Origin of the sequence: Paenibacillus periandrae, assembly GCF_022458865.1 — a bacterium.
Classification (GTDB): Bacteria; Bacillota; Bacilli; order Paenibacillales; family NBRC-103111; genus Paenibacillus_S; species Paenibacillus_S periandrae.
Genome location: NZ_JAJNMU010000012.1, coordinates 115,343 through 173,013 on the forward strand (window position 1 = coordinate 115,343; position 57,671 = coordinate 173,013).

Consider the following 57,671-nt stretch of genomic DNA (forward strand, 5'->3'; position numbering starts at 1 on the left):
CAACAACCATTTCACAGTATCACATTCCGGCTGGTGAACGTCACGGATATGGACAGCTCGGGGCTTGGCCTCATGCTGGCCGTACAAAAGATCGCTACAGATTATAAAGCCAGTATTACGTATCAAGATGTGTCTGAACCGTTAAAGGCACGTCTTCACATGGCTGGTATTACGATATAACACGAGGGAACCATGGGCGCTGCTGCAGAGAGGGGTCTTCTTAATGAATACAGATGAAGGACATACAGATGCCCTTTGGGATAAGCTGGTATCCGCTAACCTCGTCATACCTTATGCCCGTATATTTCAAGATTCGCAGGAAGCGATTATCATCACGGATCGCCATTCAAGGATCATGATCGTCAATCCTGCTTTTGTATCCATTACCGGTTATAACGAGTCAGAGGTCATTGGGCAAAAGCCAAGTGTATTGAAATCGGGTTATCAGGATTCAGCATTTTATGTGAATATGTGGGCTTCCATACATAGAGACGGAAAGTGGCAGGGGGAAATTTGGAACCGCAGAAAAAACGGTGAAATTTATCCCGAGTGGCTCTCCATTCATTCCGTAAAGGACGAGAATGGGATTCTGCTCCATTATGTCGGGATGTTTTCGGATATTACCCATCGCAAGCATACGATTTCCAAGCTGCGGCTGCATGCGCAAGTGTTCAGCAATTCCAGCGAAGGAATTATGATTACAGACAAACAGCTTAAAATTTTATCCGTCAATCAAGCCTTTACCACAATGACTGGATACACAGAAGAGGAAGCTGCAGGACATACACCGCGACTGCTGCACTCTGGCTTGCAGAATCAATATTTTTACATCAAAATGTGGGAAACGATTCATACGACCGGTCTGTGGGAAGGTGAAATATGGAACAAAAGAAAGAACGGAGAACTATACCCCGAATGGCTATCCATAACGACCCTGCGCAATGAAACCGGAGCGATCACGAATTATATCGGAATGTTCACGGATATTACGGAACGCAAGCAGTCTGAGGAGCACCTCAAATATTTGGCTCATTTTGATAAGTTAACAGGGCTGCCTAACCGAACCCTGCTCAGCGAATTGGTTAATGAAGCTACTACAAAAATAGTGCAAACCAATCGGATGCTGGCGATATTTTTTATCGATCTGGATCGGTTCAAGATGGTCAATGACTCGTTGGGACACAATATTGGAGACAAGCTGCTCCAGCAGGTCGCTGATCGTCTGAGCTCGGTCGTAAGAAAGAACGATATCGTGTCCCGATTGGGAGGCGATGAGTTTATTATCGTACTGCAGGATTTAGAGGAGCAGGAAGAAGCCAAACATATCGCCATGCATCTTATTTCCAGTATCAATAAGCCTTTCTGGGTAGAGGATAATGAGCTTTATATTAATGCTAGCATAGGCATCTGCATGTACCCGACACATGGGGGCGATTTTGACACCCTGCTCAAGCATGCGGATTTAGCTATGTACCAAGCTAAACTTCAGAAGGGAGGATACCAGTTCTTTAATGAAAGCATTCTCAGCACCTTTCTGCGTAAGCTGGATTTGGAGAATGAGCTAAGGTGGGCAATTGTCAGGAATCAGTTGACCCTCCATTATCAGCCGCAGGTTAACGCACTAACCGGTGTCCTCGAAGGTATGGAAGCATTGTTACGGTGGAATCATCCCAGTCTGGGAGCTGTTCCCCCCGCCGAATTTATTCCTATAGCGGAGGAAACAGGTGTCATCATGGAGATCGATAAATGGGTATTGAAGGAGGTATGCGCTCAGCTCAATCGTTGGCATACCGCATCGTTGGTCGTACCAGCGATTGCTGTGAATTTATCAGCCAGACAGTTTCTTGCACCAGACTTGGCAACAAATATCCGTGATATTGTGATTGAGACGTATTGCGACCCGCAGCAAATCGTAATCGAAATAACGGAAAGCAGCAGCATGCACGACATGGAATCGGTGCTGCATATTTTGAGCGAAATCAAATCGTTTGGTTTTCAAATCGCGATCGACGATTTTGGAAAGGGGTATTCGGCGCTCGGGTATATGAAGCTGTTCCCGATAGACATTCTTAAGATTGACAAGAGCTTTGTGCAGGAGCTGACCAGCGATTCAAAAAGCTTGGTTATTACAAAAGCCATTATCGATATGTCACATGGTATGAAGCTGCGGGTCATCGCCGAAGGAGTCGAGACCATAGAACAAATGGAATGCTTGCAAACTATGAAATGCGATCTTGTACAAGGTTACGTGATTGATCGGCCAATGCCTTGTGAGCAACTCGAAGCACGTTATTTAACAGAGGTGTGCTCGAAGTGACAGTGATAGCTGAATATTGAAAGTCTGATTCAAAATGGATCTTAATCAAAAAAAGTACCGTAAAGCAGATATACATTCAAAACAGCTATGATAATAGCAATAACCCATGACATTCTGGACAGCCATTTAGGGGCTACGAACTCACCCATTTTTCTTTTGTCAGATGTGAACATGACCAGAGGGATGACCGCAAAGGACAGCTGCAAGGAAAGAATGACTTGACTCAGGATCAAAAGATCGCCAGTTCCTTTTTCACCATAAATGCCAATAACGATAACTGCAGGCACTATGGCAATCAGACGGGTAATTAATCTGCGAATCCACGGTTTGAGCCGAATATTCAAAAATCCTTCCATGACAATTTGCCCAGCTAATGTTCCTGTTAAGGTGGAGTTTTGACCTGACGCCAGTAAGGCTACTGCAAACAGAACACTGGCAATACTAGTACCCAATAGAGGTGTTAACAGCTGGTAAGCATCTTCAATTTCGGCAACCTCCGTATGACCGGTCGTATGAAAGGCGGCTGCAGCCAGTATTAATATAGCGGCATTAACGAACAGTGCCAGCATTAAGGCGACAGTGGAGTCAATTGTAGCAAATTTAATGGCAGAGCGTTTCCCTTCGGAAGTGTCCTCATAGCTTCTTGTTTGGACGATCGCCGAGTGCAGGTACAGATTGTGAGGCATGACGGTTGCACCCAGAATCCCCAGTGCAATGTATAACATTGCCGGATTACTGATAATTTCGGTACTCGGTACAAACCCGCCCATGATACCAACGATATCCGGTTTGGAAAGTATCATTTCAATACCGAAACATACAAAGATCGTAACGATTAAGGATATGACAATAGCTTCGATATAGCGGAAGCCTTTGTTTTGCAGCATAAGGACGAGTATGACATCGAACGAAGTGATCAAGACACCATATAGCAGCGGGATTCCAAATAATAAATTCAGGGCAATCGCTGAACCGATCACTTCGGCCAGGTCGCATGCGGCTATGGCCAATTCGCATAAAATCCAGAGTCCAAAATTGACTGGTTTACTGTAATGATCACGACATGCCTGCGCAAGATCTCTTCCTGTTGCTATGCCAAGACGAGCGGTTAAGGATTGCAGAACAATCGCCATCAAGTTGGAAATCAGAATGACAGATAACAATTTGTAGTTGTACAGTGATCCGCCGGCTAAGCTGGTAGCCCAATTACCCGGATCCATATAACCGACAGCAACCAGATATCCTGGACCGGCGAAGGCCAGAAGCTTCCTGAAGAAGCTGCCTTTTTTGGGAATATGGAGTGATTTGTAAACCTCCGGCAAGCTGGGGGCGACTCGTTCCCTCCTCCATCCTGTCGCAGGGGATGACGGAGGTGTTGACTCTTGAACAACTGGTTCCATTAAGCATCCTTCTTTCCTTTGCGCAATAGTTTTGTTGTAAGGCAACATTTAGCTTAAAAAAATCAATGGCCAGTATGTAGCTGCCTTTTACTTACAATATTATCCTACAACAAAAATATTGCCTGTACAACAAAAAGTTTCCTCAGGGAAAGAAAAAATATTTTATTGTGTTGATAGCCCTTTAACCGAACCAACCGAGAATGCATACCATCAATAACAGACCCACGATAAACGAGAAGGTGGCCGCTTTTTCATGCCCATGTCCGTGTGTTTCCGGTATTAATTCTTTGTATACGATGAAGAGCATTGCACCCGCGGCAAAGGAAAGTCCATAAGGAATCAGCTTTAAAAAGGAAGACGTCAACTGAGCACCGAGGAGACAGGCAAGCCATTCAATTGAACCCGTGAGCACAGACAAGCCAATCGCGGTACTTCGGCGTATTCCTTGATTTGTCAGAAATAAGGCAATAAGCAAGCCTTCCGGGGCATTCTGCAATCCGATGGAGAGAGCTACCACGTTGCCTAAGCCCTCAACCTGACTGGCATAGCTGACTCCTATAGATAATCCCTCAGGCAGATTGTGCAGCGACATAGCGACTACAAGAAGGAAGGACTTGGAATTGAACTGCACGTCGGATTTGGCATGTTCGATATCTGCATGTGGCAGGTATTCCTCCAATACGCTAAGTGATGCAACCCCTAACAGAACGCCACAGCATAATACGAACAGATTGGAAAGCTTTAATGCAGTGGGCATTAAACCATAGACGGAAGCCGCGACCATAATACCCGCTGTCAAAGCCAGCAAAATATCCATATGGCGATGGGACAACCGCCTGAATAGAAGAACAGGCAGCGCACCTATTCCGGTGGAAACTGCAGAAAGAAAACCCCCAAGCATCATCTCATTCATGTAAACCCTCCACGTAATCCATCCTTTCCTATTTTAAGATATATGTACAACCTGTAAAATTAGAATTGCAGTCAATGAGCAGTTAATCCCATGAAAAAAGATGCAGGCGCACACATGGGTGCAGCCTACATCCCGATAATTTGTTTAAGCTATTAAAATAAGGAAATGTTATATTCCTCGATTTTACGATATAAGGTCGTTCGTCCAATCTTCAAATGATGGGCAGCCTTGCTAAGATTCCATTCCGTGGCTTTGAGTGCCTTCTTGATCGCTGTGATCTCAGCGTCTTTCAAAGTGTATAAATGGTCATCGTCCGATTCTGCTCTAACGAACCCATCGGTTTGCTCAAACATCAGATGCTCAGCATCAATAGCCCGTCCTTCAGCCAGAAAAATAGCTTGCATGAGAATACCATTAAGCTCTCTTATATTGCCCGGCCAGCTGTAGGCAAGCAGTTTATGCTGCGCTGCTTCTGTGAGCACCGGGGATGGAGTAGCCTGCTTATGAAGTAAATGAGCTGCTAAGGTTAACACATCACTTCGTTCCCGTAATGCCGGCAGCGTAATATGAATGCCCTTCAGCCTGTAAAACAGATCGGCACGGAATCGGCCTGCCTTTACTTCAGCAGCTAAATCCTTGTTCGTTGCTGAAACGATTCTCACATCAATGGCTTTACTTTTCGCGCTGCCTACCGGGGTAATTACACCTTCCTGCAGCACTCTTAATAAGGCAGCTTGAGCACGAAGCGGCATGTCGCCAATCTCATCCAGGAAAATCGTACCCTTATGGGCAGCCTCAAATTTCCCTGTGTTACCGTCCTTGTTCGCCCCTGTAAAGGCACCGCGGGCGTACCCGAACAATTCGCTCTCAACGAGGCTGTCCGGAATCGCGCTGCAATTCAGGGCAATGAAGGACTCTCCGCAGCGTAAGCTGGCCGTATGAATCGATTGTGCGAACAATTCTTTGCCCACACCGCTTTCACCCAGCAATAAGATCGGATAGTCAGTTGCAGCCGCCTTATAGGCCAGCTCCTTCTTCTGTAGGATAGATGGACATGTACCGATAATTTCATTAAATGTATACAAGTGCTGGGCATGTGCCGCCTGCTTGCGAATAGATACGGATTGCCACAGCTTTTGATGCTCGTTATGAATTGTTTCAACGGAGAAGCCTTCCATTTTCGAAAATTCCTTGCCAATCGCATCATGACCAACAATTCGGATGGCCGCATGATTGGCCCGTAGTATTCGGTTATCCCGACTGAGTGTGAGCAGCGGCAAAGGATGATGCTGGGCAGTATGCTCAAGCTCTTTTAAAGTAATGAGATGCTCCTTTTTCGATTCCTCCAGCAGCATTTTATTTTGTAGGGAAGCGGCAGCCAGACAGGCAAGGGTGAACGTATAAACATGGTAATGCTCCTGCTTACCGCTAATATTGATGACACCGATCAGTTCACCGATGGAATTAAAGATCGGAGCCGAGGCGCAGGTCAAGAAGTGATTGGAGTTAAAATAATGCTCTTCGGCATGCACTCGAACAGGTTTTCTCTCAGTAAGGGCAACACCGATTGCGTTCGTTCCTTTTCTTTCTTCAGCCCAGTTGGCTCCCACCTGCAGTTGAACCGCTAATGCCCGACGCGAGAAATCGACATCACCCACCGTATGCATGATGGTTCCTTCTGCATCAATTAGCAGCGCGATCTGACCGGACTGCTTGATGCTGGTGTGCATCTGATCAAATACCTGCTCCGCGTAATGGATCGTTTGCTCGTTATTTCTTAGTAGAGCATGAATACGGCTTTCGGTTAAGATGGCATCGTCTACAGGGTCGCTTGGCTTTAAACCCAACTCATGACAACGCTTCCATGAAGATGCCGCTGATTCTGATAAAAAGTTATTTTCCACTGAAAACACAATGAACACCTCCAACGAAATTGGTATCCTCCATCGATCATACCATAGTTGCTTTCACTCATGTTAGCTGTAAGAAAGAATGTTCCAAAATGGAACAACCCCTTTGCACCAGAAGGGAACAGCTACTATATAACGCTTACAAAATGGGCTGATCTGGTAGAGCCAAACGCATTGGCACGATTATTGCATGTATATATATTGTAATTTATTATAGGGAGGCTGAGCGATATGATTTATGCACAACCAGGTCACAACGGTTCCAAGGTTACATTTAAAAAACGGTATGAGAACTTTATTGGCGGGCAATGGGTTGCACCAGTTAAAGGCCAATACTTTGACAATCCGTCGCCTGTCAACAACCGTGTATTTTGCGAGGTTCCCCGCTCGACATCCGAGGATATCGAAATGGCTTTGGACGCGGCGCATGCGGCGAAGGATGCATGGGGCCGCACATCCGTTGCGGAGCGTGCCGTCATCTTGAACAGGATTGCCGACCGTATCGAAGCGAATCTGGAAATGCTGGCTGTAGCCGAAACCTGGGATAACGGCAAGCCGGTTAGAGAGACGCTCGCGGCTGATCTTCCGCTTGCTATCGATCATTTTCGTTATTTTGCAGGAAGCATTCGCGCTCAGGAGGGTACGCTCAGCCAACTGGATGACCATACGGTAGCCTACCATTTTATTGAACCATTAGGGGTCGTTGGTCAAATTATTCCATGGAATTTCCCGCTGCTGATGGCGACCTGGAAGCTTGCTCCAGCTCTTGCAGCCGGCAATGTAGTCGTCATGAAGCCCGCTGAGCAAACGCCGGCATCTATTCTGGTGTTGACTGAGCTTATTCAAGACCTGCTTCCGCCTGGCGTACTCAACATTGTGAACGGCTTCGGACTTGAAGCAGGTAAACCGCTTGCCTCGAGCAGCCGAATTTCGAAAATTGCGTTTACCGGCGAGACAACGACAGGTCGATTGATCATGCAGTATGCTTCTCAGAACCTGATTCCGGTCACCTTGGAGCTTGGTGGCAAATCACCGAATATTTTTTTCAAGGATGTGCTCGCACAGGATGACGCCTTTTTTAATAAAGCGCTCGAAGGCTTCGCTATGTTTGCTCTGAACCAAGGGGAAGTGTGCACCAGCCCGTCACGCGCTTTAATACAGGAATCAATATATGATCAATTTATGGAAAGAGCCTTGAAGCGTGTCGCAGCCATTAAGCAAGGCAATCCATTGGATACCGAAACGATGCTTGGGGCTCAAGCCTCCACCGAGCAGGTTGAGAAAATTATGAGCTATATCCATATCGGTGCAGAGGAAGGCGCGGAATGCTTGATTGGTGGCAATCGGGCAATGGTCGAAGGAGATATTTCCGAAGGCTACTATATTCAGCCGACAATTCTCAAAGGACATAACAAGATGAGAATTTTTCAGGAGGAAATCTTTGGGCCGGTGCTCTCCGTCACGACGTTTAAGGATCAGGAGGAGGCGCTTGCTATCGCTAATGACACGCTTTATGGACTCGGCTCAGGTGTGTGGACGCGAGACATGAATACGGCGTACCGGATGGGCCGCGGCATTCAAGCTGGCCGTGTATGGACTAACTGCTACCATGCTTATCCTGCCCATGCCGCCTTCGGCGGTTACAAGAGCTCAGGCATTGGCCGCGAGAATCACAAAATGATGCTTTCACACTATCAGCAAACGAAAAATTTGCTTGTCAGCTACAGTCCCGACGCGCTTGGTTTCTTCTAAGAGAGCCACAACATGACAACGGGAGTGAGCAAGGTCATTGCTACCGACGCGGCATTGGAGCTGCTTGAGACAATCAAGGCCAAACATGGGCCGCTCATGTTCCATCAGTCTGGAGGCTGCTGCGACGGCAGCTCTCCAATGTGCTACGCACAGGGAGACTTCATCATTGGCGACAGCGATGTGTGGCTGGGTGACATCGGCGATGCGCCCTTTTATATGAGTAAAGCTCAATACGAGTACTGGCAGTATACTCAGCTCATTATCGACGTGGTACCGGGCAGAGGCGGGATGTTCTCGCTTGAGGGGCCGGAAGGCCGCCGTTTTCTGACTCGCTCCAGAATGTTCACTGACGAGGAGCGTCGGATACTGGATCTGTAGGTTATTATACCAAGCATCAGAAGCCCTGTTTCCTTTATTTTGAAGGGAGCAGGGTCTATTTGTGTTTCATTTAAGCAGTGAATGTTTTGTCCTGAATACGTGCAAACTTTGGAAGAACGGAATCGACCAAGCACGTAAGGAGTGACGATGGATGAAGGATCAATTGATGATGCAATCGATTCGCAAGCATGCACAGCCTTTTGTTAAAGATGAGAGCCTGAAAGTACTGATCGATCGAGTCGGTGATGCCAAATATATACTCCTTGGTGAAGCGTCACATGGAACCTCCGAGTTTTATACGGTGCGTGCGGAGCTATCCAAACGATTAATTACGGAAAAAGGATTTCGATTTATTGCGGTTGAAGGCGATTGGCCTTCATGCTATACGTTGAACCGATACGTTAAGGGGTATTCTGATGCCGGAGTGGAGGCGAGGGAAGCCTTAAAGGACTTCAATCGTTGGCCTGCCTGGATGTGGGCTAACCGGGAGATCCTTGAGCTTGCCGAATGGCTGCGTCAATATAACGCGGACAAACCGGACCATGCAAAGGTCGGCTTTTACGGGATTGATGTGTACAGTCTTTGGGAATCCATGAGTGAAATCGTTAAGTATCTCGGTACTAAGGATAGTGCGGATCTGGAGCTCGCCAAGCGGGCTTTTGAATGCTTTGAGCCGTTTGGTCGGGACGAGCAATCGTATGGCGCATCAGCTTCACTATTCGGGGAGGGCTGCGAGGACGAGGTAATCGCTTTGCTACGTCAGCTGCAGGATAAATGGAAGGAGGTCCACCCGCAGGATCAGGAGAATGCGCTCAGTGCAGAGTTGAACGCACTGGCCGTTAAAGGGGCAGAAACCTATTACCGAACCATGATTCGTCATGATGCGGAGTCCTGGAATATTAGGGACCGTCACATGGTCGAGGCGTTGGAGAAGCTTATGGTGTTTCATGGAGAAGCCGCCCGCACTCTTGTGTGGGAACATAATACCCATATTGGGGATGCTCGTGCGACAGATATGGCTGATGATGGAATGGTCAACGTGGGACAGCTGCTGAGGGAGAAGCATGGTAACGATGTATACGCCATCGGCTTTGGTACCTATCAGGGAACCGTCATCGCAGGCACGGCTTGGGGGGCGCAGCCGGAGGAGATGAATGTGCCGCCTGCTGTTGTGAATAGCTGGGAGGAATTGCTGCACCGAGATGGAGCGGAGGACAAGCTGTTATTGTTTGATGAAAAATCGGTGAGCGTATTGGATGAGACCTTTGTCGGACATCGAGCCATTGGCGTCGTGTATCAGCCTGAGCGGGAAAGGGGTAATTATGTTCCTACAATCATTTCGAAGCGTTATGACGCGTTTATTTATATCGATCAGACGAAAGCGTTGACTCCCATATTTAGCTTTGCAGCCTCTGTAGATATGTGAGCATCCCCTTCATAGTCTTTTGTTAAGGAAAACAAAACCAGACATTCAACCTTTGGGGCCGGAGGTCTGGTTCGTTATTTTGAATTCATGTTATATAAATATATCTTATTTTTTCAATAATCCAAGAAATTCTCTCATAAATCCGGGCAGATCCGGCCAGGCATGTCCTGAAACAATATTGCCGTCTACCTGCAAAGTTTCAGAGGAGTAGATCGCACCCAGATTTTCCACATCCGGACGGCAAGCTGTATAGGCAGTCATGGTCTTGCCTTCAAAATATTGATTGCTTTTCAGGGCATTAAGCACCAGAACGGCATGACATATCGCACCAACCGGCTTATTTGCTTCAAAGAAGTGACTTAGTATCCGTGGAATATTCTCATTCAGTCGAATGTATTCAGGAGCGCGGCCGCCTGGGATAATAAGACCGTCATATTCAGTCGGATCTACTTGATCAAGGCTATGTGTGATTCCAATTGATATCCCGGCTTTTCCGTATAAGTGTCCCAGCCCTCAAAATCATGAACGACGGTCCGCAGCACTTTTTTCGTTGGCGAGGCAATGACAGCTTCATAGCCTTCTTCCAGCACACGATAGTAAGGGTAATAAATTTCTAATGATTCCACGGCATCTCCTGTGATGAAAAGAACCTTTTTAGACATTCAATCACTCCTGAAACAAATTTGGGTATTTATCCCATATACTAATTGTATCGAACATTTGTCTCTTGTAAAGAGGGACTTATCCAACCGTGCTTATTAATCGACAGCATATGGAAACATAATAGTAGAGCCGCGGTCTCAACTCGATCAAGAATCGGGTACCGTCGGCTTTTCTTTTTGTAATGACTTGATAGTAACAGGTGGATAGATCTGAAATGCCGGATGGATAAAACGACCTCTATTGACATGCATGAGTTAATTGATTAGTATATTCAGTATACCTATAGGGGTATATGTATGTAATAAAAAATATGGAGGTAATTAGGATGTCAGTTATTTATGCAGATCAAATACTGGATTGCAGAGGGCTTGCTTGTCCGATGCCAATCGTCAAAACCAAAAAGGAAATAAATGATCTTCATTCAGGTCAAGTTATAGAGGTTCAAGCGACGGATAAAGGTTCATTAGCTGATTTTCAAGCATGGGCTGCAAATACGGGACATCAGTATCTGGGAACAGTTCAGGAAGGTAACGTTTTGAAGCACTTTATTCGCAAGGCGAACCCCGATGAGATTAAAGAAGAATTGCAATTTTCGCGGACTGTAACGAACGAGGAGCTGCTGAGACGGATAGAGACCAATGAAAAGCTAACGATTATCGATGTGCGAGAACCCGCAGAATACGCTTTTAACCGGATTCCAGGTGCCGTTTCCACACCATTTGGTGATTTGGAAGTACGATGGAGCGATTTGGATCCGAGCCAGACTTTCTATTTGATTTGCCGTACCGGAAATCGAAGTGATCGGGCCTGTCAACTTTTAGCTGATAAGGGATTCACTGTTACCAATGTGCTAAGGGGGATGTCTGAATGGAGTGGACCGACAGAAAGTAATCAATGAACCCACATTCAAAAGTATGCCCACAGAATGGTTGTCAGTTGAAAGGGGACTTATCTATATGTTAAATACATCACAAATACAGCCAATGACAGCCAAAGAATTGACGCGATTCATTATTAATAAGCAGGATTTGTTTATCCTTGATGTTCGAAACGAAACTGATTTTAACAATTGGAAAATTGAAGGGGGAAGTATCGAGGTCATTAACATTCCGTATTTTGATCTGTTGGATGGTGTGGATGCTGCACTTGAACAAATCCCGGTTGGGAGGAAGGCTGTAGTCGTTTGTGCCAAGGAAGGCTCATCCAAATTTATCGCTCAGCAAATCATTGAGGCGGGACGATCCGAAATCTTTTATCTTGAAGGTGGCATGAAGTCCTGGAGTGAGTATTTGGAGCCTGTGAAGGTTGGGGACCTTACCGATGGGGGTTCCATCTACCAGTTTGTCCGCATTGGCAAAGGGTGTCTTTCCTACATGATTATTTCTCAGGGTGAAGCAGCCGTTGTGGATACGGCCAGAATGACCGAAGTTTATGAACGCTTTGCCCAAGAACAGCATGTTCAGATTAAACACACCCTGGATACCCATCTCCATGCCGACCATATTTCTGGTGGCCGTTTATTAGCGGAGCAAGTGGGAGCCATCTATTGGTTGCCGCCCAAAGACGCGACTGAAGTGAAGTATAAGTATGAAAGGCTTGAAGAAGGTACGATCATTCCTGTTGGAAATATCCAAATCGCTCTCCAGCCCATCTACTCGCCCGGCCATACCGTTGGCAGTACCTCCATCATAGTGGACGGACGATACTTACTAACAGGCGATATTTTATTTATCGAGTCCATAGGCCGTCCAGATTTGGCTGGTAAAGCAGAGGCTTGGGTCGGAGATCTTCATGATACTTTATACAACCGTTACAAAGAACTACCTGATGATTTGATCGTCCTGCCCGCTCACTTTGGCAAGATTTCCGTTCTTGGTGCAAACGGAAGTGCTTCTGCCAGCTTAGCCGAGCTGTATCTCAACAATCCGGGTTTAAAAGTACAAGATGAGGCCGAATTCAGGCATCAGGTAACGAAGCATTTACCGCCGCAGCCTCATGCATATCAAGAAATACGTCAAACGAACATGGGGAAGCTGGAGCCAGGCGAGGAAGAGCAGCGTGATATGGAGATGGGACCAAACCGTTGTGCGATTCACGATAATTAAACCTGTCAACCTAAGTGAAAAGGGGATTTAAAACATGGAAAATAAAGAGAAAACCACAATCGTGCTATTCAGTGGTGAATTGGATAAGGCGATAGCTGCCTTTATTATAGCGAATGGTGCTGCGGCTTACGATCATGATGTGACGATTTTCTTTACCTTTTGGGGTTTAAATACGCTACGCAAAGATGAAGTCGTAACTACGCAAAAGGGTTTTCTGGAAAAAGCATTTGGATGGATGATGCCGAGGGGAGCCAATAAATTAGGTTTGTCAAAAATGAATTTTGCAGGTATAGGACCGCAGATGATTAAACATGTAATGAAAAAACATAATGCCCTGTCGCTGCCGCAGCTAATTGAGCTGGCACAGGAACAAGGTGTAAAGCTGGTTGCTTGTACGATGACCATGGATCTTCTTGGCTTACAGCAGGAAGAATTACTGGATGGATTGGAATATGCAGGGGTGGCTGCTTATCTGGGAGACGCCAGCAACGCAAAAGTGAATTTGTTTATTTGATATTGGCTAATTGCATTTTTTTATTTATAATATACCCATACAGGTATGAGTTTAATGAAAGGATGTGTGATGATTATGGAATACAATTATACCGAGGATATGAAAAAACGGTTGAGAAGAATTGAAGGCCAGGTGCGCGGGGTTCTGCGATTGATGGAAGAAGGTAAACCCTGCAAGGAGGTTGTGAGCCAGTTGTCTGCGGTGAGAAATGCATCCGACAAGGCGTTAGCGCAAATTGTCGCTGTTAATTTGCAGCAATGCTTGCTGGAAGAACAGGCCGCAGGAAGAGATACGAGCAAGCTCGTTCAAGAAGCAGTTGAACTGCTGGTCAAAAGTCGTTAATGGTTGCTTTCATCAGGACGGTGCGATTACCACGTCGTAATAACGTGAATTGGTTTGGGTTATTAGCAATCTGGGAGGATCTTCAATGACTATTGTTGTACTGCTTTTTATTATTAGCGTTTTATGGATTATTCGAATAGTTCGTCCTGTGAAAGGATTGGCTTTCGTCGATTCCAAGGTACTATCCAATCCATCGGAAGCCACCACCATGAAAATTTTAGATGTTCGGGATGCAGCTGATTACCGGGATTGCCATATACCGAGCTCGATTAATATATCCATAGGCCGTTTGCCTTATGTGTGGAAACAAGAGCTTTCCATTAATGAGTCTATCCTTATCGTATCTGAGAGTCCTTACAAAAGTAAAAAAGCTGCGCGTCTTTTGAAAAAACAGGGCTTTGAACGATTGTATGCACTACGGAATATGAATTGCGCATAGTAAATCGAGGTCGAGAAAGGTACAATCACTCACGACAAACGGGAGACTGTACCTTTTTTGTTCGGTATATTAAAACGACTTTAACTTTATGGATGACGATTTAATTGAAATTCTTGAGTCGAGAGTCCAAGAATACATAGAAATATAAAGAGCTGTTCAGCTTGAATAATAGTAGTAAGGGAGGCAGCTCTATGGGCAATGCTTTACGTATATTAGCAATATCGGGAAGTCTACGCGAAAAGTCTTCCAATACAGCTTTAATGAAGGCCATTATCGAGTTATCCTCAGGGGCCGTTCAATTTTCCATTTATGGTGGGCTGGGCGATCTTCCGCATTTTAACCCTGATCTGGATCTCGACGATGGACCCTCTTCTGTACAAGAGCTGAGGTTACAGCTGAAGGAAGCGGACGGTGTGCTCATATGTACGCCTGAGTATGGGAATGGCGTTCCGGGTGTGTTAAAAAATGCACTGGACTGGCTCGTATCTTCAGGTGAGTTTATGAATAAACCTACAGCAGTCATCAGTGCTTCACCAACACCTATGGGTGGTGATAAGGCACATGCCTCGCTCCTGCTTACTCTTAATATGATCAACGCTGAGATTATTGAAGGGGGCACGATGATGATACCGCACATCACTCTAAAATTAAACAAAGAAGGCGTTATTACCGATCCTGAGACGAAGCATAGGCTGCTCGTTGTGTTAGAAGCGCTTGAACAGGCCTGCCGAAAACAGCTTGATAAATAATAGCTGTACTGCCAGGCCACCTCGGCTTAATTAATGAATTACTTTAAAAAGCTTGAGCAATCAGGCTTTTTTTCTGTTTTATTAGTCGATTATTTGGTATGTAGATAGTGGCAAGCTCTTAGTGGCCCCTTTCCTTGTTTCAATACTTACAGCACCTGATGTCAATACCGGCGTTGTCTGAGACGTGAACCACACGCGGAGTATTCAAAACTGATCCCAATGACGTTGCGCAACTGTTTAAGCAGGTTCTTAGCCAGTGAGTTATATAGTAGAGAAATAAGGCAGGGACAGCTGTGGCAGCTCGAAGGTGCACAAATGTCCCTGTTTTCATTATGGTTATGGATTCAATTGTATTGTATGTATCACTCGTACAGCTCACCAAATGAGGTATACCGAGACGTTCGAGTTTGCATTGACGAATACAATTGTATCCGGAAGTTTCAATACGCGAAGCCTAACGGTTCATGCAACTGGAGCTAGTTAACATCATTAAATAACTGTATATGTTATTATAGAACACGGCGTGCCGTTACGTAGGTCTTGTCCCATGTACTACCAGAGAAATTGGAAATCGTAACCCCTACACCGACTTTGTAAGTATGAAGTAATTTATTATTGCCCATATAGATGCTGACATGGTTGATTTTACCGTCTCTGTTTGTATCCGAGAATATTAAATCACCTGGCTTAAGCTGGCTTTTTGAGACATATTTTCCTACTTTGGATTGCTGCACAGAAGAACGAGGTAAACTAATTCCATTTTTCTTATATACATATTGGGTAAATGAAGAGCAGTCGAATGCCGAGGTGATGCCCGAGGATGCTCCGAATTTATATGGGACTCCTAAGTATTTTTTGCCTGTGGCAAAAATCTTGTTAGCCGTGGAAGTGCTGGAAGCTGTAGCTGCATATGCCGATTGTGGTGTAACGATGAGGCTACCTGAAAAAAAGATTGAGAGACTGAGACCAATACCGACAATAGTTTTACCGTAGTGTTTATTCATGCTGTTCATGTTTCCTCCTAAGGTAAGTTTCGGGTGATTTACCCAAAACCACCATACCACAAATAAAACTCCCACTATTTACTAGGGACCTCTGAAAGCCTTGTCCCGCATGGTATAGATCCTCTTTATTAGAAATAAATGAGAAAATTTTAATCTAAACCCCCTTGACGAAATATTTCCCATGGAAAACAAATCTTCTTGTTCATAAATTTGCGTATAATTCCAGTGAGCAATCCGCTGTGAACATGTTGTAGAGAGCGTTTTCCACCTCTTTATCGGCAACTGAAGGACTTGCCTTTGCTGCGTTTATTTGTCTTTGTTTGATACGTGAGCGCAATAAATAAGAGCAATGGCACCTATACATAAATAATGAATTGATGTATGATTTTTAAGGAAATATATCCCATTAGGGGGTGAACAGGATGTTCGATTTTCACAAAATCAGAAGAACAAGCGTTAATTCGCAGCAGTCGACGTCAACGCGGCGATCACAGGTGCCATCAACTATAGATCATTTGCAGAAGACCATTGGCAATCGTGCGTTAGGCCGTATGATACAGTCTGGCGAGTCAGTAGAGAGAACAGGTTCTACAACCGTTATGGATATGCCGGCAGATGGAATGACCGTACAACGAATGATTGACAAAACTAACGGACAACAGGTACCTATCGACTGGGATCACATAGCGGAAGATGAACTTCAAATCGTGCTTAATCATGTTCATGATGGTAACTACGAATTGGAGGCGGGAGATCAGGAACGGCTGCGAGGTGTTATTTCCCGTCATGCACAGGTCAATACAGAGACACAGACAAATAGGGAGGAAGAGGAAAAAGAAGCATCATCCGAAGATGAAGAGCACCTTGTTGATGAAGAATACATGGATTTTATCCATCATACGATTGATGAAGATGAGGAAGCGGAGCAGGAAGATCCCGATTACGATTTTGAGAAAGAATTCAGTCCAGAGCAGCAGGAAATCTATGATAAGTTCCACCCGATGTATGAAGCAAGAATGGAGGAAAAGGGCAAGAGGTTTCCGGGGAAATCGGCACAGGGCAATATGCTCGAACATAACTTCTCTGCGTTCAGCAGCAATATGGGCTTCCGGGAAATCGATGGCAATGCCGCTGCGAAAAATATTCCCGGCATTGATCATTTTGTCGATATGCCCTCGTATCTATTTGTGCAGGACAAGCTTCATTTATCCGCTCATACGGCAAAGCCTGAGACCTATCGTAAGCATTATAAGAACCGGCCCAAAATGGCCAAAAACTTCCTCAAATCGATGGCCAGCGATGGTAAGAGAGGTGAGAGTCTGCGGACAACGATGAAATCGATTGTCGACAACCCGGACTGGACCCATAAGGAAAGCGCTGTGTCGATCCATGGCGGAGTTGAGAAGCATCGGAAGGAATATAAAGAAGCGGTTGATGACGATGAAGCACAGACGCTGCCAAGCATAGAAGATAATAAAGAGCTTGTTGATCAAATCACGAGCAATATCGCTTTTTCCATCCCATCCGATATGTGGGAGAAGCTGAAAGCGGACGAAACGATCTCAAAGGAGGAGATGAGTGCCTATCTCCGGCTTGATCTGAGTACGAGTGATTTTAAAAAAATCCTGGATCGTATGCAGGATGTAGTTGCACCCTGGAATGAAGTTGGGGCCAATTCTGACGATGAAGCTTATGTCGGCTCGGATGACGAGGAGGAGGAAAAAGAAGCTCGGGGTCAGGAGGAGGAAGAGGATTCATCGGATGAAGAGGAAGAGTTAGGCGACAGACCGATTGGGCGTGGCAGGAAACGTCCTCAACGGTTGACAAGACTAACTAACAGCAAAACCAAACACCGCAAATACGATTCAGAAGATAGCGGTGAATAGATCGGAAAGGCGTGAAATGAATCTTACTCAATGACAATGCATTAATGAACATTCAAGCGGCGACCTTGTACGTACTCAATGAGAAAAACAAAATCATCGGTATTAATGAACGTAATCAGACTAGCGTAACGGCAGTATTTATAGGCAAAACAAGGGAATCCATTTGTACTTATTATCATAATGATCTGCCACAATCCATTGTTGAAGAGATTCAACAACACACATTGGATTCCATTCATATCTTGAATTTATGTAGGATCATTGAGAAATACAAGCCAGTAAAGGACATATGGATAGGACCTGCCTATACATTTAACCAGGACAACATGCTCATTTCTGAGAGTGAAATTACTCTGATTGATGAATCCAATAAAAATTTGTTGCTCCAGCATTTTCGTGAACTATTAGGTGAACTGGAAGAACGAATGCCTGTAGCAGCATATATCATCAACGAAGCAGCTGTTTCTGTTTGCTGTAGTGCACGTAGATCAAGCCAAGCAGCAGAAGCGGGTTTGATGACGATAGAACCCTATAGGGGAAAGGGAATTGGACAGAAAGTTGTACATAAATGGTGTAATGAAATTTTTAAACAAGGATTACTCCCTATTTATAGTACTTCATGGGACAACTTGAGTTCTCAGAGAGTAGCCCAGAAATTGGGTTTAATTCAATTTGGCATGGATTTTAGTATTAGAGTTTAAAATATCTATATAGTAGGATAGGATATTATAAATAATTGTAGAGAGAAGCGGAGACAAGGTTATGAAAACATTAGCTGTATATTGTGGATCAAGTACAGGCATTGACCCCATTTATATGGAGGAAGCCAGGAAATTGGGTCAAGCTTTGGCTGCGAATGGGTTGGATCTTGTATACGGAGGGGCAACAGTTGGCTGTATGGGTGCTGTAGCTGATGCGGTTATGGAAGCTGGAGGCAAGGTGATTGGGGTCATCCCCAAAAAGCTGGCAAATGTTGAAATTGCACATAAGCAGCTTACAGAACTGCACATCGTCGATACTATGCATGAAAGAAAGGCTTTAATGGCACAGTATGCCGATGGTTTTATTGCGCTTCCGGGTGGAACAGGCACTTTGGAGGAATGGTTTGAAGTCTTTACATGGGCTCAGCTGGGGTATCATAATAAACCATGTGCCCTGCTGAATATTAATAATTATTACACACCGATTTTATCACTTTTTGATCATATGATTGAACAAGGGTTTGTAAAAGAAGCATATAAAAATTTAATTGTTATTGATAATGACCCTACATTATTAATCGAGCAGCTCAAGAACTTTAAAGCAGAGTATATCAACAAGTGGTGAATCTGCACCATAGGATTTACCTGAGTTCCATGCGTTCTCCTATTGACAATAGCTAACGCAGCATGTAATATTCAATGTATTGTTTAACTCATCACTCATTATTCATTCGTATAACCTCACGACATTAGGGTGAGGGTCTCTACAGGAAGCCTTAACTTCCTAACTACGAATATAGGACATCTTCGATGATGTCCTATATTCGCAGTTAGGAAGTTTTTTGCTTTCTAGTGGATGGCGTGAAACAAGGGAGGACATCATAGAAATGAAATATTTGTTATCTGTTCTAATGGGCGCAATCTGTTACGGCATTCTTTCAACCATTGTTGTTACTGCTTACGGCGAAGGCTACGAACTTGGAGAAGTCGTGGGCAGCCAACTGTTGGTCGGCTTCATTCTGGCCTGGGGATTCATGCTGTTTACAAAGTGGCGGGAAAGAAGCAGGCTGGGATCGACATCTGATAAGCCTTCCATCACTTCCTCCAAGCTGACGTGGAAGCAGCGATTGTTCCTTATGGCGGCAGGGACTCCTACGGCTATAACGGGACTGCTCTATTACGAATCCCTAAGATACATCCCGAATTCATTGGCTATTATCTTACTATTTCAGTTTACCTGGATCGGTGTTCTGATTCATGCTATAAGCCATCGCAAACGGCCCAATGGGATTGTGCTTCTCACACTTGTAATCCTGTTCGGAGGTACTTTGCTGGCAGCTGGAATCGTTGAGCAAGGGATGGCCAGATTTAACTGGATCGGTGTTGCTTTGGGGCTGTTATCTGCGGTGAGCTATTCATTGTTTATCCTGATAAGCGGCAAGGCGATACCTTCCGTTCATCCGGCATACCGCAGTGGTTGGATGATCACAGGTGGCATGCTGCTCGTGTTTATTTTATTCCCTCCTTATTTTCTGATCAACGGACTTCTATGGGGGAACTTGCTTCTATTTGGATTTATGCTGGGGCTATTTGGCGCTTTCTTGCCTCCCGTGCTTTTTGCAGTGGGGGTTCCTCATATCGGAGAAGGTATGACTGGCATTCTGGGAGCCGCGGAGCTTCCTGTTGCTGTCCTTTTATCGGCCGTAGTCCTGCATGAACATGTAAGTGTGCTTCAGTGGATTGGTGTTGCATTAGTTATGCTTGGAGTTGCACTTCCCGAGATGTTCAAAAGAATCAGACACCATGGCGACAACTATACCGTATCCAGCCTCGATTCCTCATGATTGCCCTGATTCAGGCAGGTTCCTTGCAGAGGAGCTTGCCTTTTTTGTCATGCGATTTATTAAACTGTCCAGACCGCTGTTCTAGTAGCTCACGATTCATTTAGCACTTATGGAGTGAATTTCCATAAAATAAAACAAACGCCTAACTAATGATGGGATAGGAGGAGAAGCCTTTGATTATAATCGCGGGTAACAGCGAGGCTGACTTCGATGACATTAAGCTTTCCGGACTGGAACGAAGCATGTACCGGGAAATGAAAAACAGTTCTTTCGAATATCGATACGATTCTGTCGCCGGCCTTTTATTTGAACTGGGGGTGCGTTCCCATATCGTAGAATCCTCACGTCTGCTCAATAATAGCGGTGTCCAGTTTTCAGACTTTGAACATTCCAAATGCAATCCTGAGTTTTGGGATCGTATCGAAAACGGTGGGTTTCAACTGAAAAGTGGAGTAACCCCTCATGAGGGGATAAGGGATATTTTTAACAATGGACGCTTGTATGCGTTTGAGTGTGCAACGGCTGTGACTATCGTATTGTATAAAGCGGTATTGGAATCCATTGGTCCCCAACAATTTGATATGTTGTTCTCAGATCTTATGTTATATGATTGGCACTTCAACAGTAATTTACGTCTGAATGACAGGATGAATCCAACGGAAGCTGTGCCGGGAGATATTCTTTATTTTCAAAACCCTGATTTTGATCCGGCTACTCCTTGGTGGAGAGGGGAAAATGTCATCCTGCTGGGGCAAGATCTGTATTACGGACATGGTCTTGGAATCAAGACTAGTGATGAAATCGTTGAGGGCCTGAACAAGTCCAGAATACTTGGCAGCTCTCAATCGGCCTCCTTGGCGGATCGGTTCGATCAGCTTGACTTTTCCTATCTTTGGCGGGTTATCACCAGCGATCGTAGAAAGCTTATAATTGCAAAAGTAGGAGCGAGATCTTATATACTAAATAGCTGATTAGTAAAAAAGCTGGCCCGAGTTACGCTGATCCATGTATTCGCACATCAAGGCTTTAGAAGCTTTTGATTACGAAAAGATGATGCAGCGGCTGTGGGCCAGCTTTATTTAGCAAGATACGAGTAGCTTAACCAACTTAGTTTTCTACAACGATTTTGACAGCTTGACCGATTGGCGGTAAGCTTTTGGTCAAGTTAGGGCCATAGAAAGCATATACTTTATCACCCTGTTTCAACTGATCTACGGCAATAGGTTGATTATCTTTAGTACCGATTATAGGTGTGGAGCTTGAAACGTTCAGTACGATCGTCTCGAAGGAGCTGTCGCTAAGCTTATCGCCTTTGATCACTAGACGCTTCGAGCCGCCCTCAGAAGCGGTTATTTCTTCAATTACTCCCGTTGTGCCTAAGGTTGGTTGAGCGGGACGTGTATCTGTTACGATAATTTTCTTGGCATTCGTCATCGGCGGCATGCTCATAGCCATCACCAGGCTGTGCTCAGCAGTAATGGACATGCCAAGCTGCAGGTCAGTAAGCTTTAGCTTCTGGTTATCTGAGGATACGATTTCCGTCTCATCGGAAATGTTCAGTCGAACACCGTGAGCATAACCATTCAGGCCGATTTCTCCGCCTTTTTCACTATAAGTGATGCTTGTGATGGTTCCTTGCTTGGTTGTAGCTGAAGCGGCTTCTTCGCTACCCTGATCGCTGGAACTGATCGTAATCGTACCCGTTGGGCTGGCCATCACTTGAAGCTTCATCACCTTCTCGAAATAGGACAACGGTACATAGGTTTTCTCATTCGTTAGCTCAGGCACAACCTCAAGCGGAATGTACATTTTGGCGAGGCTGTATTTGTCTTGTCCAATTTGAAGGGACATCCACTGATTGTCTTTGACGAGCTCCAGCGACTGCGTGTCTTGCGACCAAGTAAGCTTGTAGCCCAGAGCTTCGGCAGCAGCGCGGATTGGTATCATAATTTGACTATTGGGTCCAACATATAGAGAAGCTTCTTCTGGCGCAAATCCTTTTCCATTGATGACGAGATTAAATTTCAGACCGCCATAGGAATCCTGGGGAATGGAAGTGGAAATTGGCATTGGTTTCACCGCTGCTGGATCATTTGGAGCTGCGGATACGACGCTGGCTGCTATAAGAACGCCAGCAATGACTGAACCTAGTACTTTAAATGGTTTCATGATGAGTAATACCTCCTGTTGAGTGTTTGAGTAGGATAGGAACCGTGATGCTCCTTGTTTTGTCGTTCACTATGATTATTAACGTGAAGGTAGTCTGAAATGTTGCAAGTGATTTACAATCATGCTCTGCCCCAAACTGTACATGTGACGAAATTGTCAGCAAGCTGTTATCGATTGTCTATTTCATATAGTTCCTCATTCCATTATATTCATTCTATTAGGTACTACGGGAACAAGGAATAATCCTCCGGCAGGAAGGCTTGCAGGCTTTGTCGAAAGTAATTAAGAAAGGGATCGTAAAGGAGTTAAGCAAAATGTTCGATCAAGATGTGTATATGACTATCAATCAAGGTGAAACTGCCAAGCAGGGTAATCCGTGTTATCTGGTCAAGCAGGAAACGGTTATCGGGCGTGTGTGGGAACAGGTTGTCCCGGACATCCATTTTGCCAGCTCTTATATATCCAGAAGGCATGCTGTCGTTGTTGTTGAAAATGATCGTTTTTTTATTATCGATCTGATGAGCAAGCATGGAACCCGGGTTAATCATACGGTCATTGGTAATAACAAGCCTTTTTTGCTTCATGATGGCGATATCATTAGTCTGGCAAGAGGAGTTGCAGAGCTTACTTTTCATAATAAGAACGAAAAGCGTGTCGGGGATACACAGGAATTTCCGCTTCCCACCGAGGAAGACAGGGAAGAGCATAATGGCCTGCTTGTTAATATGGAACGAAGGGAGATCATTATAGACGGTGTGCAAATTTATTTATCCAGTAAGGATACCGAGCTATTTGGTTTGCTGTATCAAATGGCTAACACTGCTGTCAGCTATGATGAAATTCGGATGAACATATGGCCTGAAAGAGCTGTGAATGGAATTGATGATGTTCCTGATGTGGGTCGTGAGGAAGTCAATACCTTGGTGTATCGATTGCGTAAGAAGCTGGCGAAATACGGCAAATATATTATTTCCGTGCCCCGTTACGGGTACATGCTGGACTTGCAGCAGATGCTGCCCAAGCTGCGAGGCTATAAAGAATAACATTTGAAAGGACTGTTCATAGATGAATCCTCCAAAACACATTGTATCTGCTGCGACTATCGTGATTAATGAAAATAATGAAATATTGCTTATCAAGGGACCAAGAAGAGGTTGGGAAATGCCGGGAGGGCAAGTTGAAGAAGGAGAGTCATTACTAAATGCTGCTATTAGAGAAACCAAGGAAGAATCCGGAGTTGATATTGAGATCATAAAATTTTGTGGAGTATTTCAAAACGTAAACAGATCAATTGTCAATACATTGTTTTTAGCAAAACCAATTGGAGGACAACCAACGATAACGAATGAAAGCTTGGAAACTAGATATTTTCCAATAGAGGAAGGATTGAATATGGTGACGTGGAAGAACTTCAGGCAACGGATTGAATATTGTTTAAACGCGGAGTTTCAACCATTTTATATAGAATTTTAATGGTTCAACCTCAAAATCAGTTCTTGACAATTTAGCTCAAAATCGTTTGCGATTGCATTCGACTAAAATTCCAGCTTTATAACGATCACGATTGCGTGTGAAGTAATGCCTGCGTTGATAAGCTTTAATTCGGTTATGTCGGCCTTCTACGGTCGCATTGGTCCAGCGGCAACGATGGTAATTGACGATTGGATTTGAAGCTCTGGTAAGTTGAGCATTTCCCTAATACACTGGTTCTACATCTGTTTCATCCTTTTTGTTGTTGGGTAGGACTTTCAACAATACAGGATGTGCAGATGTTTTTCCATTTTCAACCTTACTTTAGATCGTCAAGCACTAATTCGTGGCTCTGTCCACCCCCCTACGCCTGATAGTTGCCAACGACGGAACCGGGTGTATAGGCAGATTTGAAAACAGATAAAAATATGAGCATTCCAATGAGGTTATTATGATCGCGGTAAAGTCAAAGTACCATTCAAAATATTAATAAGCTTTAGCATATCGGTTTAATATCTGTTCAGACAAAGATTAACTATATCACTTATTGGTGTAACTGTCGAAATGCACGTGGGAAAGTTCAGTAAGCTTTTTAAAAGTTTTCCAAGGTGAGAGAAATTACTATAATCGGATAGTAGTGAGATATCCATGATATTTTTATCTGTCTCCTTTAATAGAAGTTCAGCCTCCTTTGCTCTTGCAATGTTGATGTACGTATTAAGTCAAAAGCCGGTGACATCATAAAATACTTAAGACGGCATGGGTAATAAATAGTTAGGGGCTGTCCCATTAGTCAAACGACTGAGAGACAGCCTCTTTGTTGTTGGGAGAAAAAGCTAAAAGGTCATATTTGAGCTACAAGAAGTCATAGTCCCTATATACTCATTGGAGCCTTGATACCTTATATTGATAAGGAATATGAATAAGGATCATTGTAAATGAGTCATGAGGGGAAGAATTTAAATGTTTGAGGTCAAGGTTGAAAACACGTCAAAGGAATATGACGTCATTGTTGTTGGAGGAGGCGTTTCCGGAGCTATCGCTGCAATAGCTGCCGCCAGATACGGTGGAGATGTGCTGTTGATTGAACAAAACGGATTTCTTGGCGGAACGTTGACCGCATCAGGTGTAGGTCCGATGATGACCTTCCATGCCGGTAACGTACAAGTGATCCAAGGGATCACTGACGAACTGATCGAAAGGTTAAAGCGGCAAGGGAAGTCAACCGGTCATATTTTGGACACCACCGGCTACACGTATACAGTAACTCCATTCGATGCCGAGGCGATGAAGCATGAGTTGGAGCTGATGTTAATCGAGAGCGGCGGGCAGGTGTTGTATCATACGATGCTGGCTAGTGTGGACTGCAAGGATGGCAGCATAGGGCAAATTATCGTCTGCAATAAAGCGGGGTTGTCCGCTCTTAAAGCTAAATGCTATGTCGATGCGTCAGGAGATGCCGATTTGTCAGTGTGGGCAGGTGTTGAGTATGCGAAGGGGCGGGAAGCTGACGGCTTATGCCAGCCCATGACAATGAATTTGAAAATGTACAATGTCGATATGGATGCCGTGAAATCCTACATTAGGGAACACCCGGAGGAGTTTCCCAAATTGGGAGGAGATATCGGGAACATCGACCGTTCGTCGAGACTATCCATCAGTGAGTTTTTGAAGGTGTTCGCCGACGCTCTGCTGGAAGGCGAAATTACGTTTCAAAGAGGAAATTTCCTATTCTTCGAAACGAACAATCCAGGAGAGGTCATCATCAATACTTCCCGTATCCATGGCAAGGACGGTACCGACCCGATGAGCTTGAGCGAAGCGGAAACAGAAGGAAGACAACAAATTCGCCAGCTTGAAAAGGCGCTGAATACCCGAGTTCCCGGGTTCAGTAAAGCGGTAACCGCCTATTCCGGTCCAAGTGTAGGGGTTCGCGGAACACGGCAGATTAAAGGGCTGTACACACTGGGCCATCAGGATGTGTTAAGCTGCCGAGCCTTCACGGATGTGATTGCCCATTCAGGCTACCCGATTGATATTCACTCTCCTGATGGCAAACATGCTGAGGAAAACCATCTTCGTTTGAAATGGGGAGACATGTACATAAGGAGCATCCTACGAAGCAACACAAAAGAATTGACAGCAAGGAGACATGGAGTATGCAACTCAATACTGTGACCGCACAATCAAGCACAACGCCTTTGCAGAAAGCTGTTAAATCTCAAAAATGGCGTGGCTACACAACTAATTTTCGTTCCTACTGGGATTTATATTTGCTGATGGTCCCCGGGATTGTTTATTTTATTATTTTTAAGTATTTGCCTATGGCCGGAATTGTTATTGCTTTCCAGGATTTCAGTATTTTTACCGGCTTTACCGGAAGCGAGTGGGTCGGGCTGGAGCACTTCCGCAAGATGTTCGAAGACACGCAATTCTATACGATTTTTCGAAATACTTTATTGATCAGCTTGTATAAAATCATTTGGGGCTTTCCGGGGCCGATTATTTTGGCGCTGCTGCTCAATGAAATTAAACATGTATTTTTTAAACGGACTATACAGACATTGGCCTATTTGCCCCATTTCTTATCCTGGGTTATTTTGGGCGGCATCCTCATTACTGTCTTATCACCGACAAGCGGTACGCTCAATAAAATTCTCATATTGATGGGCATGGAACCGATTTTTTTCCTCGCTAACCCTTCGTGGTTCAGAACCGTGCTGGTGGCAAGCGACATTTGGAAGGATGTGGGATGGGGCGCGATTATTTATTTGGCGGCATTGGCCTCTATCGACCCGCAATTATACGAGGCTGCCGTTGTAGACGGCGCCAACAAGTGGAGGCAGCTCTGGCATATTACACTACCTTCGCTTACAAGCACAATTATCATCTTGTTTTTGCTGCGATTAGGGCATGTTCTGGATGTTGGGTTCGAGCAAATTTTTATTTTGTACAATTCCCTGGTGTATGAAGTGGCCGACGTATTCGAGACCTATGTGTACCGTGTCGGTATTGCACAAGCGGAATTCAGCTACACCACGGCAATAGGGCTTTTTAAATCGATTGTCAGTCTTCTATTTGTACTTGTTGCGAACAAGCTGGTGAAGAGGTTCGGACAAGACGGCTTGTACTAACAGCGGAAAGGAGGTGTTATACGATGTTAGGCTCCAGAGGAGAGAAATGTTTTTCGGCTGTGAACCATACGGTTTTAGCCTTGTTCTCGCTACTCGCATTAGCGCCATTCCTTCATATTGTGGCGCAATCGTTTAGCAGCCAGCAAGCAGTCATTGCAGGAATCGTCGGTTTTTGGCCGATAGGCTGGAATATCGATGCTTATAAAAATGTACTTAAAGATACGGCCTTTATGAATGCGTTCAGCGTAAGCGTGAACCGCACAGTATTTGGAACATTGCTCAGCGTGGGTCTGACAAGCCTGCTTGCGTATCCTTTATCGAAGCCCTATATTCTAGGGCGGCAATGGATTCAATTCATGATCGTGTTCACGATGCTGTTCTCCGGTGGACTCATACCGACTTACTTGATTGTAAAAGAAGCAGGACTTATCGATACCTTCTGGGCTTTGATCATTCCTGGGGCGGTCAGCGCCTTTAATGTGATTATTATGCGCAGCTTCTTTCAAAGCGTGCCCATTGAATTGGAGGAATCCGCCCGCATGGACGGGTGCAGCAATACCGGCATCTTGCTCCGAATCGTGCTGCCCCTGTCTATGCCGGTAATCGCGACCATAGCTCTGTTTCACGGCGTCGCACATTGGAATTCATTTTTTGATGCTGTACTTTATCTGAATAAACGTGAGTTGCATCCGCTGCAAATGTATTTAAGGGATCTGATTCTGTCCAATGAAACGAATCTAGAGACAAGGGCGATGGAGAAGGATTCGGCAGCTATCGAATCGTTGAAGGCGGCAGCCTTGATTGTCAGTACGTTACCTATTGTCATGGTATATCCTTTCCTTCAGCGTTATTTCGTTAAAGGTATTTTAATCGGTTCAGTAAAAGGATAATGGCTATGGCTGAAAATGGGTTTACATTTTATACTAATAGAGGAGGCTACCGATATGAATAACAAACTAATAAAAAGTGTATCCGTAACCATGGCATCATTGCTGCTGGTTGGATTGGCAGCAGGCTGTGCGAAAGAGGAGAAGCCGATTGGTACGGAAACAGCTACCGGTAATGGTAATACCACGCAGGTTAAGGAGCCCGTCAATCTGAATTTTGTCATCAATAACAGTGGGCGTAAGTATATGGAGGGAACGGATGCCAATAACAACGATTACATCAAATATATTCGTGAGAAAAGCGGGTTTAACCTGAGGCTTAATGAGCTGGCTGCTGACGGATATCAAGATAAATTGAATGTACTGTTGGCATCCGGCGAGCAATACGATTTAATCCATTCAAGGGATGTCAGTTGGGTGACTAATCTGGCCAAACAAAAGGCGATATTACCGTTAAATGATTTGATCGACAAATTTGCCCCGGATATCAAGAAAAGCATGCCTCCGGAAATATGGGATCGGGTAACGTTCGACGGAAAAATTTATGCACTTCCTGGAATTTCTACCAAGCTTGGAGACGAAATAATGTATGTCCGCAAGGACTGGCTGGATAAGCTGGGCTTGCAGCCGCCCAAAACATTGGATGAATACACGAAAGTGATGAAAGCCTTTGCCGAGCAGGATCCGGACGGAAACGGCAAGGCTGATACCATTGGCATGCTGATTGGCGAAAAGTTGGCTCGGTCCGGTCCTTATTTCGGAGCGTTTGGCGTGCCGATTGCAACGAATGAAGCCATTAAAGTAAATAACTGGGTTGAACGTGGTGGCGAGCTGGTCAATGCTGTGGTGCTTCCAGAAACGAAGCTAGCATTGAAGTACATGGCCGAATTGTATAAGCAAAAGACGCTGGATCAAGAATGGGCTTTAAATAAACCGAAAAATATCGGTGAGAAAATTGTATCGGGCAAGGTCGGCATTTTCTCGGCTACCTGGTTCGATACTAAGGAGCCTACCGTCATTTTGGGCAGCAAAAAGAATGATCCGAAAGCCGAATGGATTTCTTTGCCGTACCCGGTCGGCTCCGAAGGGAAATCGGGCGTGGGCTCCAAGAACCCGGTTGGATCGTATATGGTTATTCCGGCGAAGAGCACGAATGCCGAAAGCACGATAAAGCTGTTGAATTTCATCACAAAGCAAGAAAATTGGGAGGCGATTAAGCTTGGCTTGCCTGAGCATAACATTTGGAGCCGCAAGGACGGCAAGCTAACTATCGATATAGCAGCTCATGAGAAGCATATTTATCGCAATGTTCTGGTGGATTTAGGGAGTATTTGGGATGCTGAGCTGGAAGGTGCACGTCTGGACGCAACCGGCCTTGAATTCAAGATGAACGAGAATATCAATATCATCAATAAAAATGTGATCGCCAATAAATACACAGGCTCGCCGACACCGGCTCTTGCCAAGTATGGGGTCAAGCTGAACCAACAGTTGGAGGAGACCTTTACCAAAATCATTATGGGCGCATTGCCTCTGGATGACTTTGATAAGTTTACCGCACAATTTTTGAAGGACGGCGGAGAAGAGCTTACCAAAGAAGTGAACGAGTGGTACAAGGCAAATAAGAAGAAGTAAGGCTCAGGAATAGGGTGCAATCGCAATGCGCACCCTATTCCTCTTTTGGCATAAGTTCGTCTGCCTTAAAGGCATATGTTAAGGTTTGTACAGGATGAGGCGGTGCAGTGTATGGCATGGATGTACAAGAGATTTAAACAATCGGTACAAGTACGGCTAACGGTTTATTTTTTGATGATATTGCTGCCCTTGGTTATCGTTAGCTTGCTCTCGAATATGCAATCGAGGCAAAATTTGGAGGAGCAATTTGCCGAACGAACGATTAACGGGATGGAATCGTCCTTGGAATACATCGATCTGATTATGCAAGGATTCTATGATATGTCCACATTAATTGCTACAGATCCGTACTTGATTCGAACATTCGAGGATAGTGCTGCTGTACCTACAGCAGCAGACATTCTGCAATTTCAGAAGGCCTCTTCTCAAATTTCAGGCATTACCTCTGTAAATAAAGCAGTTAAGCAAGCAGCCGTACTTCATCGATCGTCCGGATTTCTGATCAGCAATAGAGCTTATCGAAAGAACGACAGCATTCAACAGATCCCATTACTTCAAAAAACAGTAGAATCGAACGGCAATCTCGTTATCGTCCGGCCTGGTGAAGAGCAGATGGATATCCGGGCTATTTTGGGGGACGATGTAGACCAGAAAAGCATCCACCTGCTGCGATTGATGAATTTCAGTGATCCTCAGGGCAAACAAAATATTGTGATCATGACCGTTAGCAGTGATTATCTGGAAAAGCTAATTGAGCATTTGCTTCCCAAAGGTAATGCCGAGGTGCATCTCTATGATAGCCAGAAGCGGTATATTGCAGGAACAGGCTCCAGTCCTTTAGAGGCAGTCGATCTCGATGATGAGAATCCTCACATTTGGACAGAACGGCAGGAGTTGAATGGGGAACGGCAGCTGCTTGTAAAAACAACATCTTCCAGCTCCCATTGGTCTTTGGTGATGATCCAGCCGGAGGCCGAAATTTTTGCCTTGACCCGGCAGGTACAGCGGAATACCCTATTGACCATTTTCATTAGCGCGATTGTAGCGTTATGGATTTCCTGGTTCGTCTATAGCGGAATTTCTTCGCCTCTCACCAAGCTGATCCTGGGAATGAAGCAATTTCGTCAAGGCCAGCTCGATACGGTCATTGAGCATAAGCGCAAGGATGAATTTGGTTTTTTGATGGATTCGTTTAATTTACTAACGACGGATCAGAGACATCTGATCCAAGGCATTTATGAACAGCAGCTCCGTGCCAGCCAAGCGGAGCTACGTCTTATGCAAGCACAGATTAACCCGCATTTTTTATATAATACATTGGATTCGATTTATTCATCAGCGGTCATTAGCGGCGTCGACGATATTGGAGAAATGGTATACAATCTCTCCAAGTTTATGCGCATCAGTCTGGGCAAAGGAAAAAAGGATCTGTTCACCATCGAGGAGACCTTCGAGCACATGCTTTATTACGTTAAGGTTCAGCAAATACGGTTTAACAACAATCTCCGGGTGCACGTCTTTATGCATCCTGATTGCTCACAGTTGAAGCTGGTCAAGCTGCTACTGCAGCCTATCGTAGAGAATGCCATCATTCATGGCGTAGAAAGCAAATCAGGGAAATGGGATATCCATGTGAGCTGTGCCCTTACTGAAGAGGATGACGTATTGCTGGAGGTGAAGGATAACGGGGTTGGAATTCAGCCCGAGCGGCTGCTATATATCCAAGAGCAGCTAAATCAGATAACCTTCCAAAATATGCCATTAATTGTTAATGAGGAGCTGAGCTTTGCTGACCTCTTTGGCTTGCGTAATGTAAAGGCCCGGTTGAAGCTTACGTATGGGGAAGAGGCGAATTTATGGATAGAAAGCCTATGGAGCCAAGGAACGTCGGTTTTCATTCAAATACCAAAACGATTAATGAATGAGGGGATCAAGGAATGAATCTGTTATTGGTAGAGGATGAAATAGGAATACGTACGAGGATCGCACAATTCATTCCTTGGGAGCAGCACGGCATTGAAATTGTCGGAATGGCCCAGAACGGGATTGAAGCTCTTCAAATCGTAGAAGTCAAGAAGATCGATATTATGATTATCGATATTCAGATGCCGGACATGGACGGACTGACGCTTGCGGCGGAAATAAATAAGAAACACCCACATGTCCGTATGATCATATTGAGTGGTTACGAGCAATTCGAATATGCGCAAAAAGCGGTCCAGCTCGGCATCATGGATTATCTCCTGAAGCCGGCTCGCAACGAGGAGATTCTGGAGGCTGTGCTGCAAACGAAACAAAAAATACAGAGGGAGCAGCAGGAGCGCTTTAATAGCAATTCGTTAAGGGAAAAGTGGGGCTACCATCTCCCGGCGCTCCGAAGCATCTTTTGGAATAACTGGGTGGCAGGACAATATGCAGAATGGGAAATTATTCACAAGAGCAGGGAGCTGCAGATTGAGCTGCTGGAGGACGGTTTTTATAAGGTCGGTATCCTGGCCTTGGACCCGTTAAGTGATGAAGAATTGCGATTCAGCAGAAGCGACGAGTCACTGCTTCAGTTCTCGATCCAATGTATAACGAAGGAAGTATTAGAGCAGGATGCGTGTTATGTGTTCCAGGTTTCCACAGGAAACACAGTGGTCATATTTAGTCGCGCCGATTCGGAAAACGAGGATGGTTTTTGCCATCGGGTGAACTACTCCATAACCAGGCTGCTGTCGATTGTAAAGGAATGCCTGAAGGTTACGGCAAGCGCTGGTATCGGCCAAACGGCCTTCCGATTAACGGATGTACCAAGGTCGTATATACAGGCTAACGTAGCACTTCAGGAAAGAGTGATCTATGGCCATTATGTAGCTATTCACTCTCGTGAAGAGAAGGAATCCACAACCGAGAAGGAGCTTCCTGCTAATGCAATGAAGAAGCTGATGGCAGCATTGGATATGTGCAGCAAAGGGCTTGTGCTTGAAGCTGTAGAGGAACTGCTTGCCAATATGATCCAGCCGGAGCGGTCGATCGAGGAAATCCAGCTCCAAGTGCTGCTCCTGAGCAGCATGCTGGTGCAGTGGATGCATGGAAAGGGACTTTTATCCAAGGAAGTGCTGGGCGAGGATCTTCATTTTTTTCAGAACAATCAGGAATTGATATCCCGCCACCAAATTAAAGAATGGCTGGTGCGTTCCTTGTTTGCAGTTCTGGCTTATCTGGAGAATCAACGCAAGAAGGGAGTGAATAAGCTCACCTCCGCAGTGATAGAGATGCTTGAGGAGAATTTGCATGATAATTTGAGCTTAAATACGATTGCAGAAAAGCTTTTCGTCAACTCCTCTTATCTCAGCCGGCTGTTTAAAATGGAAACAGGACAGCCCTTCAGCCAATATGTGATCCATAAAAAAATGGAGAAGGCCAAGGAGCTACTGCTGCAGGGGAATAAGGTTCAAGATGTGGCAAGCCAGGTTGGTTATATCAATGTCAGTTATTTCTCCCGCACCTTCGCCAGGATTTGGGGTGTGCTGCCCAGCGAATTAAGAGGGTAACGGCCATGTGAGCATCCAAATAGTCATTTTTGGAACATAAGTAGTAATCGTTGTATTCTATTAAAATCTAAAGGAGTCTCTTATACTGAAAATGTAGGAAGCGTTTACATTAAAAGTAAAGAGGTGTGACATGAGGAAAATGTTTTGTTTAGGCTTGGCGATCACTGGAATGCTGATCGGTGGCAGCTCCATTTATGCGGATGAATATGATACGCTCCGCGATAAATGGAAGAACATTTGGACTGGGGGAACAAGCATAGCAATAACCGATCCCGATATTGCTGCCAAGATCCACTCGATTGAAGACATGGTGACGAATGGCTGCGGAGCACCGCCCTGCTCGGCAGGAACCGGCTTCTGGGATACGATGGACTTGTCCGTTGGCAGAACGACATTATGGCCGGACTTGAGCAGCACTACTGTTTCAGCTAATGTGACTTCGGCCTATGACCGCTTAAAAGCGATGGCGATAGCCTATACGGTTACCGGCTCGAGCCTGAACGGGAATACGCAGCTTCGGAATGCTATCATCAATGGGCTCGATTGGATGCATGCCAATCGGTACAATGCGAGCACTGCCACGTATGACAATTGGTGGGATTGGGAGATTGGGGCGCCGCTTCGTCTGAACGATACGGTGGTACTTCTCTATGCTGACCTGACATCAGCACAAAGGACTAACTATATGGATGCTGTCAATAAATTTGCTCCAAGCCCTAGCCGGACAGGCGCTAATCGCGTATGGTCCGCAACGGTGGTTGGGGTTAGAGGGATCCTTGTCAAGGACGGGACGAAGATAGGACTAGCCAGAGATGGCGTCAGCTCAGAGCTGGATTATGTGACCTCAGGCGACGGCTTTTATAAAGACGGCTCCTTCATCCAGCATGCCAAATACTCGTATACGGGCGGTTACGGAAAAAACATGTTTAAAGATACCGCCAACATGATGTATTTACTGGCCGGGTCTACCTGGGAGATAACTTCTCCAGACAAAGTTAATATTTATAAATGGGCTTATGATGCCTTCGAGCCCTTGATTTACAAAGGCGCCATGATGGATATGGTCCGCGGACGCAATATTTCGCGGAATTATTCAGAGGATCATCCCTCCGGCCATGATGCGATGATCGCCTTTATTCGTCTCTCGCAATTCGCGCCGACAAGTGATGCGCTTGCTTTTAAAAGGATGGTTAAATATTGGATTCAAGCCGATACGTACCGCAGCTTTTATTTGGATGTACCCTTAGAGACCGTGGCGCTTGCCAAAGGGATCATGAACGATTCCAGTATTTCTCCGCGGGGGGAATTGCTCCGGTATAAGCAGTATCCTTCGATGGACCGCACGGTTCATTTGAGACCCGGATTCGGATTTGGGATCAGCATGTACTCCAATCGGGTTTACAACTTCGAATTAGGCAATGAAGAGAACAAAAAAGGCTGGCATACAGGCGACGGCATGACCTATTTGTATAACAACGATTTGGGCCAGTATAGCGACGGCTATTGGCCGACCGTAGATTCTTTCCGTTTGCCGGGAACAACGGTGAACGCGAATTCAGGCGCCAGTAGCGGTAAATTGAGCACGATGAGCTGGGTTGGCGGAGCGGAGCACCAGAACCTCTACGGGGCAACGGGAATGGAGTTTAACGCGCATAACAAGACGCTTACCGCGAAGAAATCGTGGTTTATGTTCGATGATGAAATTGTCGCTCTTGGTGCGGGCATAACATCAACTGATGGTGCGGTAGTCGAGTCGATTGTTGAAAACCGCAAGCTGAACAGCTCCGGCAGCAATGCACTTACCGTGAATGGCGCCGCTAAAAGCACAGCGCTTACTTGGTCCGAAACGATGACCGGTGTCAATACGATTCATTTGGCAGGCAATGTAGCAGGCTCGGATATTGGCTACTACTTCCCAACGGCGGCTTCTTTGAAAGGGAAAAGAGAGGCGCGTACCGGCACCTGGTACAGCATCAATGCCCGTCCCGTAACACCAACAGCATCGATTACGAATAATTATTTGAACTTCTGGTTCGATCACGGCACAAATCCGACGAACGGCAGCTATTCCTATGTTATTCTGCCTAGCAAGTCCAATAGCCAGCTGACAGCCTATGCCGGTAACCCGAATGTGACGATTCTGGAAAATTCGGGAGATGTTCAAGCCGTGAAAGAGAAAGGTCTTAATCTGGTGGCAGCGAATTTCTGGAAAGATGCTTCCAAGACGGTGAATGTTGACGGATCTGCTTACTTAACAAGTAATACGAAGGCATCGGTGCTGGTCAGCGAAACGAATGATGAGGTTGAGCTATCCGTATCCGATCCGACTTTCAGCAATACAGGCGCGATTCTAATTGAAGTGCATAAGCCATTAGGGAGTACAATCTCAGTGGATTCCGGGGTCAGCGTCATTCAGAGCTCGCCAACCTTGATTTTAAGTGTAAAAGTGAATGGGGCCAAGGGAAAAACATTCCATGCGGTTATTAGTAAAACAGGTACTGGCGGAGGCGCGGGCAGCGTGTGGAATATTATCAATGATAATATGAGTAATTATGCAAGCAGCTGGAGTACCACAGGCACCACTGGCTCGGTAACACAAAACTCAGGAACAGTCACCGTAACGGATACGGGTACATCGACATCCGGCAGCTACTATTATTTGACCAAAGACAGCTTTACACCTCCAACAGGGGCATTCACCTTTGAAGCGAGGTTGAAATCGAATGCAGCTAATGCCGTGAATGAAATTGCGGTTCGCAGCGGAAACTACCAAATTCCGATTTTCATCACACATGGCATCGCCGGGGCAGGAACCGTGAAGGATCGGGGTACATCTCCGACGAAAACCTACACGCTGGATACAACCGTATATCATTCCTATCGGGTAGTGGTACATGCCAATTACACGTATGACCTGTATGTCGATGGTGTCATGGCTTGGTCCGGTGCTGCTAGTGACACGGTAGGTACGGCGAATCTAAGAATCGGCGGTAATAATTTGAATACCGCGAATCTTACCGTAGATACTTTCAGGATGGGGACAGGTGAGATAACACCAGCCTCGCAGTGGGATGTGGTTAACGAATCAATGAGCAATACTACAGCTTGGACTACCAGCGGTACGACGGGATCGATTACCCAAAATACAGGCACGGTTACCATTGTTGACACAGGAACAGGCTCCACCGGCAGCTACTTTTACTTGACCAAATCAGGCTTTACGCCACCAACCGGAGCGTTTACTCTTGAATTTATCGCTAAATCAAAGGCTGCCAATACGACCAACGAGGCCATCGTGCGCAGCGCCAATTACTTAATTCCCATTTACTTTACGCACGGTACTTCCGGCACAGTCAAAAACGACCGTACAAGTCCGACGAAAACGTATACGTTGGATACAACCGTGTTTCATACTTACCGTGCCATTGTTCATACCAACAACACGTACGATCTTTATGTAGACGGAACGTTGGCTTGGAGCGGCGCAGCGAGTGCAGGAACGGGAGCCAACGCGTTAATGTTTGGCGGAAGCAATACTTCCACCGCCAATATGGAGGTTGATGAAGTTCGCATCGGCAATGGAGAGCTGACTTACTAATAATTTGGCCAGTATCCCTAGACCTATGGAAATAGGACCTAGGGATATTTGCTTACATCGACTTATGCATTATTGTTCAAGAATTTAATTATAATAATTATGAGTTGTTAGCGCATTCAACTGCACCTGACAATGAAATGGATGTCCAATTTTCAACCTTTCATTTTTTTCATTAACGAAAATAGCTCTTTGTAGTCATACAACTTATCGGCTGTATCTTGTACAGTAGTATGATGCAAGGAATCCACAAAGGAAGGTGCAGTATATGCAAAAAACGACGGTTTGTCCACATTACCCGGATAGCTGGGTCTATGGTTCGGGTTATGAAGCGTTAGAGGCTGAGCTGGGGATCACTACTTAATGAACACATATTTCAAGCGATATCTTGTTGGAGCCAGTATTCTCGTCACTGCAATTGTGATCTCAATGATTGTCCAGGTTGAAGTCACCCCTCCCGATCACACACGACTTATTTTGGAACGATCCAACCGAGTCTTTATTTCACCTCCGTGCTTTAATCAGGCAGTGGTTTCGAACAATCTATCAGACTCCACCTTGAAAAAGGCAAAGGAGCTTGAATACATTGCGGATTCAGCCTGTACCGAACAATCACTTACAGCCGTTCGTAAATCTATATTACTTGCATGTCTGGAACAAATCGGACTCAAAAAGAGCAACTGGAACTGGTAAGTCCAAGCAGAGGATCAGAACGATTCTCTGCTGTATTCTGGTTTGGAAAAAACTATTTCGATGTTGATGAGGTTAACTGTCGGATCGATTGTAATATTTCCTGGTTATCCATTTGTTCGCCCATCGCGAAAATTTTACGTATGTTGCCGCTGCCATCAATCAAAAATAAAGACGTTACCGTGTGCATGAACTGGCCATCGGGCATTTTCTGTACAAGCACGCCAAAACTTTTAGCAACCGCGGCTGTTTCCGCTTCTGTTCCGGTCAGAAGGGTCCAACCGCTGTAGTCCATTCGCATGCGATCTCCATACTGTTTGAACACTTCGGGGGTATCCTTGAGCGGGTCGAAGGTGACCGACAAGAATTGCACCTGGTCTCCCCACTGGTTGTTTTTCTTAAGGTCCTCCTGCAGCCTCACCATATTGTAAGTCGTCAGGGGACAAATGTCCGGACAGCTGGTGAACATAAATTCGACTAAACGCACCTTCCCGTTGGAATCGCTCATATTAAATTTGTGCCCATCCAGTTTGTTCAATGTAAAATTAGGGGCCTGCTTGATCACAGGCAATGCGGGACTCCGATTGATCCAAAAAAATACAGAAACGACCATACCCGCCAGCATGAATGTTACCAACAGCTTGAATCCATATTTGTGAACAAATGGTTGCATACGGGCCTCTTTCCAGATCGATTATTTTTTCTCTGCCAACCAGCGGGCAATATTAGCGATGTCTTCATCCTTCAGTGAGCTTTTAAACGCTGGCATGCCGCCCCGACCGTTTTGTACTAATTTAAAAAGCTGTTGATCCGTCATTTTGCCGCCAATCTTTTGAAGATTTGGCCCCATTTTCCCTTCCAGATCGGTTCCATGACAGGCGATGCACGATTGCTTGTAAATTGCCTCGGCCGCCTATGCATTCATCGGTGCTTCTGGCATCTTGGGAGCGGTCACCTCTTGTTTGGCCTCACCTTGACGATTATTAATATCCGTGAACAGTACCCCCAAACCTAACAAACATGCAATTCCCAGAATTCCTGCCATCGTCCATTTATACATAGCTGACTCCTCCTTATAGTTTGGATGCTCAAAGTTTTTCACGGGTAGCTTAGCATGTTGTTGGAATGCTTGTATATAGCACTTTGGAGTCATGTGCTTATCGCTGACCCTACCTTCATGCGATTAAATGGCCCTTCTGAGTCATAGGTTTTTCCAAGGAAATATGTTTAGATGAAGTAGGAATTGGATGACACGATTATGAATTGGAAAGAGGAAAAGGCATGATTCAACCTATTCGTATCATGCTGGTTGATGACCACGAGCACGCACGTCAAGCTATGCGGGAAATCATTCAGATGGATTCGAAATTCGATATAGTCTGTGAGGCTTTGAACGGAGAGGAAGCAGTGGCTCTGGCCGAAGTATGGATGCCTGACCTCATATTGATGGATATTAACATGCCGAAGCTGGATGGTCTTGGAGCTACCAAGCTGATCAAAGAAAGATTTCCGTACGTGAAGATCGTGATGGTTACCGTTTCCGATGACATTACCGATTTGTTTGAGGCTATTAAAAAAGGAGCACAAGGTTATTTGCTTAAAAATTTGCATCCAACCTCCTGGCATGAATATCTTCATGCTGTAGCAATCGATGAAGCACCGATGTCCCGTGAGGTAGCCCTGCGGCTGCTTAAAGAGTTTTCAACCTTCAATCGAACGAATAGAGCGCTTTCCGAGCAATCTCCGTTAACCGGACGGGAAAAGGAAATATTGGAATGTGTGGCCAAGGGCAGCGGCAACCGCGATATCGCAGTAACCTTGAGCATTTCGGAGCATACTGTCAAAAATCATCTGAAAAATATTTTGCATAAGCTTCATTTGGAAAACCGGGTTCAACTGATGAGGTATGCGTACGATAAGGGCTGGTTTAAGGGAAGGTTTTAAAAGAAAATATACGAGATCAGCCAATGACCAGGTCTGGGATGATCTCGCTTAAGCGTTTAAAGAGGGTTTGTCAAGCGCGTACAGCTTTCTGTATCTGGGACTATTTTCAAGGAGCTGCTGATGGGTTCCGCGCATTGTAATTTCCCCATCCTCCATAAATACAATTTCGTCCATATGTTCGATTCCAACGAGATGATGGGTCACCCAAATCATTGATTTTCCATCCAAAGCATGAAATACAGTGGAGAGCAAATTCTTCTCTGTTCTTGGGTCCAGACCCAGAGTAGGTTCATCCAAAAGCACAACAGGGCATGACTGCAGCAAAATGCGTGCAAGAGCTACACGCTGGCGCTCACCCCCGGAAAAGCGCTTGCCTGCTTCATGCATCATGGTCCGTTCGCCCAAGGGAAGCTCTTGAAGAAGATTCGTAAGCTGTGCCTGCTCTATAGCTTGCTGCAGCTGCTGGTTATTGGCTGATGTGTTGCTGAGACGAATATTATTGGCAACTGTTGTATCGAATAAGTATGGATTTTGGTTGAGAACAGCGATATATCGCTTCAAGGGTTGGGCTAAGCGATCGATTTCAAGTCCATTTACGGTGACGATACCGCTGTTGGGCGATATAGCCCCAAGCAGCAGCTTGAGCAAGGTGGACTTACCGGCTCCACTGCGACCGATGATAGCGATTTTCTTGCCCTGTGGAATGTCTAGACTTACATCCTTTATAATCCATGAATCTGCCTGATCATATCGAAAGCTGATGTTGTTCAACTGAATATGAATAGTGTCCAGGTTCGCAGGCTGCCCATTCACCGATTGTACGGCCTCATCCTTGGCAGCAGAAGATGGAGGCATGCTCTCATCAATAGCTTGAAGACGAACCAATGAGTTCTTATATTGCGGCAGCTTATCTGCTAATGACATGACAGATAGAAAAATATCCATAACCGGGTACACGACCAATATCAAAGCAGCCATCCATGTAACGGGAATGTGGTGCCCGCTAACCTGATTATTGGCCCATATCACAACGGAAAACAGAGCAATTCCGGCGATACATTGTCCGATAAAGGTTCTCCAGCGTTCCCACCGCCGTATTGCTTGATCGGCATCGGCTGCGAATTGTTCATCCGTCTCGTAGCTCTTGATAAAATCGCTTTGTCTGCCGCTTCCGGTCCAATCCGCCATGCCCACAATGGCATCGGTTAGTTTCTGATACAGCTGCCCACGTTGATGCTGCAGCTGCTTTTGTCGCTTTTTTGTGAGCAGCAAAGAAATCAAGGGCATGGCAAACAGAAGAGACCCCAAATACATCGCAATCAGGAAGGCAAAGCTTATGTCCATCGTCCCGAGAAGACCAATAACGATGCCATATAAAATCAGCGCAGCTGCGCTTGGAAACAGAGTGCGTAGATACAAATGCTGAAGCTGTTCAATATCATCGGCTAATAGGCCGAGTAGATCGCCCGTGCGGAATTTAGCGAAGAAATTCAACGCATGTGGCTCAATCATCCGATACAGCCTCACGCGCATTAAGGACAATATGCGCAATACGGCATGATGACCAGCCAAACGCTCGACATAATGGAGTACGGCCTTGCTGATTCCAAAAGTACGGACAGCAACGATCGGGACATAAACCATTAATATATTTTCTGGCCGCAGCGCTGCTTTCGAGATCAGATAACCGGAAGTAAAGGTTAATGCAGCAGATGCAGCAAGTGTGGATACACCTAATCCGACAATTAATAAAAATGACCCAAAAAAAGGCTGCAAATAGGGGGACAGCCAGCGTTCCTTTATAGCATCTTGCTTAACATTACCTTGCTTCATTGTGCTTTGCTTCATAGTCCACCTCCTCCAGCTGGGACAGCATCATTTTGTAGTATAAGCCCTGCTGGGCAAGCAATTGCTTATGAGTCCCGACCTCAGCCAGCCTTCCATGCTCCAGTACAAGGATTTGATCCATATGTGGCATCCAGTGCAGCCTGTGGGTGGCCAGCAATACGAGCTTGTTGTCAAACAATGGCAGCATGGTTTCTTTGAGTTCGTACTCGGTTTCAATATCCAGATGAGCAGTCGGTTCATCCAATAAAAGCACAGTTCTGTGGCTTAAAAAAGCTCTTGCGAGTGCGACACGCTGCGCCTGTCCGCCGCTCAGCTGCCGTCCACCGCCGCCAATTAGCTCATTCAGGCCATTGGGCAAGCGATCGATACAGCCTTTTAAACCAGCCTGGATGGCCGCTTGCTCAACCTCTTCCCATGTTGCCCCGGGCCTATAGAACCGAATATTATCCATCAGGGAGCCGCTGAACAAATAGGGATGCTGCGGCATATAGACCGTTTCCATGCACCACGCCTCATGGTTGATCCCGACTGCCAAACTGCAGCCGTTCCAAGAGAGTTGGCCGGTAGAAGGGGTCAATAAACCGCCTATGACTTCAATCAAGGTCGATTTTCCCGCACCTGTTTCACCGATGATGGCAACCTTACGGAAGCCGCTAATTTCCAAAGAAATTGCTTCAAGAGAGCAGGGGGACCCCTCATCATGCTTGACTCCAACCGACGAAAGGGTCAGACGGCTTGCTTGATTCCAGGCAGCGGACACTTCCTCCTTTAAGTCCATGGAGGGCAGCGCCTGGGATGGAAGCTGTAGAATGGACGTCATAGCGGCACCGGCTTCTTTGCCATTCAGAGTGGCATGGTAATCCGACCCAAGCAACCGAACAGGAAGAAAGTATTCAGGTGCCAGAATTAATACGGTGAGGGCAGGTGCCAGTAAGATAGATCCGTTCACAAGCCGTAATCCGAGACTTACGGCCACTGAAGCCACGGACAGCATGGTTATAAAATCAAGAGCGAAGGAGGATAAAAAAGCGGTCTGGAGTGTCCGCATCGTTGCCTTTGTGAACCGATCACTAACTTTGGTTATAGTTAAAGCATGGTCATGGCTTATTCCAAGAAATTTTAAAGTTTCCATACCTCGGAGCGAATCCACAAAATGGTTGGATAATCCCCGGTAGGAGTCCTGCTGCTTCTCCACCTGACTTTTAGCAGCAAGCCCGATCAAAATCATAAATACGATCACAATAGGCATCGTTACAGCTAGAATGATTCCACTTGGAGCATCCTGCAACGCAATATAAATAAGAAGAACAGCCGGTATAATCGATACGCTAACCATTCGCGGAATGACCAGCTCCACATAGCTGCGAAATTGCGTCACGCCTTCAAGTACAAGTGTTGTCAGGCTGCCTGTACCTCGAGCTCCCGCAAACCTTGGGCCCAATTGAAAAAGCTTATGGATCAAGCCTTGTCTCATCGCAGCGCTTGTCACTGCGGCATAACGCTGCGCAGTCCGCTGCTGCAGGAACGCCATCAGGTGGCGGACTATATAAGCCATAGCGAATATCAGGAGCTTGCCTGCTTGGGTTTCCATGGAAGCACCTGCGAACCATTCAGAGATGACCTCAGCCAATGCTTGGGCAGCGACGATGATGCAGCAGCATTGAATCAGTGTGATAACCGTTATGATGCTCAAGACAGCCCTTATTCCCTTGAACAGCATGAGCTCGCGGCCCATCAGTATTCCAGATGATCCTTTTCATGGATACGCTTATGGAAAACAAAGTAGCTCCAGATCTGATAGCCAAGGACAAAGGGCAGAAGCGATAATGAAACTATGGCCATAATCTTAAGCGAATAAGCTCCTGATGCGGCATTATGAATCGTTAAGCTGAACGCGCTATCGATAGAGCTGATCATGACACGTGGGAATAGGCCAATAAAGACCGAAGCGACAGACAGTCCTATGACAGCTCCAGTCATCCCGAATGCCCAACCATCCTTCTTACGGTTAATAAACAAGCCGGAGAGTAAGTAAGCTAATGAGCCAAGCGCAGCAGTTAAAGCTAACAAAGCACCGTGCTGCTCGAACAGATCGGTCATGCCGTAGGTCATGATGGCGAACACAATGAGCAGAACCGCAGCAAACGGAAGCAGTTTTTTCGCCAGTCTACGTGCCCGTACTTGCAGATCACCCGTGGTGCGCAAAGTGATGAACAATAGTCCATGCAGCTGGCAAAGCGCCACGACACAAATTCCGCCAAGCAGTGTATAGCCGTTGACGATGTCAAGAAAACCTGCCCGCATCTCCATATCGCTGCCGATGGGAACGCCCTTGATCATACCCGCAAAGGCAACGCCCAGCAGGAGAGGCGGGAGGAGACTGCCCAGAAAAATAACGATATCCCATGTTCGTTTCCACTTGTAGCTGTCCAGCTTGCCTCTGAATTCGAAGGCGACTCCGCGTCCAATCAAAGCAAGAAGCACGAGAACAAGTGCAGTATAGTAGCCGCTGAACATCGTCGCATACCAGTGCGGGAAAGCCGCGAACATAGCTCCTCCTGCTGTAATCAGCCATACCTCGTTGCCATCCCAGAATGGACCGATGGAATTAATTAATACGCGGCGCTCCATATCGGTGCGGGCAAGCAGTGAGGTGGACATCCCGACTCCAAAATCAAACCCCTCCAGGAAAAAGAAACCTATGAATAATACCGCAACCAGTACAAACCATAGCTCATTTAATGTCAGCATGATACCCCTCCTCATAAGGATCATTTAATTCGGGGGACGACTTGGCCGAATCAAAAGGTCCCTTTTTAATAATACGAACAAATAACACAACCATAATTATGGCAAGCACCGAATAAATGGCTGTAAAGGAGATCAAGGAAAACAATACCTGGCCGGCGGTTACGCTTGGGGAAATCCCGTCTTCGGTTCGCATGAGTCCAAAAACCGTCCACGGTTGGCGACCAATCTCGGTCATAATCCACCCTGCGGTATTGGCGATAAACGGCAGGGATATGCCGGCGATCATTATTCGCATAAACCAGGCAGCAGGTTTTGTCATTTTATTGCGTACCCACAAATAAACGGCATACACCCCGAGCAGTATCATCGCTGATCCGGCAGCCACCATAATTCGGAAGCTCCAGAAGGTCGTGCGAACCGGCGGAATATAGTTTCCTGGTCCGTACTGCTCGGTGTATTGAGCCTGCAGCTCTTGCATACCCTTCACTTCACCGTGAAATTGGCTGTGTGACAAATAGCTGAGCAAATAAGGGATCTTGATTTCGCCGCTATTGGACTGTTTGTCCGGGTCAATATTCGCAATAACCGTCCAGGCTGCAGGGTCTCCGCTTTTGCCCCATAAGCCTTCGCTGGCGGCCATTTTCATTGGCTGGGTTTTGACCAAATATTGGGCTTGCTGGTGACCAAACAAGGCAACGCCAATGGAAGCAATCATGCCTACTAATGCAGCAATCTGAAACGATTTGCGGAAGAAAGACATGTCCTGACCTTTAAGCAGTTTCCATGCGCTGATGCCTGTAACCAGAAAAGCTCCGGTTGCAAATGCTCCAAGCAAGGTATGCGGGAACTCGACCCATAATTGTCCGTTTCCTAAGAGGGCAAATATGTCATTCATCTCAGCCCTTCCATTAGCGATGGTAAAGCCGACCGGGCGCTGCATGAATGAATTGGCGGCTAATATCCAGAATGCTGACATTGAGGTGCCCAGCGTAACCAGCCAGATGCAGAGCAGATGGAGCTTGGGTGAGAGGCGATCCCAGCCAAAGATCCATAGTCCAATGAAGGTAGATTCCATAAAGAAAGCAAGCAAGGCCTCAATGGCCAGCGGTGCTCCAAACACATCACCTACGAAGCGGGAGTAATTGGACCAGTTCATGCCGAACTGAAACTCCTGCAAAATACCAGTGACAATCCCGATGGCAAAATTGATCAGAAAAAGCTTACCCCAGAATTGAGCCATCTTCTTGTACTCTTCCCGTCCTTTGGCCACATAAATGGTTTCCATAATAGCAATTAGCAGAGCGAGACCAATGGAAACTGGGACAAAGAAAAAATGAAAAATAGTTGTTGAAGCAAACTGCGTGCGTGCAAGCATGATTAAATCCATAGTCACTGTCCTCACTTTCTTCAAAAAATTGGGTTTCAGATTTCGTCAATTTCTTGCCCTAATCATGCCAGATTGATTGCAAAATATATGTGATTTAAATCACATACTTTCCTATACATGACGGGGAAAGATGACAAAGCTTTGAATATCTTACCCCGGATGTTTACTATGAAAATGCTGTTTTTAAATATTTGAAGCCTTCAATCGGTAACCGATACCCCAGACAGTCCCAATCATGGCAGCAGCAGCAGGGGACACAGCCTGTAATTTTTCGCGAACTCGCTTAACATGAGAATCTACAGTACGATGATCCCCATGATCTTCGTAGCCCCACACATCACGAAAAAGCTTGTCTCTTGTGCAGGTGATTCCTTCATTCATCACTAAATATCGCAGCAGCTCATACTCCCTGAGAGTAAAGGAAATCTCGCGTCCATCTGCCAGTACTCTGCGGGCATCATGCTCGATAAGAAGATGGGGCAGCATAAATCTGTTTCCGGGTGATCGGGTGGCAGACCAGAACTTTCCTGGTTGTGTCCGTTTAAGGATAGCTTGAATACGGCATGTGAATTCCCTTGGACTAAAAGGTTTGGTTACATAATCATCAACACCTGCTTGGAAGGCATGGATCGTATCGTCTTCATTATCCTTGGCTGTAAGCATAAGCAGGGGAGTAGTTTTTACTTGCTTGACCAATTGACAAATTTCCAGCCCGCTCAGACCCGGCATCATCCAATCCAGAACAATGATGTCATAATCGTTGTCCACCGCCTTGTGCAAAGCATCATTGCCATTGTCGGCTTCCTCAACACAAGCTCCGTCTTTCTCCAGATACATGCGTACGATTGTGCGTATACGTTCTTCATCATCGGCGACCAATACTCTGTATTTGCTCGTCATCTACTATCACCTCACCTGTTTTTTATTGTATCTATCATTTTTCCCAATGGCATGACTACATTGAGCTATTTCAATAACGGAACAGTGAACAAAGCATGAAGGCTTTGTGAAATGCAAATAGGAATGGAAAACTTTGTGCAGTGCTCATTGACAAATCCCGTGTTAAAATAAAACTCTCTTAAACCATGTCTAGTTTTAAGCTGTGCAAATTGGTATTTTGAGAGAATCATAAACAGGCCGAAGCTTCCACAAGAGGCATGGGGGAACCAATCTTTGGGGTGAAGCCATATTCATGGCCGGGCGCTTGCTCTTTGACCCGAACCCGTCAGCTAACCTCGTAGGCCTTACAAAAGAGAGGATGTTTGCCATGTTTTTGAAGAAGTCCGTATTAACCGGTTTACTTGCCTTGGGTACGATTGTTGGTGCCACAGCGGTTTCGGCAGCCCCGTACTCGGTTACAGGCAACGATACGATGTGGACGATAGCCCAGAAGTATGGGATTAGCTTAAGCTCCCTTGTTCAAGCCAATCCACAGGTTACGAATATCAATAATATTTGGCCTGGTTTGGTATTGAATATTCCCGGAACAAGCTCAATTGCTCCAGCTCCGCAGGGAACAGGCACCCCGACAACAACCTCCACCTTTGCGAGTCAAGTGGTAAGCTTGGTCAATCAGGAACGCACCAAAGCAGGTTTGAAGACATTGGCAAGCGATAGCGCATTGTCAGCTATGGCCTTGGATAAAGCAAAGGATATGTACAACAATCATTATTTTGATCATACCTCTCCTACTTATGGCTCCCCCTTTAATATGATGAAATCGTATGGCATCCGTTATACGTATGCAGGTGAAAATATTGCCATGGGTCAGAAGACGCCACAGGAGGTTATGACGGCCTGGATGAACAGTGCAGGGCATCGACAAAATATTTTGAGTCCAAATTACACGAAAATTGGCGTGGCATACTATAACGGGGAATGGGTTCAGGAGTTTATTGCGAATTAATAACATACAGTTGTCGCTCAGAAAAAAGACAGTAACCGTTAAAGGAAATTACAATTCCCTTCGGTTTACTGTCTTTTTTGACTACCAGCTCCATTCCAATACAGCTGCACAATCTACTCCCAGCCTCGGTCAGATTTATGATCATATAAAATGTGCGCTTGCAGGGGAGGAACTTGTCGTTCCTGAATTGATAGATTTACATATGCTATGTTGTGGGAGAAGCCGCCAACTGCTCCCATGCTAACCCATAGATCACTCCGAAATGGACGGTTGCCTTCACGGGATCGTCTATTTTCGTTTTGTGAAAGAAAATGTCAGCAAGCTGTGATCGTTTGTCTATGTAACGGAATGCTCTTTTACATTATATTATTACGGTGAGCCGCAATTCCGAACAATAAATAGACATATATGCAAAGGGGGATTATCCTTGAAAACAACTAAATGGTTGATTGCGGGAATTCTGCTGCTGCTGCTCATTACCGGCTGTCGGAACGAAGCATCCAAACCTAAAGCAATGACTTCCGAGCAGGTTTTTGATTCTTATATAACCGCGTGGCAAAAGGGACATTATGCAGAAATGTATGCAATGCTGTCGTCAGATTCCCAAACCAGACTATCGCAAGAGCAGTTCGTCAAGCGCTACACCTCCATCTATGAAGGCATCGAGATGAGTCAGCTGCATATCGAAAGGACAACTCCTCCAGCGCCTACCAAGCCAGCTTCTGCGCCGGAGGATAAAGCTGCTTATACTTATCATGCTTCGCTTATGACGATTGCGGGTCCCATTGAGTTTAATTATCAAGTCAAGTTAATTAAGGAAAACTCAACCATGTATTGGAAGATAGACTGGAATCCTTCACTTATTTTCCCTGCCATGAAGGACAATGATAAGATAACCGTACGTACATCAAAGGCGATGAGGGGTGAAATATACGACAGGAATGGGGAGGGGCTGGCGATTAATGGCAGCTTGATTATTCTTGGATTAGCCGCTGAACGGTTAGGCCCGGATGCTGAAAAGACGGTTCAATCGGTTGCACAATATTTGGGATTATCAACAGATGAGGTTAACAAAAAGCTAAAGGCTTCCTGGGTAAAACCCGGTAATTTTGTTCCAATCGGTGCTACCGATGGTAAGGGAGTGATGGCTTTTCAAGGCGTAGAGGGCGTCTCCTTTCAGCAAAAAAAGATCCGCACCTACCCACTTGGCGAAGCGGCCGCCCATTTGACTGGCTACGTACAAGGCATTAATGCAGAAGAACTGGCCAAGCTGAAGGACCAAGGCTACGGTACTGATGACCAGTTGGGCAAGGCAGGGCTGGAGCAGCTGTACGAGAAAAGCTTAAAGGGCCAGGACGGAGTACGAATCGTGATCATCGATGAGAACGGGGCGACTCGTGAAACGTTGGCATCCAAGGAGACGGTTGCGGGAGAAAATATCCAAACCACAATCGATAGCGGACTGCAAAGGGCGATCTACGAGCAGTATCGAGGAGATGCGGGGTCTGCCTCTGCTTTACAGCCGCAGAGCGGTGAAATATTGGCATTGGTCAGCAGCCCTGCGTATGATCCTAATCTGTTTGTATCGGGGCTCTCGGCTGAGCAATGGACCAAGTGGAATAGTGACCCTAATATTCCGCTTCTTAACCGTTTTACAAAGCTGTATTCACCGGGTTCGATTTTTAAAACCGTTACAGCGGCTGTAGGCTTGAACGCTGGTGTGTCTTCTCCAGACCTCGTCAGAAACATTCAAGGCTTATACTGGACCAAGGATGCATCCTGGGGCAATTATTATGTAACACGTGACCGGGATGTGCCCAATGAAAATTTACGCGATGCGCTGGTACACTCGGATAATATATTTTTTGCCCAGGAAGCGCTTGCGATGGGAAAAGATACATTTTATAATGGCGCCTACAAATTCGGTTTTGGAGAGCCTCTGCCGCTTCCTTACCCCTTCCCGCGATCCAGCCTGGCCAATCAGGGGATCAAGAACGATATTCAGCTTGCGGATTCGGCCTACGGACAGGGAGAAGTCCAGATGAGTCCGCTTCATGTAGCGTTGTCCTATACGCCAATTATTAACCAAGGCAGCGTGGTGGCGCCGATATTGGTGAAGACTGCTTCCAACCCTACTGACACCATATGGAAGCGGGATGTTATTAGACCGGAGGTCGCCGAGATTGTGCGACAGGATCTCGTAGAGGCCGTCCGGAACCCGAGGGGATATGCGCATGGCGCCAACATAGCAGGAATGAACATCGCCGGCAAGACAGGTACAGCGGAATTGAAGCAAAAGAAGGGCGAGGATGGGTTGGAGAATGGCTGGTTTATTGAGTTCGATGCCACTCTCAATCAACTGCTGCTGACGATGATGGTTGAGGATGTGAAGAAGCGGGGTGGCAGTGGTTATGTGGTAGCCAAAGCGAAACAAGTATTTCTCAAATATGGGAAAACAACATGGTAAATTTTCTGTGAATCACAAAAAAACGGCTCAGTTCGCTTCGTATGCGAAACAGCCGTTTTTTTGTTTTGTTGTTTCCTGAATAACTCCAAGAGGTTGGCGGAAATTGGTTCTTATAAGGTATAATTGAAAAATATTCCATGGTAAGAGACCGCGTGACTCGAAGGAGGAGATAAGATGCTTTTGAGAAAATGTCTGGCCGCTTACTTCGCTTCATGGACGATCGTCCTCTTGGTGTCGTTCCCATTCATGGCTGTGGGAGGGGCAGCTTGGTATGCGGCTAGCAACTATGCATCGTGGGCCTCTGTCATTGCCTTATATGCGGTGCCGAGTATATTTCTTTACGGCATTCTTGTTTCATCAATTACGGAAGTAGCAATCAGAAAATTAAAGGTAATGGGTCCGGGCGAATGGTTAATATCCGGTCTTATCCACGTTGTCCTCGGGTTCTTATTTGGTATTATATTACAATCTTCTTTATTTAGCATCATGGGTGGCACAGCGGCGATTCTTTTTTTCGGTTTGGACAGGTTAATCCTCCGTTTCTTGCCACTTGTCAGGCGGGGAACGCGCGTATTGCTAATGGCTGTACCTCTTGTTCTTTTTGGGATTTTTGTGGGTACTTTACACGTGTCTTCACCGCCGAAGCCACCGTTTACCGCCGTGGATGCAGTCAATTTTGCGACTTCTGGAAGCGGGACCACAATCGATAGGTTCCCCAAACAAGTCGGAATGCAGAAATTACAGGTTGACGGCTATGATGTTGAAAGAGAAACGGCGGTCGAGGAAACTGACGTAAAGGAACAATACCTGGTTCATTTCATTGAGCGCTGGAGCAAAGAAGGAGTAAACGGAGAGCAGCAGATGCTCTACGAAGTCAGCCGTGGGACGATGAGCGGGAAAGGGGGAAGCGGCACGGAACCTCCTTACCTGCGTACACAATAGGAAGAATAATATATTCATGACTGTGCTTAATGATTGCGAGCTTATTTACTGATGTGAATGAGTAAGAGATAGGAGGTTACTTTGACAAAGATCGGAACCGTCATTTTTCTGAATGGCACTTCAAGTGCAGGGAAAACAAGTATTTCTAAAGAGCTTATTCAGCTGCTTGACGAAGATTTTATTTACTTATCTGTGGATAATGCGATTGCTGGTGTCAATGACATGCTGATGAGTATGTTTGGGGATCACATATCCAGAGAAGAAATAGAAACAATTGAACGAGAAGAAATGATAGAAAATCCAGTCATATCGCTTTTTCATCATTATATAATGGCTTTTTCAAGGGTTGGCAAGAATATGATTGTTGATCATGTACTGATTGAACCAAGCTGGCTGGAGGAATGTGTCCAATTATTACATAATACACAAGCCTTTTTTATCGGTGTTCACTGTCCACTTGATGAACTGGAACGTAGGGAACAAGAACGAGGAGATAGACCCATTGGACTCGCCAAAGCCCAAATTGATATCGTACACCAGCATCATAGATATGATCTTGAAGTCGATACACATGATAACTCAATTCGGAAATGTGCAATTATGATCAAAGAATTTATTTTAGCCAATCAACCACGAGCTTTCCAAGAGCTTAGAAATATTTAATTTGGTAGCTATGAGAGCTATTTGTCGGAGACTCTACCCATAACGCAATTCATTTTCTGAGGAGCGAGTAGTTTGGCGGATCATATAACAAGCTTATTTAAATGTATACCCAAGTTAATGACAGGGGACCGATTTATTATAGGAATAGACGGTTTAAGTCGTTCGGGAAAAACGACAGTCGTAGAGAAGTTTAGTCGGAAATTGATATATTGTGGAGCGCAGCAAACGTTACAGTACAGGCTCTGAAGAGTGGTTTGAATACTATTACTTGCAGTGGGACATTGAGTGGCTAAAGGGAAATTTGTTCAATAAGCTAAAGGAAGCTAGCCAGCTCAAGCTCCCCTTGTACGACACTGAAGCTGATACACATCGCATACAGAACATCATAATTCCCGAGACCTGCGTTATTGTCGTAGAAGGAGTTTTTCTGCAACGTGAGGAGTGGAGAGGTTTATACGATTATATTGCTTATTTGGATTGCCCACAGAATACAAGGTTATTACGTGAAAGTGAACTCACCCAAATGAACATGGAAAAGATGAGAAACCGATATTGGAAGGCGGAAGATTATTATTTGCAGACAGTGCTCCCAACAAAACAAGCTCATTTGGTTCTAAACAATTAATGGACTTACGCAATCACCCGAAAATAAGCAATAAACTGAGAGATATGAAGCTATTAGCAGAAATATCCAGATAATCAAGCAAAAATAGGTGAAAATAGACTTTGATAAAGATTCTCATTCTCATAGTAGTTAGATATAATACTACCTGTGAGGTGTTAGGATGGATTCCGTTACCGAATTATTGTGCCATTTTGGTTTTAGCAAAAATGAAGCACGGGTTTATGTGGCATTGATGCAGGAAACTTCGGCGACTGGTTATCAAATCAGCAAAAGCACGGGCATATCGCGGGCTGAAGTATACCGGGTACTGGGCAACCTTGCAGATAAAGGCGCAGTTGTGTGGCAGCAGACGGAACCCGCTTTGTACATGGCGGTTGAGCCAGAATCTTATCTGGATCGTCTTGAATCCCAATTCAACCACAATCTTCAGAAGGTGCGCGAAGAATTGAAGGAGATCAATCGGCAAACAAGCAACGATACGATCGTGTATATCAAGGGATACGATCATATATTGCACAAGGCCAAAGAGATGATCGCTTCCACGCGGTACGAGCTATATATCCGCTGCGGTGCGACACTTGCTGCCCTGCTGCAGGATGATTTGAAAAAGCTGTCCGACAGGGGGGTGAAGGTACGAATACTAGCGTATGGCGAGTTTTCGATGGAAGGTATCCAAGTCGTGACGCATCCGCTTCGTCATGATGAAGTTCACCGCCATAGGGTATCACAGCTGCTGCTGATCAGCGATATCCGTAAAATGCTGGTAGGTCAACTGGAGCCTGAGAGTTCAGGCACGGTAATGGGTACATACAGTGAAAGCCCGGAAATTATACATATTATGCGGGAAATGATGCGATCGGGCTTCCATTTGACGATTTTGGCGAACGAAAGCGATGTTCTCTCCCGATTTATGGGGGAACACGAGCTGTTCCAGGAAATCTATAAGGATGGTTCGATCCTGAGGTACGAATAGCCTGTCGACGTGGTCGGCAGCCATTTTTTTGCTTGTACATTGAGAATAATAATCATTATCTTGAAGGAGAGATTACGTATGCATGCATCCGAATTGAACGAAATTGAAGTAAAAAATCTGGTGAAAAAGCATTGGAACGGCCGTGCCGCTGAATTCGATCAGGGGCCAAGCCACGGTTTGTTAAATGAGGAGCAGCATCAGGCATGGGTAGCCGTGTTAAGCAAATTAGCTGGCAGCGAACCATTAAAGGTGCTTGATCTGGGCTGCGGCACAGGGTTTCTTTCCTTACTGCTCGCTAATATGGGACATGACGTTACAGGTCTTGATTTTGCTGAGGAAATGCTGCAGCTGGCTCGTGCAAAAGCCGATCAAGCTGGTTTGCCTATCAGCTTCCTGTCGGGAGATGCTGAGCATACCGGTCTGCCTGAAGGTGCATACGACCTGATCGTTGCGCGTCATTTGATCTGGACGCTGCCTCATCCTGCTGACGCTGTAGAGGAATGGACACGTTTACTTAAACCACAGGGACGTATCGCTTTGGTGGAAGGGCAGTGGGAGAATCAGGATGTGAAGGAGGAATACGAACAGATTCGCAGCCGGCTTCCGTTCTATGGCGGTCAACCGAGCGAACAGCTTGCTTCGTTTTTCCGCTCTAAAGGTCTGAATGAGGTTGCCATCCAGCCACTGATGGAAGCGGCGTTGTGGGGCGGCATGCCTAAGCATCCGCGTTATCTCGTCATAGCCCAGCGCTAGTAACAGTCGCCGATCCTTGTGAACGGCACCATCCAATCATACATAATCGGGGGAATCAGCAATCATGGTATTTTCACATAAAAGAAACCGTTGGACAACGGCTTGCATGGCCTTGCTGCTCGTGGTATTGACCGCTTGCACGCAACAGCCTGCGGCCCAACCTGCTACGACAGCCGTACCTCAGCAAGGTGATAAAGAGGCTGTAAGTACGAGCAAGACCAAGGATCAGCTCGTTATTGTGCAAACGAATGAAACCAGAGATTTTACAACAATTGACCCTTATCAAAAAGATATAACGCTTCCGCGAACATTGATTTTCGATACGCTGCTGGTCAGAGGTCAGGATGGCAAGCTGGCTCCATCGCTTGCGGAAAGCTACGAGTTCAAAGATAACAACTGGAGAATCAAGGTGAAAAAGGGAATAACGTTCCATAATGGTGATACCCTGAATGCTCAATCGGTCAAAGCGACTATCGATAAATTGATGTCACCTGAGGTTCCCAAGAGTACATTTAAAACACTGCTGGATGGTGTGACGGGAACGAACATTGTTGACGAGTACACGGTCGATATTATAACATCCTCACCCAACTACGCTTTGATTAATTTTATGGTCGACCTGCCAATTCTATCGGCTAAACAGCTTGCGAGCGGGGACGAGTACAAAACACAGCTGGTGGGAACCGGCCCCTATGTATTAAGCGATTGGAAGCGTGGGGAAGTCGCTACGCTGAAGGAAGCTCCGAACTATTGGGGAAAACGCCCGCCGTTTAAGTCCGTCGTTATCAAAAATGTGACAGACGAAGCTACACGAATGGCAGAGCTGCTGAGCGGTAATGCAGATATCGCTTCCGATCTTTCATCCACATCGATCAAGCGCGTTCAAGGGCAGTCCGGCTATCAGATTGTATCCGAGCCCGGATTCCGTGTAACCTGGCAAAGCTATTTCTTTAAAGCTCCGTTTGACAATGCGAAGGTCCGGGAAGCTCTTTATTATGGAATCGACAAAGGCACATTGGCCAAAAATATGTACGGCGAATTTGCTTCACCAGCTGTAGCTCCAGTTACTAAAGCAGGCTCCGGCTTCGTAGAAGCGTATCCTTTAAGTGATTACAATCCGGAAAAAGCCAAGTCTTTGCTGGCTGAATCCGGTGTCGCTGCGCCGATATCCGTCAACCTGGATGTTACGCAGCGGGATATTGATACCGCACAGGTGCTGCAAGCACAGCTGAAAAAGATCGGAATCGATGCGAAAATTAATTTGATGGAAATCGGACCGCTGCTGGATCCCAAACGCTATGAGCAAAGCAATGCCGGATCGATTCTGCTATTCTCGGGCTATGATAACCCTGACCGTGAACTATATCGGATTCTGGTGGCGGCTTTCAGTCAAAAATCACTCTACAAAACATTCGGCTACCAGCTGGATTCGCAGGTCGAGCAATGGATCAAGGATTATGCGGCTGAACCGGATGAGAAAAAACGTTTGGCCTTATCCAAGCAAATTCTCGATAAGTCGAAACAAGGATCCCCTGTTAACTGGCTGATGTTCCCTCCTAATATTTACGGATTGTCCAGCAATATCGATTGGAAGCCGGATGGAACAGGCAGAATCGATATTCATCAGATCAAGGTGAAATAGGATGCATCAGGGAATGAAAGCGGCCGTACAACGTCTTGTTGTCGGCCTTTCCATCTTGCTTACGGTATCCAGTATTTTATTCTTTGTGTCCAGCGCGATGGGCGATCCCATTCATTCTCTGCTTCCCCATGACGCTACGGAGGCAGAGAAGGATTTGCTGCGCAAAACGCTGGGTCTGGATGCTCCGGCGCTGGTAAGGTTCGGCTTGTATATTCTGAAGACGATAACGTTTCAGTTCGGCAATTCCTATAAGCTCGGTGAACCCGTGCTGGATATTGCTCTTCCTTACTTATGGGCAACGATGAAATTGATCGTTCTCGTGCTGCCTATTGGTATTGTAGGTGGGATCGGTGTCGGCTTTCTCGGCCTCTATTTACCGACTAAGCTGGACAGTCAATTGAATAAAGCGCTGCTGATGCTGCACTCAATACCGGGTTTTGTTCCCTGCATCCTGGCTATTGAGCTGTTCAGTGTACATCTAAAGTGGTTTCCTCCCTCGGGAAGCCAAGGAATTCAATCGCTGGTGCTGCCGGTGCTGCTGCTTGCCGGTGCAGAAGCCATCAAGATTGGTCTGTTGTTCCGCTCCAAGCTGCAGGAGGTAGCCAAAGAAAAATTTATTGTAACTGCGAGAGCTAAGAATGTAAGCACCTTCCGCTTTAGTGTTCACTATTTGCTGCGTCCAGCTCTGTCACTCATCTTTTCCTTTGTATCGATACAGGTGGGAGTTCTGCTTAGCAGCACGATCGTCGTAGAAACGATTTTTTCTTACCCGGGCATCGGCAATCTGACGGTGGGAGCTATCGCCAGTCACGATCTTCCGCTAATACAGGCATGCTTGGTTTTTACAACGCTTTTGTTTATATTCTCGCGATTTTTGCTGGATATGCTTCATCCGCTCATTGACCCCAGGGTTAAACAAAATCAGGTGTGGGAGCGAAAAGAATAGTGAACACTTCAAACCGCTACTGGATGATACTGCTATCGGCAGCTGTCGTATTTATCGTGTTGTCGCTCATCTATATCCAAGGGTTCGCACATGACCCGACCACACCGTTCGAGGGTCCAAAGCTGGATCCGCCCTCGGCCGATTTTTGGCTCGGTACCGATCACCTTGGCAGGGATGTGAGCAGCCGGCTTATATATGCGACCTATTTGACACTTGGACTGGCGCTGCTCGCGGTACTGCTGGCTATGACGGCAGGTACGCTGCTCGGCATGCTGGCCGGGTATAACGTAGTGCCTTTGCTAACACCGCTAATTTTGTTTGTCGGGCAAATTTCAATTGTATTTCCGGTTCGTATGCTGCCGCTGCTCATTATCACGATATTTGGCAACGGACCGCTGGGAATGGTTCTGTCGATGGCTTTTTCCATCTGGGGTCAATTTTTTTGGCTTATTCATGACGAAACAAAAGCACTGCGGGGAAGGGGATTTATTCGGGCAGGCTTTATGCTTGGCAGCAGCAAGTGGGGCATCGTTCGTCTGCATATTTTACCTCATCTGCTGCCAACCGTTGTGCTGCTATCCACGATCTGCTTTCGTACGGCGATTGGCGTGATCTCTACGTTAAGCTTTCTCGGGATTGGTATCAGTCCGCCAACACCGACATGGGGGTCGATGATTGCGGATGGTCATCCTTATATTATACAGGCCTGGTGGACGATCGTATTTCCGACTTTGGCGCTGGCTTGCTCGATATTAATGGTCAACAGCATCGGCAGCAAGCTCGAACAAAGATGGAAGCATGCCGATACATCGAAACTGGAAAGGCGGGAAATCGGTGAGCTCAATACGACAGCCTCTATTTGAAATCAGCGGGCTTCATACAGGCATTACGAAACCTGAAAACGGACGGTGTCTGTTACAAGATGTCAGCTTTCATATTGACCAAGGAGAAACGGTAGCCGTAGTCGGTGAGAGCGGCTGCGGCAAGAGCACACTGGCGTTATCGATTATGGGCCTGTTGGAAGCGCCGCTTGGAGTTCAATCCGGCCGTATTCGTCTGCAGGACCGCGAGCTGCTGCAAATATCAAAGAAGGAAATGAAGCGAGTACGCGGGACCGAGATTGCGATTGTATTTCAGGACCCGATGAGCGCATTTCACCCTATGATCCCGCTTGGTGCCCAACTGATGGAATGCTTAAAGACCGGCGACCGACGGACCCGAATTTCCCGTTGTCTTGATATGCTTGACCGTGTAGGTCTGCCTGATCCTGGAAAACAGATGAAAAGCTACTCCTTTGAGCTGAGTGGAGGTATGCTGCAGCGGGTGATGATCGCGATGGCGCTGCTCAACGGGCCCAAGCTGCTA

The 57,671-nt window shown here is 45.9% G+C and carries 50 protein-coding genes, 3 pseudogenes and 2 riboswitches (2 of these 55 running past the window's edge); of the genes and pseudogenes, 38 read left to right on the top strand and 15 right to left on the bottom strand.

What is annotated here, in order from left to right; all coding sequences use genetic code 11:
• A protein-coding gene (locus tag LRL21_RS20990; protein WP_240417741.1) for an STAS domain-containing protein crosses the window boundary here: on the top strand, positions 1 to 180 show its 3' portion. It extends 108 nt beyond the left edge of the window; the window shows 180 of its 288 coding nt (coding positions 109–288); the start codon falls outside the window, past its left edge; it ends in the stop codon at positions 178 to 180.
• 43 nt (positions 181 to 223) lie between these two features.
• On the top strand, positions 224 to 2,317 hold the full coding sequence (locus LRL21_RS20995; protein WP_240417742.1) for a sensor domain-containing protein: 2,094 nt from the start codon (positions 224 to 226) through the stop codon (positions 2,315 to 2,317).
• A gap of 41 nt (positions 2,318 to 2,358) precedes the next feature.
• Here LRL21_RS20995 and LRL21_RS21000 read toward each other — a convergent pair whose 3' ends face one another.
• The 3 genes from LRL21_RS21000 to LRL21_RS21010 form a co-directional block, all read right to left on the bottom strand.
• Positions 2,359 to 3,717: an Nramp family divalent metal transporter gene (locus LRL21_RS21000; RefSeq protein ID WP_240417743.1), complete on the bottom strand. Its 1,359-nt coding sequence runs from the start codon at positions 3,715 to 3,717 to the stop codon at positions 2,359 to 2,361.
• A gap of 181 nt (positions 3,718 to 3,898) precedes the next feature.
• Positions 3,899 to 4,630: a ZIP family metal transporter gene (locus LRL21_RS21005; RefSeq protein ID WP_240417744.1), complete on the bottom strand. Its 732-nt coding sequence runs from the start codon at positions 4,628 to 4,630 to the stop codon at positions 3,899 to 3,901.
• Between the two features lie 152 nt (positions 4,631 to 4,782).
• Positions 4,783 to 6,543, bottom strand: a complete 1,761-nt coding sequence (locus LRL21_RS21010) for a sigma-54-dependent Fis family transcriptional regulator (protein WP_240417745.1) — start codon at positions 6,541 to 6,543, stop codon at positions 4,783 to 4,785.
• A gap of 228 nt (positions 6,544 to 6,771) precedes the next feature.
• Here LRL21_RS21010 and adh point away from each other — a divergent pair, with 228 nt between their 5' ends.
• The 3 genes from adh (at position 6,772) to LRL21_RS21025 (ending at position 10,096) form a co-directional block, all read left to right on the top strand.
• Entirely contained in the window at positions 6,772 to 8,292 is a 1,521-nt protein-coding gene (gene adh / locus LRL21_RS21015) for an aldehyde dehydrogenase (protein ID WP_240417746.1), read from the top strand.
• A gap of 12 nt (positions 8,293 to 8,304) precedes the next feature.
• Positions 8,305 to 8,670, top strand: coding sequence for a DUF779 domain-containing protein (locus LRL21_RS21020; protein ID WP_240417747.1), 366 nt, complete (start codon positions 8,305 to 8,307; stop codon positions 8,668 to 8,670).
• Between the two features lie 151 nt (positions 8,671 to 8,821).
• A complete protein-coding gene (locus LRL21_RS21025) occupies positions 8,822 to 10,096 on the top strand; it encodes an erythromycin esterase family protein (RefSeq protein ID WP_240417748.1) in 1,275 nt (424 codons plus the stop codon).
• A gap of 105 nt (positions 10,097 to 10,201) precedes the next feature.
• Here the strand turns inward: LRL21_RS21025 and LRL21_RS21030 are convergent.
• Positions 10,202 to 10,758 (bottom strand): annotated as a pseudogene (locus LRL21_RS21030) (DJ-1/PfpI family protein).
• 326 nt (positions 10,759 to 11,084) lie between these two features.
• Between LRL21_RS21030 and LRL21_RS21035 the strand changes: the two are divergent.
• The 6 genes from LRL21_RS21035 (at position 11,085) to LRL21_RS21060 (ending at position 14,908) form a co-directional block, all read left to right on the top strand.
• A complete protein-coding gene (locus LRL21_RS21035; protein ID WP_240417749.1) occupies positions 11,085 to 11,657 on the top strand; it encodes a sulfurtransferase TusA family protein in 573 nt (190 codons plus the stop codon).
• Positions 11,658 to 11,715: 58 nt separating this feature from the next.
• Positions 11,716 to 12,864, top strand: a complete 1,149-nt coding sequence (locus LRL21_RS21040) for an MBL fold metallo-hydrolase (RefSeq protein ID WP_240417750.1) — start codon at positions 11,716 to 11,718, stop codon at positions 12,862 to 12,864.
• A 34-nt stretch (positions 12,865 to 12,898) separates the two neighbouring features.
• Positions 12,899 to 13,378 carry a DsrE/DsrF/DrsH-like family protein gene (locus LRL21_RS21045; protein WP_240417751.1) on the top strand — a complete coding sequence of 160 codons (480 nt, stop codon included), beginning with the start codon at positions 12,899 to 12,901 and terminating at the stop codon, positions 13,376 to 13,378.
• Positions 13,379 to 13,453: 75 nt separating this feature from the next.
• The gene (locus LRL21_RS21050; protein ID WP_240417752.1) at positions 13,454 to 13,720 is read left to right on the top strand and encodes a metal-sensitive transcriptional regulator; all 267 of its coding nucleotides are present in this window, start codon (positions 13,454 to 13,456) and stop codon (positions 13,718 to 13,720) included.
• A gap of 85 nt (positions 13,721 to 13,805) precedes the next feature.
• Positions 13,806 to 14,159 (top strand): rhodanese-like domain-containing protein, encoded by a 354-nt coding sequence (locus tag LRL21_RS21055; protein ID WP_240417753.1) that lies wholly within the window; start codon positions 13,806 to 13,808, stop codon positions 14,157 to 14,159.
• Between the two features lie 191 nt (positions 14,160 to 14,350).
• Positions 14,351 to 14,908, top strand: a complete 558-nt coding sequence (locus LRL21_RS21060; RefSeq protein ID WP_240417754.1) for an NADPH-dependent FMN reductase — start codon at positions 14,351 to 14,353, stop codon at positions 14,906 to 14,908.
• 509 nt (positions 14,909 to 15,417) lie between these two features.
• Here LRL21_RS21060 and LRL21_RS21065 read toward each other — a convergent pair.
• Entirely contained in the window at positions 15,418 to 15,921 is a 504-nt protein-coding gene (locus LRL21_RS21065; protein WP_240417755.1) for a C40 family peptidase, read from the bottom strand.
• 413 nt (positions 15,922 to 16,334) lie between these two features.
• Here LRL21_RS21065 and LRL21_RS21070 point away from each other — a divergent pair, with 413 nt between their 5' ends.
• From LRL21_RS21070 to LRL21_RS21090, 5 genes are all read left to right on the top strand, one after another.
• Complete coding sequence (locus LRL21_RS21070; protein ID WP_240417756.1) at positions 16,335 to 17,798, top strand: hypothetical protein; 1,464 nt, start codon at positions 16,335 to 16,337, stop codon at positions 17,796 to 17,798.
• Positions 17,799 to 17,842: 44 nt separating this feature from the next.
• Entirely contained in the window at positions 17,843 to 18,499 is a 657-nt protein-coding gene (locus LRL21_RS21075) for a GNAT family N-acetyltransferase (protein WP_240417757.1), read from the top strand.
• A 61-nt stretch (positions 18,500 to 18,560) separates the two neighbouring features.
• Entirely contained in the window at positions 18,561 to 19,124 is a 564-nt protein-coding gene (locus LRL21_RS21080; RefSeq protein ID WP_240417758.1) for an LOG family protein, read from the top strand.
• Positions 19,125 to 19,210: 86 nt separating this feature from the next.
• Positions 19,211 to 19,310: riboswitch (purine riboswitch) on the top strand.
• Between the two features lie 76 nt (positions 19,311 to 19,386).
• A complete protein-coding gene (locus LRL21_RS21085; protein ID WP_240417759.1) occupies positions 19,387 to 20,343 on the top strand; it encodes an EamA family transporter in 957 nt (318 codons plus the stop codon).
• A 173-nt stretch (positions 20,344 to 20,516) separates the two neighbouring features.
• Positions 20,517 to 21,314: a protein-glutamine gamma-glutamyltransferase gene (locus LRL21_RS21090; protein ID WP_240417760.1), complete on the top strand. Its 798-nt coding sequence runs from the start codon at positions 20,517 to 20,519 to the stop codon at positions 21,312 to 21,314.
• Between the two features lie 136 nt (positions 21,315 to 21,450).
• Here LRL21_RS21090 and LRL21_RS21095 read toward each other — a convergent pair whose 3' ends face one another.
• Positions 21,451 to 22,512 (bottom strand): copper amine oxidase N-terminal domain-containing protein, encoded by a 1,062-nt coding sequence (locus LRL21_RS21095; RefSeq protein ID WP_240417761.1) that lies wholly within the window; start codon positions 22,510 to 22,512, stop codon positions 21,451 to 21,453.
• Positions 22,513 to 22,826: 314 nt separating this feature from the next.
• Here LRL21_RS21095 and LRL21_RS21100 point away from each other — a divergent pair, with 314 nt between their 5' ends.
• Together LRL21_RS21100 and LRL21_RS21105 are read left to right on the top strand one after the other, a co-directional pair.
• Positions 22,827 to 23,555, top strand: a complete 729-nt coding sequence (locus LRL21_RS21100; RefSeq protein ID WP_240417762.1) for an FHA domain-containing protein — start codon at positions 22,827 to 22,829, stop codon at positions 23,553 to 23,555.
• A gap of 22 nt (positions 23,556 to 23,577) precedes the next feature.
• Complete coding sequence (locus LRL21_RS21105) at positions 23,578 to 23,985, top strand: NUDIX hydrolase (RefSeq protein ID WP_240417763.1); 408 nt, start codon at positions 23,578 to 23,580, stop codon at positions 23,983 to 23,985.
• Positions 23,986 to 24,021: 36 nt separating this feature from the next.
• Here LRL21_RS21105 and LRL21_RS21110 read toward each other — a convergent pair.
• Positions 24,022 to 24,183 (bottom strand): annotated as a pseudogene (locus tag LRL21_RS21110) (transposase); the annotation flags it as partial.
• Positions 24,184 to 24,945: 762 nt separating this feature from the next.
• On the opposite strand from LRL21_RS21110, the gene LRL21_RS21115 reads away from it, so the two are divergent.
• The 8 genes from LRL21_RS21115 (at position 24,946) to LRL21_RS21150 (ending at position 37,462) form a co-directional block, all read left to right on the top strand.
• Complete coding sequence (locus LRL21_RS21115) at positions 24,946 to 26,160, top strand: FAD-dependent oxidoreductase (RefSeq protein WP_240417764.1); 1,215 nt, start codon at positions 24,946 to 24,948, stop codon at positions 26,158 to 26,160.
• Positions 26,142 to 27,116 carry an ABC transporter permease gene (locus tag LRL21_RS21120; protein ID WP_420832472.1) on the top strand — a complete coding sequence of 325 codons (975 nt, stop codon included), beginning with the start codon at positions 26,142 to 26,144 and terminating at the stop codon, positions 27,114 to 27,116. Before LRL21_RS21115 ends, LRL21_RS21120 begins: the two co-directional genes overlap by 19 nt.
• Before the next feature lie 23 nt (positions 27,117 to 27,139).
• Positions 27,140 to 28,006: a carbohydrate ABC transporter permease gene (locus LRL21_RS21125; protein ID WP_240417765.1), complete on the top strand. Its 867-nt coding sequence runs from the start codon at positions 27,140 to 27,142 to the stop codon at positions 28,004 to 28,006.
• 54 nt (positions 28,007 to 28,060) lie between these two features.
• A complete protein-coding gene (locus LRL21_RS21130) occupies positions 28,061 to 29,638 on the top strand; it encodes an extracellular solute-binding protein (protein WP_240417766.1) in 1,578 nt (525 codons plus the stop codon).
• A gap of 111 nt (positions 29,639 to 29,749) precedes the next feature.
• On the top strand, positions 29,750 to 31,579 hold the full coding sequence (locus tag LRL21_RS21135) for a sensor histidine kinase (protein WP_240417767.1): 1,830 nt from the start codon (positions 29,750 to 29,752) through the stop codon (positions 31,577 to 31,579).
• Complete coding sequence (locus tag LRL21_RS21140) at positions 31,576 to 33,174, top strand: response regulator (protein ID WP_240417768.1); 1,599 nt, start codon at positions 31,576 to 31,578, stop codon at positions 33,172 to 33,174. The genes LRL21_RS21135 and LRL21_RS21140 overlap by 4 nt, the downstream gene beginning before the upstream one ends.
• Before the next feature lie 130 nt (positions 33,175 to 33,304).
• Entirely contained in the window at positions 33,305 to 36,772 is a 3,468-nt protein-coding gene (locus LRL21_RS21145; protein ID WP_240417769.1) for a polysaccharide lyase family 8 super-sandwich domain-containing protein, read from the top strand.
• A gap of 360 nt (positions 36,773 to 37,132) precedes the next feature.
• Positions 37,133 to 37,462, top strand: coding sequence for a hypothetical protein (locus LRL21_RS21150; RefSeq protein WP_240417770.1), 330 nt, complete (start codon positions 37,133 to 37,135; stop codon positions 37,460 to 37,462).
• A 52-nt stretch (positions 37,463 to 37,514) separates the two neighbouring features.
• Here the strand turns inward: LRL21_RS21150 and LRL21_RS21155 are convergent, their stop codons facing one another.
• Genes LRL21_RS21155 through LRL21_RS21165 form a run of 3 tightly spaced genes read right to left on the bottom strand, consistent with a single transcriptional unit; the run spans position 37,515 to position 38,519 of the window.
• Positions 37,515 to 38,132: an SCO family protein gene (locus LRL21_RS21155; protein ID WP_240417771.1), complete on the bottom strand. Its 618-nt coding sequence runs from the start codon at positions 38,130 to 38,132 to the stop codon at positions 37,515 to 37,517.
• Positions 38,133 to 38,153: 21 nt separating this feature from the next.
• The gene (locus LRL21_RS21160; RefSeq protein WP_338044660.1) at positions 38,154 to 38,360 is read right to left on the bottom strand and encodes a c-type cytochrome; all 207 of its coding nucleotides are present in this window, start codon (positions 38,358 to 38,360) and stop codon (positions 38,154 to 38,156) included.
• Between the two features lie 12 nt (positions 38,361 to 38,372).
• Positions 38,373 to 38,519 (bottom strand): hypothetical protein, encoded by a 147-nt coding sequence (locus LRL21_RS21165; protein ID WP_240417773.1) that lies wholly within the window; start codon positions 38,517 to 38,519, stop codon positions 38,373 to 38,375.
• A gap of 221 nt (positions 38,520 to 38,740) precedes the next feature.
• Here LRL21_RS21165 and LRL21_RS21170 point away from each other — a divergent pair, with 221 nt between their 5' ends.
• Positions 38,741 to 39,403 carry a response regulator gene (locus tag LRL21_RS21170; RefSeq protein WP_240417774.1) on the top strand — a complete coding sequence of 221 codons (663 nt, stop codon included), beginning with the start codon at positions 38,741 to 38,743 and terminating at the stop codon, positions 39,401 to 39,403.
• A gap of 48 nt (positions 39,404 to 39,451) precedes the next feature.
• On the opposite strand, the gene cydC is transcribed toward LRL21_RS21170, so the two are convergent.
• From cydC to LRL21_RS21195, 5 genes are all read right to left on the bottom strand, one after another.
• Positions 39,452 to 41,251, bottom strand: a complete 1,800-nt coding sequence (gene cydC / locus LRL21_RS21175) for a thiol reductant ABC exporter subunit CydC (protein ID WP_240417775.1) — start codon at positions 41,249 to 41,251, stop codon at positions 39,452 to 39,454.
• On the bottom strand, positions 41,223 to 42,944 hold the full coding sequence (gene cydD / locus LRL21_RS21180; RefSeq protein WP_338044654.1) for a thiol reductant ABC exporter subunit CydD: 1,722 nt from the start codon (positions 42,942 to 42,944) through the stop codon (positions 41,223 to 41,225). Before cydD ends, cydC begins: the two co-directional genes overlap by 29 nt.
• A 41-nt stretch (positions 42,945 to 42,985) precedes the next feature.
• Positions 42,986 to 44,002, bottom strand: a complete 1,017-nt coding sequence (cydB, locus tag LRL21_RS21185) for a cytochrome d ubiquinol oxidase subunit II (protein WP_240417777.1) — start codon at positions 44,000 to 44,002, stop codon at positions 42,986 to 42,988.
• A complete protein-coding gene (locus tag LRL21_RS21190) occupies positions 43,986 to 45,389 on the bottom strand; it encodes a cytochrome ubiquinol oxidase subunit I (protein WP_240417778.1) in 1,404 nt (467 codons plus the stop codon). Before LRL21_RS21190 ends, cydB begins: the two co-directional genes overlap by 17 nt.
• 183 nt (positions 45,390 to 45,572) lie before the next feature.
• Complete coding sequence (locus LRL21_RS21195; protein ID WP_240417779.1) at positions 45,573 to 46,289, bottom strand: response regulator transcription factor; 717 nt, start codon at positions 46,287 to 46,289, stop codon at positions 45,573 to 45,575.
• 225 nt (positions 46,290 to 46,514) lie between these two features.
• Positions 46,515 to 46,648, top strand: a riboswitch (cyclic di-AMP (ydaO/yuaA leader).
• An 8-nt stretch (positions 46,649 to 46,656) separates the two neighbouring features.
• On the opposite strand from LRL21_RS21195, the gene LRL21_RS21200 reads away from it, so the two are divergent.
• From LRL21_RS21200 to LRL21_RS21250, 11 genes and pseudogenes are all read left to right on the top strand, one after another.
• Complete coding sequence (locus LRL21_RS21200; RefSeq protein ID WP_240417780.1) at positions 46,657 to 47,295, top strand: CAP domain-containing protein; 639 nt, start codon at positions 46,657 to 46,659, stop codon at positions 47,293 to 47,295.
• Between the two features lie 427 nt (positions 47,296 to 47,722).
• On the top strand, positions 47,723 to 49,762 hold the full coding sequence (locus tag LRL21_RS21205) for a penicillin-binding transpeptidase domain-containing protein (RefSeq protein WP_240417781.1): 2,040 nt from the start codon (positions 47,723 to 47,725) through the stop codon (positions 49,760 to 49,762).
• A gap of 174 nt (positions 49,763 to 49,936) precedes the next feature.
• Complete coding sequence (locus tag LRL21_RS21210) at positions 49,937 to 50,704, top strand: hypothetical protein (protein WP_240417782.1); 768 nt, start codon at positions 49,937 to 49,939, stop codon at positions 50,702 to 50,704.
• 81 nt (positions 50,705 to 50,785) lie between these two features.
• Entirely contained in the window at positions 50,786 to 51,367 is a 582-nt protein-coding gene (locus LRL21_RS21215; RefSeq protein ID WP_240417783.1) for a chloramphenicol phosphotransferase CPT family protein, read from the top strand.
• Between the two features lie 117 nt (positions 51,368 to 51,484).
• Positions 51,485 to 51,992, top strand: a pseudogene (locus LRL21_RS21220) (kinase).
• 160 nt (positions 51,993 to 52,152) lie between these two features.
• A complete protein-coding gene (locus tag LRL21_RS21225; RefSeq protein ID WP_240417784.1) occupies positions 52,153 to 52,965 on the top strand; it encodes a TrmB family transcriptional regulator in 813 nt (270 codons plus the stop codon).
• A 78-nt stretch (positions 52,966 to 53,043) separates the two neighbouring features.
• Positions 53,044 to 53,718 (top strand): class I SAM-dependent methyltransferase, encoded by a 675-nt coding sequence (locus LRL21_RS21230; protein ID WP_240417785.1) that lies wholly within the window; start codon positions 53,044 to 53,046, stop codon positions 53,716 to 53,718.
• Positions 53,719 to 53,782: 64 nt separating this feature from the next.
• Positions 53,783 to 55,360, top strand: coding sequence for an ABC transporter substrate-binding protein (locus LRL21_RS21235; RefSeq protein WP_240417786.1), 1,578 nt, complete (start codon positions 53,783 to 53,785; stop codon positions 55,358 to 55,360).
• Positions 55,361 to 55,373: 13 nt separating this feature from the next.
• Complete coding sequence (locus tag LRL21_RS21240; protein ID WP_240417787.1) at positions 55,374 to 56,306, top strand: ABC transporter permease; 933 nt, start codon at positions 55,374 to 55,376, stop codon at positions 56,304 to 56,306.
• On the top strand, positions 56,306 to 57,169 hold the full coding sequence (locus LRL21_RS21245) for an ABC transporter permease (protein ID WP_240417788.1): 864 nt from the start codon (positions 56,306 to 56,308) through the stop codon (positions 57,167 to 57,169). Before LRL21_RS21240 ends, LRL21_RS21245 begins: the two co-directional genes overlap by 1 nt.
• A protein-coding gene (locus LRL21_RS21250; protein WP_240417789.1) for an ABC transporter ATP-binding protein crosses the window boundary here: on the top strand, positions 57,141 to 57,671 show its 5' portion. Its footprint extends 330 nt past the window's final position; the window shows 531 of its 861 coding nt (coding positions 1–531); the start codon lies at positions 57,141 to 57,143; its stop codon lies off the right edge, out of view. Before LRL21_RS21245 ends, LRL21_RS21250 begins: the two co-directional genes overlap by 29 nt.

Coding starts and splice junctions, on each gene's coding strand:
- LRL21_RS21155 (WP_240417771.1), bottom strand. CDS start 38,132: ATGCAACCATTTGTTCACAAATATGGATTCAAGCTGTTGGTAACATTC.
- LRL21_RS21240 (WP_240417787.1), top strand. CDS start 55,374: ATGAAAGCGGCCGTACAACGTCTTGTTGTCGGCCTTTCCATCTTGCTT.
- cydB (WP_240417777.1), bottom strand. CDS start 44,002: ATGCTGACATTAAATGAGCTATGGTTTGTACTGGTTGCGGTATTATTC.
- LRL21_RS21035 (WP_240417749.1), top strand. CDS start 11,085: ATGTCAGTTATTTATGCAGATCAAATACTGGATTGCAGAGGGCTTGCT.
- LRL21_RS21055 (WP_240417753.1), top strand. CDS start 13,806: ATGACTATTGTTGTACTGCTTTTTATTATTAGCGTTTTATGGATTATT.
- LRL21_RS21000 (WP_240417743.1), bottom strand. CDS start 3,717: ATGGAACCAGTTGTTCAAGAGTCAACACCTCCGTCATCCCCTGCGACA.
- LRL21_RS21145 (WP_240417769.1), top strand. CDS start 33,305: ATGAGGAAAATGTTTTGTTTAGGCTTGGCGATCACTGGAATGCTGATC.
- LRL21_RS21235 (WP_240417786.1), top strand. CDS start 53,783: ATGGTATTTTCACATAAAAGAAACCGTTGGACAACGGCTTGCATGGCC.
- LRL21_RS21195 (WP_240417779.1), bottom strand. CDS start 46,289: ATGACGAGCAAATACAGAGTATTGGTCGCCGATGATGAAGAACGTATA.
- LRL21_RS21130 (WP_240417766.1), top strand. CDS start 28,061: ATGAATAACAAACTAATAAAAAGTGTATCCGTAACCATGGCATCATTG.
- LRL21_RS21050 (WP_240417752.1), top strand. CDS start 13,454: ATGGAATACAATTATACCGAGGATATGAAAAAACGGTTGAGAAGAATT.
- LRL21_RS21190 (WP_240417778.1), bottom strand. CDS start 45,389: ATGGATTTAATCATGCTTGCACGCACGCAGTTTGCTTCAACAACTATT.
- LRL21_RS21140 (WP_240417768.1), top strand. CDS start 31,576: ATGAATCTGTTATTGGTAGAGGATGAAATAGGAATACGTACGAGGATC.
- LRL21_RS21120 (WP_420832472.1), top strand. CDS start 26,142: ATGCAACTCAATACTGTGACCGCACAATCAAGCACAACGCCTTTGCAG.
- LRL21_RS21100 (WP_240417762.1), top strand. CDS start 22,827: ATGTTCGATCAAGATGTGTATATGACTATCAATCAAGGTGAAACTGCC.
- LRL21_RS21060 (WP_240417754.1), top strand. CDS start 14,351: ATGGGCAATGCTTTACGTATATTAGCAATATCGGGAAGTCTACGCGAA.
- LRL21_RS21095 (WP_240417761.1), bottom strand. CDS start 22,512: ATGAAACCATTTAAAGTACTAGGTTCAGTCATTGCTGGCGTTCTTATA.
- LRL21_RS21075 (WP_240417757.1), top strand. CDS start 17,843: ATGAACATTCAAGCGGCGACCTTGTACGTACTCAATGAGAAAAACAAA.
- LRL21_RS21170 (WP_240417774.1), top strand. CDS start 38,741: ATGATTCAACCTATTCGTATCATGCTGGTTGATGACCACGAGCACGCA.
- LRL21_RS21230 (WP_240417785.1), top strand. CDS start 53,044: ATGCATGCATCCGAATTGAACGAAATTGAAGTAAAAAATCTGGTGAAA.
- cydC (WP_240417775.1), bottom strand. CDS start 41,251: ATGAAGCAAAGCACAATGAAGCAAGGTAATGTTAAGCAAGATGCTATA.
- LRL21_RS21150 (WP_240417770.1), top strand. CDS start 37,133: ATGAACACATATTTCAAGCGATATCTTGTTGGAGCCAGTATTCTCGTC.
- LRL21_RS21135 (WP_240417767.1), top strand. CDS start 29,750: ATGGCATGGATGTACAAGAGATTTAAACAATCGGTACAAGTACGGCTA.
- LRL21_RS21105 (WP_240417763.1), top strand. CDS start 23,578: ATGAATCCTCCAAAACACATTGTATCTGCTGCGACTATCGTGATTAAT.
- adh (WP_240417746.1), top strand. CDS start 6,772: ATGATTTATGCACAACCAGGTCACAACGGTTCCAAGGTTACATTTAAA.
- LRL21_RS21115 (WP_240417764.1), top strand. CDS start 24,946: ATGTTTGAGGTCAAGGTTGAAAACACGTCAAAGGAATATGACGTCATT.
- LRL21_RS21165 (WP_240417773.1), bottom strand. CDS start 38,519: ATGTATAAATGGACGATGGCAGGAATTCTGGGAATTGCATGTTTGTTA.
- LRL21_RS21020 (WP_240417747.1), top strand. CDS start 8,305: ATGACAACGGGAGTGAGCAAGGTCATTGCTACCGACGCGGCATTGGAG.
- LRL21_RS21080 (WP_240417758.1), top strand. CDS start 18,561: ATGAAAACATTAGCTGTATATTGTGGATCAAGTACAGGCATTGACCCC.
- LRL21_RS21005 (WP_240417744.1), bottom strand. CDS start 4,630: ATGAATGAGATGATGCTTGGGGGTTTTCTTTCTGCAGTTTCCACCGGA.
- LRL21_RS21085 (WP_240417759.1), top strand. CDS start 19,387: ATGAAATATTTGTTATCTGTTCTAATGGGCGCAATCTGTTACGGCATT.
- LRL21_RS21040 (WP_240417750.1), top strand. CDS start 11,716: ATGTTAAATACATCACAAATACAGCCAATGACAGCCAAAGAATTGACG.
- LRL21_RS21200 (WP_240417780.1), top strand. CDS start 46,657: ATGTTTTTGAAGAAGTCCGTATTAACCGGTTTACTTGCCTTGGGTACG.
- LRL21_RS21210 (WP_240417782.1), top strand. CDS start 49,937: ATGCTTTTGAGAAAATGTCTGGCCGCTTACTTCGCTTCATGGACGATC.
- LRL21_RS21070 (WP_240417756.1), top strand. CDS start 16,335: ATGTTCGATTTTCACAAAATCAGAAGAACAAGCGTTAATTCGCAGCAG.
- LRL21_RS21025 (WP_240417748.1), top strand. CDS start 8,822: ATGAAGGATCAATTGATGATGCAATCGATTCGCAAGCATGCACAGCCT.
- LRL21_RS20995 (WP_240417742.1), top strand. CDS start 224: ATGAATACAGATGAAGGACATACAGATGCCCTTTGGGATAAGCTGGTA.
- LRL21_RS21125 (WP_240417765.1), top strand. CDS start 27,140: ATGTTAGGCTCCAGAGGAGAGAAATGTTTTTCGGCTGTGAACCATACG.
- LRL21_RS21225 (WP_240417784.1), top strand. CDS start 52,153: ATGGATTCCGTTACCGAATTATTGTGCCATTTTGGTTTTAGCAAAAAT.
- LRL21_RS21065 (WP_240417755.1), bottom strand. CDS start 15,921: ATGAACAGCATGAATAAACACTACGGTAAAACTATTGTCGGTATTGGT.
- LRL21_RS21045 (WP_240417751.1), top strand. CDS start 12,899: ATGGAAAATAAAGAGAAAACCACAATCGTGCTATTCAGTGGTGAATTG.